The organism is Streptomyces sp. NPDC006510 (assembly GCF_040611955.1).
Classification (GTDB): Bacteria; Actinomycetota; Actinomycetes; order Streptomycetales; family Streptomycetaceae; genus Streptomyces.
On record NZ_JBEXPH010000064.1, the window covers coordinates 1 to 43,138 of the forward strand.

At 70.3% G+C, this 43,138-nt stretch carries 34 protein-coding genes, 2 tRNA genes and 1 pseudogene; 29 read left to right on the plus strand and 8 right to left on the minus strand.

All coding sequences use genetic code 11. From position 1 onward, the window contains the following. Positions 1–89: 89 nt before the first annotated feature. Positions 90–1,298, plus strand: a pseudogene (locus ABZY11_RS20365) (FGGY-family carbohydrate kinase); the annotation flags it as partial. 80 nt (positions 1,299–1,378) lie between these two features. Beyond that, the gene (locus ABZY11_RS20370; protein ID WP_356480470.1) at positions 1,379–2,038 is read left to right on the plus strand and encodes a histidine phosphatase family protein; all 660 of its coding nucleotides are present in this window, start codon (positions 1,379–1,381) and stop codon (positions 2,036–2,038) included. Here ABZY11_RS20370 and ABZY11_RS20375 read toward each other — a convergent pair. After that, complete coding sequence (locus ABZY11_RS20375) at positions 2,028–3,446, minus strand: amino acid permease (protein WP_356480471.1); 1,419 nt, start codon at positions 3,444–3,446, stop codon at positions 2,028–2,030. The genes ABZY11_RS20370 and ABZY11_RS20375 overlap by 11 nt on opposite strands. Before the next feature lie 443 nt (positions 3,447–3,889). Between ABZY11_RS20375 and ABZY11_RS20380 the strand changes: the two genes are divergently transcribed. Next, positions 3,890–4,486 carry a biotin transporter BioY gene (locus ABZY11_RS20380; protein WP_356480472.1) on the plus strand — a complete coding sequence of 199 codons (597 nt, stop codon included), beginning with the start codon at positions 3,890–3,892 and terminating at the stop codon, positions 4,484–4,486. Here ABZY11_RS20380 and ABZY11_RS20385 read toward each other — a convergent pair. Together ABZY11_RS20385 and ABZY11_RS20390 are read right to left on the minus strand one after the other, a co-directional pair. After that, positions 4,467–5,771, minus strand: a complete 1,305-nt coding sequence (locus ABZY11_RS20385) for an FAD-dependent oxidoreductase (RefSeq protein ID WP_356480473.1) — start codon at positions 5,769–5,771, stop codon at positions 4,467–4,469. The two genes, ABZY11_RS20380 and ABZY11_RS20385, sit on opposite strands and share 20 nt — an antisense overlap. Before the next feature lie 72 nt (positions 5,772–5,843). Continuing rightward, a complete protein-coding gene (locus ABZY11_RS20390; RefSeq protein WP_356480474.1) occupies positions 5,844–7,316 on the minus strand; it encodes an amino acid permease in 1,473 nt (490 codons plus the stop codon). A gap of 271 nt (positions 7,317–7,587) precedes the next feature. Here ABZY11_RS20390 and ABZY11_RS20395 point away from each other — a divergent pair, with 271 nt between their 5' ends. Continuing rightward, positions 7,588–8,076 carry a ribose-5-phosphate isomerase gene (locus ABZY11_RS20395; protein WP_072483643.1) on the plus strand — a complete coding sequence of 163 codons (489 nt, stop codon included), beginning with the start codon at positions 7,588–7,590 and terminating at the stop codon, positions 8,074–8,076. Between the two features lie 110 nt (positions 8,077–8,186). Continuing rightward, positions 8,187–8,996 carry a DNA-formamidopyrimidine glycosylase family protein gene (locus tag ABZY11_RS20400; protein WP_356480475.1) on the plus strand — a complete coding sequence of 270 codons (810 nt, stop codon included), beginning with the start codon at positions 8,187–8,189 and terminating at the stop codon, positions 8,994–8,996. 7 nt (positions 8,997–9,003) lie between these two features. On the opposite strand, the gene ABZY11_RS20405 is transcribed toward ABZY11_RS20400, so the two are convergent. Beyond that, the gene (locus ABZY11_RS20405) at positions 9,004–10,236 is read right to left on the minus strand and encodes a GNAT family N-acetyltransferase (RefSeq protein WP_356480476.1); all 1,233 of its coding nucleotides are present in this window, start codon (positions 10,234–10,236) and stop codon (positions 9,004–9,006) included. A gap of 104 nt (positions 10,237–10,340) precedes the next feature. Between ABZY11_RS20405 and ABZY11_RS20410 the strand changes: the two genes are divergently transcribed. After that, entirely contained in the window at positions 10,341–11,486 is a 1,146-nt protein-coding gene (locus ABZY11_RS20410) for a PP2C family protein-serine/threonine phosphatase (protein ID WP_356480477.1), read from the plus strand. A 166-nt stretch (positions 11,487–11,652) separates the two neighbouring features. Here the strand turns inward: ABZY11_RS20410 and ABZY11_RS20415 are convergent, their stop codons facing one another. Next, a complete protein-coding gene (locus tag ABZY11_RS20415) occupies positions 11,653–12,849 on the minus strand; it encodes a cation:proton antiporter (protein WP_356480478.1) in 1,197 nt (398 codons plus the stop codon). 293 nt (positions 12,850–13,142) lie between these two features. Here ABZY11_RS20415 and ABZY11_RS20420 point away from each other — a divergent pair, with 293 nt between their 5' ends. Genes ABZY11_RS20420 through ABZY11_RS20430 form a run of 3 tightly spaced genes read left to right on the plus strand, consistent with a single transcriptional unit; the run spans position 13,143 to position 16,984 of the window. After that, complete coding sequence (locus tag ABZY11_RS20420; RefSeq protein WP_356480479.1) at positions 13,143–13,988, plus strand: ABC transporter ATP-binding protein; 846 nt, start codon at positions 13,143–13,145, stop codon at positions 13,986–13,988. Continuing rightward, positions 13,988–16,468, plus strand: a complete 2,481-nt coding sequence (locus ABZY11_RS20425; RefSeq protein WP_356480480.1) for an FtsX-like permease family protein — start codon at positions 13,988–13,990, stop codon at positions 16,466–16,468. The genes ABZY11_RS20420 and ABZY11_RS20425 overlap by 1 nt, the downstream gene beginning before the upstream one ends. A 9-nt stretch (positions 16,469–16,477) precedes the next feature. Continuing rightward, positions 16,478–16,984 carry an HD domain-containing protein gene (locus ABZY11_RS20430; protein WP_356480481.1) on the plus strand — a complete coding sequence of 169 codons (507 nt, stop codon included), beginning with the start codon at positions 16,478–16,480 and terminating at the stop codon, positions 16,982–16,984. A gap of 15 nt (positions 16,985–16,999) precedes the next feature. On the opposite strand, the gene ABZY11_RS20435 is transcribed toward ABZY11_RS20430, so the two are convergent. Further along, the gene (locus tag ABZY11_RS20435; protein ID WP_356480482.1) at positions 17,000–18,154 is read right to left on the minus strand and encodes an acyltransferase family protein; all 1,155 of its coding nucleotides are present in this window, start codon (positions 18,152–18,154) and stop codon (positions 17,000–17,002) included. A 500-nt stretch (positions 18,155–18,654) separates the two neighbouring features. Here ABZY11_RS20435 and ABZY11_RS20440 point away from each other — a divergent pair, with 500 nt between their 5' ends. Continuing rightward, positions 18,655–18,849: a hypothetical protein gene (locus ABZY11_RS20440; RefSeq protein WP_266419258.1), complete on the plus strand. Its 195-nt coding sequence runs from the start codon at positions 18,655–18,657 to the stop codon at positions 18,847–18,849. Between the two features lie 119 nt (positions 18,850–18,968). Here ABZY11_RS20440 and ABZY11_RS20445 read toward each other — a convergent pair. Further along, a tRNA-Gly gene (locus ABZY11_RS20445) sits at positions 18,969–19,042 on the minus strand. A gap of 165 nt (positions 19,043–19,207) precedes the next feature. On the opposite strand from ABZY11_RS20445, the gene ABZY11_RS20450 reads away from it, so the two are divergent. The 5 genes from ABZY11_RS20450 (at position 19,208) to clpX (ending at position 24,005) form a co-directional block, all read left to right on the plus strand. Further along, a tRNA-Pro gene (locus ABZY11_RS20450) sits at positions 19,208–19,284 on the plus strand. Positions 19,285–19,495: 211 nt separating this feature from the next. After that, positions 19,496–20,914 carry a trigger factor gene (tig, locus tag ABZY11_RS20455; protein WP_356480483.1) on the plus strand — a complete coding sequence of 473 codons (1,419 nt, stop codon included), beginning with the start codon at positions 19,496–19,498 and terminating at the stop codon, positions 20,912–20,914. Between the two features lie 266 nt (positions 20,915–21,180). Beyond that, positions 21,181–21,789 carry an ATP-dependent Clp protease proteolytic subunit gene (locus tag ABZY11_RS20460; RefSeq protein ID WP_356480498.1) on the plus strand — a complete coding sequence of 203 codons (609 nt, stop codon included), beginning with the start codon at positions 21,181–21,183 and terminating at the stop codon, positions 21,787–21,789. Positions 21,790–21,868: 79 nt separating this feature from the next. Beyond that, the gene (locus tag ABZY11_RS20465) at positions 21,869–22,549 is read left to right on the plus strand and encodes an ATP-dependent Clp protease proteolytic subunit (RefSeq protein ID WP_093898221.1); all 681 of its coding nucleotides are present in this window, start codon (positions 21,869–21,871) and stop codon (positions 22,547–22,549) included. Between the two features lie 157 nt (positions 22,550–22,706). Then, the gene (gene clpX, locus ABZY11_RS20470; RefSeq protein WP_189541480.1) at positions 22,707–24,005 is read left to right on the plus strand and encodes an ATP-dependent Clp protease ATP-binding subunit ClpX; all 1,299 of its coding nucleotides are present in this window, start codon (positions 22,707–22,709) and stop codon (positions 24,003–24,005) included. A gap of 74 nt (positions 24,006–24,079) precedes the next feature. On the opposite strand, the gene ABZY11_RS20475 is transcribed toward clpX, so the two are convergent. Further along, positions 24,080–25,126 (minus strand): hypothetical protein, encoded by a 1,047-nt coding sequence (locus tag ABZY11_RS20475; RefSeq protein WP_356480484.1) that lies wholly within the window; start codon positions 25,124–25,126, stop codon positions 24,080–24,082. Positions 25,127–25,266: 140 nt separating this feature from the next. Between ABZY11_RS20475 and ABZY11_RS20480 the strand changes: the two genes are divergently transcribed. From ABZY11_RS20480 to ABZY11_RS20545, 14 genes are all read left to right on the plus strand, one after another. Further along, on the plus strand, positions 25,267–27,888 hold the full coding sequence (locus ABZY11_RS20480) for a valine--tRNA ligase (protein WP_356480485.1): 2,622 nt from the start codon (positions 25,267–25,269) through the stop codon (positions 27,886–27,888). A gap of 127 nt (positions 27,889–28,015) precedes the next feature. Then, positions 28,016–29,539, plus strand: a complete 1,524-nt coding sequence (locus tag ABZY11_RS20485) for a folylpolyglutamate synthase/dihydrofolate synthase family protein (protein WP_356480486.1) — start codon at positions 28,016–28,018, stop codon at positions 29,537–29,539. A gap of 4 nt (positions 29,540–29,543) precedes the next feature. After that, positions 29,544–29,903 carry a DUF4233 domain-containing protein gene (locus ABZY11_RS20490; protein ID WP_356480487.1) on the plus strand — a complete coding sequence of 120 codons (360 nt, stop codon included), beginning with the start codon at positions 29,544–29,546 and terminating at the stop codon, positions 29,901–29,903. A gap of 96 nt (positions 29,904–29,999) precedes the next feature. Continuing rightward, on the plus strand, positions 30,000–30,413 hold the full coding sequence (ndk, locus tag ABZY11_RS20495; RefSeq protein WP_356480488.1) for a nucleoside-diphosphate kinase: 414 nt from the start codon (positions 30,000–30,002) through the stop codon (positions 30,411–30,413). A 290-nt stretch (positions 30,414–30,703) separates the two neighbouring features. After that, a complete protein-coding gene (locus ABZY11_RS20500) occupies positions 30,704–31,723 on the plus strand; it encodes a rod shape-determining protein (protein WP_037698738.1) in 1,020 nt (339 codons plus the stop codon). A gap of 100 nt (positions 31,724–31,823) precedes the next feature. Next, a complete protein-coding gene (gene mreC, locus ABZY11_RS20505) occupies positions 31,824–32,852 on the plus strand; it encodes a rod shape-determining protein MreC (RefSeq protein ID WP_356480489.1) in 1,029 nt (342 codons plus the stop codon). Between the two features lie 11 nt (positions 32,853–32,863). Further along, positions 32,864–33,526, plus strand: coding sequence for a rod shape-determining protein MreD (gene mreD / locus ABZY11_RS20510; RefSeq protein WP_356480490.1), 663 nt, complete (start codon positions 32,864–32,866; stop codon positions 33,524–33,526). Between the two features lie 61 nt (positions 33,527–33,587). Then, positions 33,588–35,753, plus strand: coding sequence for a penicillin-binding protein 2 (gene mrdA, locus ABZY11_RS20515; RefSeq protein ID WP_356480491.1), 2,166 nt, complete (start codon positions 33,588–33,590; stop codon positions 35,751–35,753). Next, positions 35,753–36,943, plus strand: a complete 1,191-nt coding sequence (gene rodA / locus ABZY11_RS20520) for a rod shape-determining protein RodA (RefSeq protein WP_356480492.1) — start codon at positions 35,753–35,755, stop codon at positions 36,941–36,943. The genes mrdA and rodA overlap by 1 nt, the downstream gene beginning before the upstream one ends. 51 nt (positions 36,944–36,994) lie before the next feature. Next, positions 36,995–38,515, plus strand: a complete 1,521-nt coding sequence (locus ABZY11_RS20525) for a CYTH and CHAD domain-containing protein (RefSeq protein ID WP_356480493.1) — start codon at positions 36,995–36,997, stop codon at positions 38,513–38,515. A gap of 50 nt (positions 38,516–38,565) precedes the next feature. Continuing rightward, the gene (locus tag ABZY11_RS20530; RefSeq protein ID WP_356480494.1) at positions 38,566–40,491 is read left to right on the plus strand and encodes a TIGR03960 family B12-binding radical SAM protein; all 1,926 of its coding nucleotides are present in this window, start codon (positions 38,566–38,568) and stop codon (positions 40,489–40,491) included. A 90-nt stretch (positions 40,492–40,581) separates the two neighbouring features. Next, positions 40,582–41,775 carry a hypothetical protein gene (locus ABZY11_RS20535; protein ID WP_356480495.1) on the plus strand — a complete coding sequence of 398 codons (1,194 nt, stop codon included), beginning with the start codon at positions 40,582–40,584 and terminating at the stop codon, positions 41,773–41,775. Positions 41,776–41,897: 122 nt separating this feature from the next. After that, complete coding sequence (locus tag ABZY11_RS20540) at positions 41,898–42,680, plus strand: TIGR03936 family radical SAM-associated protein (RefSeq protein ID WP_356480496.1); 783 nt, start codon at positions 41,898–41,900, stop codon at positions 42,678–42,680. 231 nt (positions 42,681–42,911) lie between these two features. Beyond that, on the plus strand, positions 42,912–43,138 hold a 227-nt coding region (locus tag ABZY11_RS20545; protein ID WP_356480497.1), incomplete at its 3' end, for a hypothetical protein.

A 43,138-nucleotide genomic window follows, 5' to 3' on the forward strand; every position in this document is an offset into this window, starting at 1 on the left:
ACCGATCACCGCGCGCAGCGGCAGGTTGTTCAGGAACAGCCCCAGCACCTTGTCGGCGTCCGGTTCCTCCGGGCGGCACGCCACGGTGAGGCCGGATGCTGCTCGGCGACCGGACCGGCCGGCCGCTGACCCCGGGGGTGATGTACGACGACGGGCGGGCCGTGGCGGAGGCGGCCAGGGCCGGGACCCCGCCGAGCTGGGCACTGCCCAAGGTGATGTGGCTGCTGCGGGAGTACGGGGGAGGGGCGGGCGGTGCCGTACGGGTGATGCATCAGGCCGATCTGGTCCTGGCCCGGCTCGCCGGGACACCGCTGCCCACCGATTCCAGCCACGCTCTGAAGACCGGCTACGACCTGGAGCGGGACGACTGGCCGCGGCGGAGATTCGGGAAGCTGGGCCTGCCCGACGGGCTGTTCCCGGACGTGGTGCGGCCGGGAACGCGGATCGGTGAGGTGGGGCGGGCGGCGGCCGAGGAGACCGGTATCCCGGCGGGCACGCCCCTCGTGGCCGGGATGACGGACGGATGCGCGGCGCAGCTCGCCTCCGGTGCGCTCGCCGTCGGCTCCTGGAACTCGGTGCTCGGCACGACGCTGGTCCTCAAGGGGGTCGCCTCGTCACCGGTCGAGGACCCGGCGGGCGTCGTCTACAACCACCGCGCCCCGGACGGCAGCTGGCTCCCGGGCGGGGCCTCGGGCGTCGGCGGCGGAGCGCTGACCGCCGCCTTCCCGGCCGTGGACCCGGCCCGGCTGGACGCGCTGGCCCGCGATCACGAACCGGCGCGCGTGGTGGCGTACCCCCTGGTGGCGACGGGGGAGCGCTTCCCCTTCGTCGCGCCGGGGGCCACCGGGTTCCTGCTCGGCGAGCCCGCCTCCGACGCCGAGCACTGGCTGGCCCTGCTGACCGGGGTGGGCCTGGTCGAACGGCTCTGCCTCGACTACCTCGACCTGCTCGGAGCCCCGGCGCACGGCGCGCTCACGTTCACCGGCGGCGGCGTCCGCAGCGGGTACTGGAGCCGGCTGCGCGCCGACATCCTGGGCCGCACCGTGCGCATCCCGCAGTACAGCGAGCCCGCCCTCGGCATGGCCGTCCTCGCCGCGTACGGGGCGAGGGCCGCGCCCACCCTGCACGGGGCCGCGGCCAGTATGGTGCGGCTGCGCCACGTGCTGCGCCCGCACCCGGTGCGTGCGGCGTGGTACACCGAGCCGTACCTCACCCTGGTGGACGAACTGGAGCGACGCGGCTGGCTCCCCGGCCCGGTCGCGGCCCACGCCCGAACCCGAACGGAGCAGCAGCAGTGACCGCTCGTACCCGATCGGGCCGGCCGTGACCACCCGTACGTGATCGCCGCCATGACCGCCCGAACCCGAACGGAGAAGCCATGACCAGGAGCCCGGCCACCCTGCTGCTCGCCCGCCACGGTCAGACCGTCTGGCACGCGGAGAACCGCTACGCCGGGGTCAGCGACATCGCCCTCACCGACGAGGGCCGCCGCCAGGCCCGGCAGTTGGGCGAGTGGGCGGCCCGGAACGAGGTCGACGCGATCTGGACGTCGACGGTCACCCGCGCGATCGAGACCGCGCAGCCCGCGTGCGAGGCGCTCGGCCTCGTCCCCCGGCGCGAACACGACCTGCGCGAATGCGACTTCGGCGAGGTGGAGGGGCGCACGCTGGCGGAGTTCGCGGCCGAGCACCCGGAGCGGGCCCGGGAGTACCGCGCCGACCCGGTGGCCCATCCGTTTCCCGGGGCGGAGGACCCCAGGGCCGCGGCGGCCCGGGGGACGGCGGCGCTGCGGCGGATCGCGGACGGGCACCCGGGGCAGCGGGTGCTCGTCGTCGCGCACAACACCCTGCTGCGGCTGGTGCTGTGCGAACTGCTGTCGATTCCGCTGGGCGCCTACCGCCGGGTCTTCCCGCAGCTGCGGAACACGGCGGTGAGCGAGGTGCGGATCGGGGAGCAGGGCGGTGCGCTGCTCTCCCTCAACGTGCCCTGCACACCGGACGCGTCCGGTGTGCAGGGCGTACCGGGCGTCAGCCCTTGACGGCCGCTGCCCGCCGCTGCCGCACAAGACCGATGGCGCTGAGCACGAGGGTCAGGGCACCGGTCGCCACCAACTGGTCGCGGGTGTCCGGCTGGCGCAGCATCAGGATGAAGATGCCGACCATCGCCAGGAGCGCCACCACCGTCAGGACGGGGAAGAGCCACATCCGTACGACCAGCTTCTCCGGGGCCTCGCGCTCCAGCCGGTCGCGCAGGATCAGCTGGGAGACGGCGATGAAGATCCAGACGACCAGGATCACCGCGCCGATCATGTTGAGCAGCCACGGGAAGACGTCGTCGGGACGCCAGTAGCTGAGCAGCACGCACAGGAAGCCGAACACGGACGAGACCAGGACCGCGGTGCGCGGGACGCCCGAGGAGACCCGGCCGAGCCGCTTCGGGCCCTGGCCGCGGGCGACCAGCGAGCAGGCCATGCGCGAGGCGCCGTAGATGTTGGCGTTCATCGCGGAGAGCAGGGCGACCAGGATGACCACGTTCATGATCTCGGCCGCGCCGCTGATGCCGAGGTGGTCCAGGGCCGCGTAGAACGGGCCGACCTCCACGACCTTCGGGTCGTCCCACGGGACCAGCGTGACGACGACCGCCATCGAGCCGACGTAGAAGAGCGCGATCCGCCACATCGCCGTCCGCACGGCCCTGGCGACACCCTGCACCGGGTTCTCGGACTCGGCCGCGGCGATGGTGACGGTCTCCAGACCGCCGTACGCGAAGACCGAGGCGAGCAGCCCGATCACCAGGCCCTCGGCGCCGTTCGGCAGGAAGCCGCCCTCACCGCTGAGGTTGGCGGTGCCGGGGGCGTCCGTACCGGGCAGCACGCCCAGGATGGCCAGCACGCCGAGGACCAGGAAGAGCGTGATCGCCACGACCTTGAGGGTGGCGAACCAGAACTCGAACTCGCCGAACTTCTTCACCGAGGCCAGGTTGGTGCCCAGGAAGACCACCATGAACAGCGCGACCCAGGCCCACTCCGGGGTGCCGGGCAGCCAGCCGGTGACGATCTTCGCGGCGCCGATGCCCTCCAGACCGACGGCGACACAGAGCAGCACCCAGAACGCCCAGCCGGCGGTGAACCCCGCCCATGGCCCTATCGCACGCTCCGCGTGGACGGAGAAGGAGCCGGAGGCCGGGTTCGCGGCCGACATCTCGCCGAGCATGCGCATCACGAGCATGACCAGCAGCCCGGAGACGGCGTACGCGATGATGATCGACGGGCCCGCGGCGGCGATGCCCGCGCCCGAGCCGACGAAGAGTCCGGCGCCGATGACACCGCCGAGGGCGATCATCGACAGATGGCGCTGCTTGAGCCCGTGAGTGAGAGCCGAATCGGCCCCGGTGTCGGAGACGGCGACCGGGGAGCCCGTGGGGGGTGACGCGGAAATCCGAGACATGGACAAGCTCTGTTCGGTAGGTGAGACGTGGGGGGACGTGCGCGGACAGTCTGGGCGTGCACACCGCCGACGGGGAACCGCTGTCCGCTATACGGGCACGATGCTCACACAAGGTGCACACCCGGGTACAGCGGGGCGCCCGCCGGGCCAAGTCCGGGTCGGCGCCCGCCCGGCCGCCGGTCGATGCCGGCTGGAGTAGGCGCGGAATTGGCGGGAACCTACAGTCTTTCCCGGCGGCCCCGCCCGGCCGGATCCGGGCCGCTCCGCCCCCACCTCAGTGACGAGCATCACGCCGCCGTGTGATTGCGTACGACCCTTTGTGCGAACCTCACCAATGCCCTGGTCATCGCTTTGTGGGCCACTGATGGTGATCGAGCGTTAACCCGTGGGCTAACGTCGGGCTTCAGTCTGTCCCCACCTGCCCTCACCCCCGCGGAGTCCCGATGAGCACTGCTGCCGCCGCCCCTGCCCGCACCGGAGCGGTCCTCGCCGACCTGCTGCCCGCCGCCGGGCACCGTTACGCCGTCGACACGGCCCTGGTCCTCGGTGGCGCCGCGCTCACCGGCATCGCCGCCCAGATCGCGGTGCCGGTCCCCGGCTCCCCGGTCCCGGTGACCGGCCAGACCTTCGCCGCGCTCCTCGTCGGCACCGCGCTCGGCGCCCGCCGCGGCTTCCTCTCCCTCGCGGTGTACGCGCTGGTGGGCATGGCGGGCATGCCGTGGTTCTCCGAGGGCACCTCCGGAATGGGCTTCCCCTCCTTCGGCTACGTCCTCGGCATGCTGCTCGCCTCCGCCGTGGTCGGCGGCCTCGCCCGACGCGGCGGCGACCGCTCCGTGCTGCGCACCGCGGGCACGATGGTGCTGGGCTCCGCGATCATCTACGCGGTCGGCGTCCCGTACCTGGCGCTGGCCACCGGCATGTCGGCGAGCGCCGCGATCGCGGCCGGTCTGGTGCCGTTCCTGCTCGGTGACGCGCTGAAGGCCGCGCTGGCCATGGGCGCGCTGCCCACGGCCTGGAAGCTCATCGGCCGCCGGGGCTGACGCCGTAACTCCCTCCGAAGAGGCTCGCCGGGTCGTGACGCGACACCAGACCGGCGAGCCTCTGCCGTGTCCGCGCATCGTGGAAGCCCTCGGTCCGGTCCCCGCCGCCGAAGGAGAAGCCGAGCGACCGGCCCAGGGCGACCGGGGCGAGCACCTCGGCCACCTCCGCGTACAGGGCCCGTACCGACGCCACGTCCGTACCGTCGAGCGGTGAGAGCAGCCGCAGCAGGAACCCGGCCTCGCGGTAGGGCACCGCGTTGTCGACGGCGGGCCGTGCGGCGAGCGCGCCGCCCAGGTGGTTGAGCTGGACCACGGTCATCATCGGCGCCTTCGGCCCGGTCAGCTCCAGCACCCGCACGGCGTGCTCCTCGTCCAGACCGCCGAGCACCACGCTGTCGCCGTAGTAGGCGTGCGGGAACGGCGGGTCGCTGTGAATGGCGTGGCTGTCCGCGTACGGCAGCTCCCGCAGCGAATCCGCGAGCGCGGGCCCGATCGCCCGCAGCGGCGCGACCAGCCGCTCGCTCTCCGCCGCGCCGCCGGTGTACGCGACGCGTACCGAGACCACGTACCGGCCCCGCAGCGGCTCCGGCAGCTGTGGGACATCGGGGTACCGGATCGCCGCCAGCGAGGACGTCAGCTTGTCGGGCACGGTCCGGACCCACTCCAGATAGCCCGCGGCCACCTCGGCGGCGCCCACCCCGGCCCCGTCCCCGTCGAAGGCGACCGAGCCGCCGTACAGCCGCCCGGCCGCGACCAGGCCGATCTCCATGCCGGTCACCACGCCGAGCCGGTGGCCGCCGCCGCGCAGCGCCCAGAAGAGATCGGGTTCGCTGTCCGGGGAGACATGGCGCAGCTTCCCGTCGGCCGTCACCACGTCGAGCGTGTGCACATGGTCGGCCGCGTAGCCGAACTCCCTGGCCAGGACGGGCAGTCCGCCCCCGAGGGTGTAGGAGACCGCGCCGACCGACGGGGACGAGCCGTTCGGCGGGGCGAGCCCGTGCGGTGCGGCGGCCTCGATCACCTGCCCCCAGGTGACGCCCGCGCCGATCCGGGCGGTGCGACGGACCGGGTCGATCTCGACGGAGTCCATCCGGCGGGTGCTGATCAGGACCCCGCCCTCGACGGCGCCGGGCAAGCCGTGGCCGGTGGCGTGGACATGGACCGGGAGGCCGCGCGCGGCGGCGTCGGCCACGGCGGCCCGTACGTCCTCGGCGTGGGCGGCCTCGACGACGAGGTCGGGCCGGACCGGGAATCCGGTCTGGAAGCCGGCGGGGGCGGTGGTCATGGAAAGGCTCTCCGATCGCTCGCTCGATGGCGTTGCGAGGGAGAGCCTCTCCGGTAAACCTGACAACGGCCGTCAGGTATTGGCGGGCGTTTCCGCGTCCGTAGGGTTCTTGCGGTTCCTGACCTCGCGGACCAGCGAGATCGCCACCACCAGCGCCGCGACGAGCAGCGAGAGCAGCACCTGCTCACGTCCGCTGTCGTCGGTCAGCATGTAGACCAGGACGAACGAGATCATCGCGATGGTCGCCCAGGTCAGGTACGGGAAGAGCCACATCCGTACGACCAGCTTCTCCGGCGACTCGCGCAGGATGATGCCGCGCATCCGCAGCTGGGTGAAGCAGATGACCAGCCAGACGAACAGGGCGACCGCACCGGAGGAGTTCAGCAGGAACTGGAAGACGGTGTCGGGCCACTGGTAGTTGAAGAACACGGCGACGAAGCCGAAGACGACCGAGGACAGGATCGCGGCCTGCGGCACGCCCCGCTTGTTCGTCCGGGCGAACGCCTTCGGCGCGTCCCCGCGGCCGCCGAGCGAGAAGGCCATCCGCGAGGCGGTGTAGAGGCCGGAGTTCAGACACGACAGCACGGCGGTGAGGACGATGACGTTCATCACCTGTCCGGCGTGCGGGATACCGATGGAGTTGAGGGCGGCGACATAGCTGCCGTCCTTCACGATCGACGCGTCGTTCCACGGCAGCAGGGTGAGCACGATGAAGATCGAGCCCAGGTAGAAGACGGCGATCCGCCAGATCACGCTGTTGGTGGCCTTCTGGACGGCGCGCTGCGGGTTCTCGGACTCACCGGCGGCGAGGGTGACGATCTCACTGCCCATGAAGGAGAAGACGACCATCAGCACACCGGTGAGGATGGCGCCCGGCCCCTCGGGGAAGAACCCGCCGGTGTCGGTGAGATGCGCGAGACCCGCGCCGGGGTTGTCCGAGCCGGGCAGCAGCCCGAAGACGGCGAGCAGTCCGACGACCACGAAGGCAGCGATCGCCACGACCTTGATCCCGGCGAACCAGAACTCGAACTCGCCGTACGACCCGACCGAGACCAGGTTCGTCGCGGTCAGCACCACCATCACGATCAGCGCCCACGCCCACTGCGGAACGCCCGGCACCCAGCCCTCCAGGATCTTGGCACCCGCCGTGGCCTCGACGGCGAGCACCACGACCCAGAAGAACCAGTACAGCCAGCCGATCGAGAAACCGGCCCAGCGGCCCAGCGCCTGGTCGGCGTAGGCGGAGAAGGAGCCCGAGCTGGGGCGGGCCGCGGCCATCTCGCCGAGCATCCGCATGACGAAGACGACCATCAGGCCGACCAGGGCGTACGACAGCAGGATGGCCGGTCCCGCGGCGGCGATACCGGCGCCGGAGCCCACGAAGAGGCCCGCGCCGATCACGCCGCCGATGGCGATCATCGAGAGGTGGCGGTTCTTGAGTCCTGCCTGGAGCCCGTCAGAGGAGTCCGGGGTGTCCGGCCCGTTCGACCGGTCCGGCTTCTCGGGCTGTCGGCCCGGTCCGGCCAGAGTCGTCTGCGACGTCATGGATCGAATCCTTACGTTTGCGGATCACTCGGTTGCGTGACCTGCCGCCGCGGAGTGGTGCGACAGCGAGCGATGCATTGAAGCCCGGCGAACCACAAAAGCGGAACCCTTTCCTCCAGATAGTTGACCGGATCGTTGCCCGAGTGGCCTTGCTCACACCCGCTTCGCGTTTCGCGATCACGCGAGGTCCGCCGCAGATCCCGGGCGGACCGGCCGGAGGGTTCCGACCCCGATGGCGGCTACCCCGCGTCGCACGTGCCACACTCGGAGCATGCGCGTGTACCTCGGCTCGGACCATGCCGGCTATGAACTCAAGAACCACCTCGTCGAGTGGCTCACGGCCCAGGGCCACGAGGCCGTCGACTGCGGCCCCCACATCTACGACGCCCAGGACGACTACCCGCCGTTCTGCCTGCGTGCCGCCGAGCGGACGGCCGCGGACCCGGACAGCCTCGGCATCGTGATCGGCGGCTCCGGCAACGGCGAGCAGATCGCCGCCAACAAGGTCAAGGGCGTTCGTGCCGCTCTGGCCTGGAGCGAGCAGACCGCCGCCCTGGGCCGCGAGCACAACAACGCCAACGTGGTCGCCATCGGCGGCCGGATGCACTCGGTGGAGGAGTCCACCAAGTTCGTCGAGATCTTCCTCGCCACCCCGTACTCCAACGAGGAGCGTCACACCCGTCGCATCGAGATGCTGACGGCGTACGAGACGACCGGCGAGCTCCCCCCGATCCCGGCCCACCACCCGCAGCAGGGCTGACCGGCCTCCACCCCCCTGTGCCGCCGGTGCTCCCGGCGGCACAGCCGTTTCCGCACCCGGCCAGGTCCGTGCGGGACCATGTCAGTACGTCACCGAGGAGAGTCGCCGTCGTGCCCGAGGGACATACGATCCACCGCCTCGCGGCGGACCACCGGGACCGGTTCGCCGGGCGGCCGGTGCGGGTGAGCAGCCCGCAGGGCAAGTTCTCCGGCGGCGCCGCGCTGCTCGACGGCCGGACCTTCACCGACGTCGACGCCCATGGCAAGCACCTCTTCCTCGGCTTCGAGGGCGCCGGCTGGGTCCACATCCATCTGGGCCTGTTCGGCAAGCTCGGATTCGGTACGGTCCCGGCCCCGCTGCCCACCGACACGGTCCGGCTGCGCCTGCTGAACGACGAGCACCACGCGGATCTGCGCGGCCCGACGGCCTGTGCGCTGATCACCGATCCGGAGAAGCGCGCGATACACGACCGCCTCGGACCGGACCCGCTGCGGACCGACGAGGACGGCGAGCGGGCCTGGCTGCGGATCTCGCGCAGCCGGATCACCGTCGCGGCCCTGCTGATGGACCAGAAGGTCATCGCGGGGGTCGGCAACGTCTACCGCGCGGAGGTGCTGTTCCGGCACGGGATCGACCCGTACCGCCTCGGCCGGGACCTCACGCGCGCGGAGTGGGACGCGGTCTGGGCGGACCTGGTGGTGCTGATGCGCGAGGGCGTGCGGAACAACCGGATCGACACGGTCCGCCCCGAGCACCTGCCGGAGGCGATGGGGCGCCCGCCGCGGGTCGACGACCACGGCGGCGAGGTGTACGTGTACCGCCGCGCCCGTCAGGCCTGCCACATCTGCGGCGGCGAGATCCGCACCGCCGATCTCGCCGCCCGCAATCTCTTCTGGTGCCCGGGGTGCCAGAAGGCCTAGAGAGCTCCTAGAACCCCCGGGGCAGCCACGGGGCCGTGTCCGACAAGAACGCCGACGACGCCTCCGCCAGCGCGCCCGCCCGCAGCTCCCGTACCCGCCCGGCCAGACCCAGCGAGCTCAGCGACTCGCCGCCCAGATACGCCGAGCCCAACTCCCGTACCGAGAGCGCGAGATCGGCCGGGTCGTCGGTGCGCCGGCACGACGCGACGCCCTTCGCGTCGGCCGTGAGCCGCCAACGCCCCGCGTTCCAGGGGCAGAACGCGTCCTCCACCTCGAACACCACGTCCAGCGGGCCCCGGTACATCCGGGCCTCCAGCGCCGCCCCCAGCTCCACCAGACGCACATGGAGCGAATCGCGGACCCGGATGTTGCACCGCCGCACGTCCGACACCAGGTGCAGCACCGCGTCGTCGACCGGCCGGTTCCGGGCGTCGATCGTCGACATCAGGTCGATCTCGAAGATGAACCGCCACAACGCCGCGTACGCCGCCGGGTCCAGCGCGGCCAGATCGTGCACCCCGACGATGCCCTTGGGGCCGGCCGGCTCCCACTCCGGCTTGATGCGGTACGTGACATAGCCGACGATCTCCCCGTCCCGCTCCGCCAGCACGCACTGCTGCGCCGAACTGCCCTGCTGGGAGGAGACCGGGTCGACCATCGACTTCCGTTCCCAGCCGGGCGCATGGGCCGGCGTACCGGGACGGCCGGACACCAGCCGCGCGTACACGCCCTCGCACGCGGCCATCGCCTCGTCCGGCTTCGCGTGGCGCAGCCGCACCTCGTCCGTGCCCGGCGGCACCGTCAGCCGGACCCGGTCCTTGTCGATCGTCATGGACATCTGCCGCGAGGCGGTGCCGTAGCCGAACCGGCCGTAGATCACCGGTTCCGAGGCCGTCAGGACGGCGATCGGCTCGCCCAGCGCACGGATGTCGTCCAGCTGCCTGCGCATCATCGAGGTCAGCAACCCGCGCCTGCGGTGGGTGGAGGCGACGCTCACCATCGTGATCGCGGCGGCGGGCACCAGCGCCCCGCCGGGCACCGCGACCCGGAAGCTGAACGCCCCTGCCGTGGCGACGACATCGCCGCCGTCCCAGATGCCGATCGACCGCTCGTGCTCGGTCAGCTGCTCGAACAGCTCACGCTCCTCCGGGGGCTCCGCGACGCCCCCGAACGCGAGTTCCAGACACTCGAACCATTCGTTCCACTCGGACGGGCGCAACACACGAAGCTCTGTAGTCATGCGCCATGCCTACCAGGGGCGCGGCAGCGGGGCGACCCGATTTCGAACGCATTGTCACGGGGTCCCTCTGCACCTGGGGCGGCCGGGTAGATAGGGTCCCGGCAATGGCCCGTCGCACAGGAGCAGATACGTACCCGGCCCGATTGCGGAAATCGGCGCACCGGGCACGCATCGCGCTGCGCAAGTCCGGTGTCGACTACTTCCGCGGCGACGGATCGGACTGGATCGCGCTGGCCGGCCTGCTGCTGACCATTCCGGCCATCACCTGTGCCACGCTGCTCGATCCGATGTGGTGCTCACCGGCCGCGCTCGTCCTGCCGATCGTCGCGGGCGGCCTGCTGCTGCGCCCGGCCAGTCTGCTGGGTCTGTACGCGACCGCCGCCACGGCCCTGATCGTGGAGTCGGTCGGACTGGGGCCGTACGCCGACGGTCCGGCCACGGTGACCCCCGGAATCGTCCTGGTGGTCGCGGCCTGCGGCTTCTTCGGGCTGGTCCTCGCCCAGTTCCGGGCCAGGGTCGGCGTGCCGTGGCGGCGCGGCGGCACCATGCTCTTCGACCTGCGCGAACGCATCCGGGTACAGAGCGCTTTGCCCAGGCTGCCGCAGGGCTGGCACCGCGAGATGGCGCTGCGCCCGGCGGGCGGGCAGTCCTTCTCCGGGGACTTCGTCGTCGCCGCCCGCACCAACGGCGGACGGACCCTGGAGGCCGTGCTCACCGATGTCTCCGGCAAGGGCATGGACGCGGGCTCCCGCGCGCTCCTGCTGTCCGGGGCCTTCGGCGGTCTCCTCGGCTCGCTGCCCCCGCACGGCTTCCTGCCGGCGGCCAACGGCTATCTGCTGCGCCAGGACTGGGACGAGGGGTTCGCCACCTCGATCCATCTGGTCCTGGACCTCGAATCGGGCGACTACGAACTCCTGTCGGCCGGACACCCGCCCGCCCTCCAGCTCCACTCGGGCAGCGGCCAGTGGGAGGAGAAAGCGGCCGAGGGGCCGCTGCTGGGGGTGTACGACGGGGCGCAGTTCGACGCCGTGAAGGGCTCGCTGGCCCCCGGCGACGTACTGATGCTGTTCACGGACGGCCTGGTCGAGGCGTCCGACCGCGATATCGCGGAGGGCATCGACCGGTTGACCGGTGAGGCCGACCGCTATGTCGCCACCGGCTTCGAGGGTGCGGCCTGGCACCTGATCGAGGCATGCGCCAAGGACGTCAACGACGACCGGGCGCTGCTGCTGTTGTCGCGCAGATCCTGAGCCGTACGTTCTGCTGCCGCACGGACCCTGAACCGTACGCAAACGGCCCGAACCAGGCGCGGGTCAACGGCGATCGACCCATCACCGGAACGTGGACACTGTGCGGTTGCGGGTACGGGGAAGACCCTGGGCCGTTCCCCGCACCCGCAGCGCAGTGGGCGTCGCCTCAGGCCGGGACCGCGAGTTTCCCGGCGCCGTCGTCGCTGTCGCTGTCCTCACCCCGGCCCCGCCCGCCGGGCAGGATGCGGGCGAGCCAGTGCGAGCGCCCGGCCGCCAGCGGTGCGAGGACCGCGAGCAGGAGCACATAGCCCGCGATGAACGGGGAGAGCCGCTCGTCCAGCCCCGCGGCCGCCGCCATCGTGGCGAGGATCAGGGCGAACTCGCCGCGCGCCACCAGCGTGGTGGAGATGTTCGCCGTGGCCTGCGGGCCGAACCCGTACACCTTCGCGGCGGCGAGGCCGGCGAAGACGTTCATCGCCAGGGTCACCGCGACGGCGGCCAGCACCGGCCAGAGCACGGTCGGAAGGTCGCCCGGGTCGATGGAGAGCCCGAAGGCGAAGAAGAAGATCGCGCCGAAGGCGTCACGCAGCGGGTGGACCAGCTTGAGGATGCGTTCGCCGGAGGTCGTGCTGCCGAGCATCAGGCCGACCATGAAGGCGCCGATCGCGTCCGCGACCCCGAACCACTCCGAGACGCCCGCCACGAAGACCGCGGCGCCGAGGAAGGAGATGACGAGGAGTTCGTCGTCCCGGGTGCTGATCAGCTTGCCGATGACCCTGGTGCCGAACCGGGCGGCCAGCGCGAGCAGCAGCAGGAAGCCGAAGGCCTTGCCGCCGTCGACCGCCGCGGCGGAGAGGCTGTCGGCGCCCGACAGGATCGGCTGGAGCGCGGCCAGGTAGAGGGCGAGGAAGACGTCCTCGACCACGATGATGCCGAGGATCGGCTTGGTCTCCGGATTGCCGATCCGGCCCAGGTCGACCAGGACCTTGGTGACGATGGCCGACGACGAGAAGCCCAGCACACCGGCGAGGACCAGCGCTTCGGACGTGCCCCAGCCCAGCGCGAAGCCGAAGCCGAGCCCGGCGCCGACGTTCAGGGCGAGATAGGTGCCACCGGTGATCGCCATCCTGCGGCCGCCGGCCTTGAGGTCGTCGAGGTGGAATTCGAGGCCGAGGTAGAAGAGCAGCAGCACCAGACCGAGTGCGGAGAGCATCTCCAGGTCGTGCGGGTCGGCGACGAGCACGATGCCGGGTGTGTGCGGGCCGAGCAGGATTCCGGCCAGGATGAACAGGGGGATGGTCGGCAGTCCGATGCGGCTGCCGACGCGGGCGAGAACGGCGGCGGCCAGGAAGGCGCCGCCCATGGCGATGAGCGTGTCTGCGTGTCCGATGAGCCCGATCCTTCGTTAGGTCAAGAGAACGTCAAGAAAGCGTCAGTAATTAGTTTACCGAACGATTGACCTTGCAACTGTGTGCCCCCTTCCGGCGCTGCCCCGGAAGCCCCTGCCGGACCTGCCGAGATCCGCCGCCCCCCGATCGGACCTGGGGTTTGCCCCACCCCCGATCCGCCAGCAGCCGCCATGTTCCGGACCCGCCCCGGTCCATAGGTTCGAATCACGGTCGAAGAGCGGCCGACGGGCAACGGAAGGCGGACATCATGGGGCTGCGACGCACCAGGCAGCGCGCGCAGGACAGGCAGTACACGACGGACATCCACCAGGGGTCCGGGCCCGCGGACCTCGCCGTCGAACTGCGCGGCGTCCGCAGGCAGTACGGCCGGGGCAGCTCCGTAGTCCACGCCCTGCGGGGCATCGACCTGGCCCTCCCGCGCTCCACCTTCACCGCCGTCATGGGGCCCTCCGGCTCCGGAAAGTCGACCTTCCTCCAGTGCGCGGCCGGACTCGACCGCCCCACCGAGGGCTCCGTACGCCTCGGCGGCACCGAGATCACCGGCATGAGCGAGAACCGGCTCACCGAACTGCGCCGCACCCGCCTCGGCTTCGTCTTCCAGTCCTTCAACCTGCTGCCGTCCCTGACGGTCGAGCAGAACGTCGTGCTGCCCATGCGGCTGGCCGGACAGCGCACCGGCTCCGCCCGCAGCCGCCGCGAAGCCACCGAGATGCTCACGCGGGTCGGCCTCGGAGACAAGGGCGACCGCCGCCCCGGCCAGCTCTCCGGCGGACAGCAGCAGCGCGTCGCCGTCGCCCGCGCCCTGGTCACCCGGCCCGACGTGATCTTCGCCGACGAGCCCACCGGCGCCCTCGACACCACCACCGCCGCCGAGATCCTCGCCCTGCTCCGCAACGCGGTGGACGGCCTCGGCGCCACCGTCGTCATGGTCACCCACGACCCGGCGGCCGCCGCCTACGCCGACCAGGTGCTCTTCCTCGCCGACGGCGCGATCGCGGACAGTCTGCCGCGCGCCGGCGCCGCACAGATCGCCGCCCGGATGACCGCGCTGACCGCACGGAACGCCCCCGCCCACGCAGGAGCAGCAGCCTGATGTTCACCCCGCACGCCCCGAACGGCCTCGCCCGCGCGGCCGTCCGCTTCAAACCCTCCTCGTTCGTCGGGACCTTCGTCGCGCTGCTGCTCGCCGCGGCCATCGTCTCCGCCTGCGGCGTCCTGCTGGAGACCGGGCTGCGCGCCTCCGTCCCCGCGGACCGCTACGCCAAGGCCCCCGTGGTCGTCGCCGCCGACCAGCGGGTCCACATGACGGTCGGCAGCGGCGAGGGCGAGTACGACGCCGCCACCCCCGTACCGGACACCGCACGCCTCCCCGAATCCGTGGTGCGCAAGGTCGCCTCCGCCCCCGGCGCCGCAGCCGCGATCGGGGACGTCAGCTACCCCGTTCATCAGGACGGCACTCCCCTCACCGCTCACGGCTGGGGCTCCGCCGCCCTCACCGGCACGCGGCTGCTCACCGGCGAAGCGCCCCGGGCCGGCGAAGTCGTCGTCCCCGCAGGCGCCAAGGACCGGACCGGCGAGAGCATCACCCTCGACACACCCGTGGGAGCCCGGGAGTTCCGCATCGCGGGCACCACCGCCGCCGACGGCACCGTCTGGTTCACCGACCGGCAGGCCGTACAGCTCTCCGGCCACCCCGGCCGGGTCGACGCCATCGCCGTGCTCGCCGCCCGGGGCACCACCACCGACGTCCTCGCCGACCAGGTGCGCGAGGCCGTCGGCCACACCGCCCACACCCAGGTCCACACCGGCGACGACCGGGGCGGCGTCGAGGACGCGGCTGTCGTGGACGCCGAGGAACTCCTCATCGGCCTCGGCGGTTCCTTCGGCGGCGTCGCCGCCATGGTCGCCGTCTTCACCGCCGCCGGTACGGTCGCCCTCTCGGTCGGCCAGCGCAGCCGCGAATTCGCCCTGCTGCGCGCCATCGGAGCCACCCCGCGCCAGCTGCGCCGCAGCATCGCCACCGAATCCCTGCTCATCGCCCCGCTCGCCGGAGCGCTCGGCTGCCTGCCCGGAATCGTCCTGGCCCGCTGGTGGTTCGGGCAGCTCCAGGACAAGGGAGCCATCCCCGGGCCCATCGATCTGCACGTGTCCTGGCTGCCGTTGACCATCGCCACGGCCACCACGATGCTCACCGCGCTGGGCGCCGGATACTTCGCCGCCCGCAAGCCGTCGAAGATCAAGCCGGGGCTGGCTCTCGCCCAGTCCGCGGTGGAACGCCCCCCGTTCGGCTGGATCCGCACCCCGCTCGGCATCACCGCCCTGATCGGTGGCGGAGCCTTCGCGGGCGTCGCCGCCTCCACGAGCGGCGAGGACGCGGCGAACGCGGCACTCGGCGTCGTCATGTTCTTCATGCTCGCGGTCGGCCTGCTCGGCCCGCTGATCGCCCGGATCTGCGCCGCCGTCATCGGCCTCCCGCTGCGCGCCGCGGGTGCGCCGGGCTCGCTGGCCGCCGCGAACTCCCGGACGAACTCCCGCCGGCTGGCCTCCGCGATCACCCCGATCGTGCTCGCCATGGCCTTCTCGTCGACGCTCGTCTTCATGCAGACCAGCCAGGAGCGGGTGACCGCACACCAGCAGCGCGACGCCATCACCGCCGACCACATCGTCTCCGCCCCGGCGGGACTCGGCTCCGACGCCACCGCACGGGCCGCCGCCACCCCCGGTGTCTCCGCCGCCGTCGGTCTGCTCCGCGGCTCCGTCCTGGTGCCCACCGGATCGGGCGGGGACCGGAGGCTCCAGAACACCTCCGCCCAGGGGGTCGTCGGCTCCGGCGGCGACCTCGCCAAGGTTCAGGACCTCGACGTCCGGACCGGATCGCTCACCGGCCTGCGGCCCGGCACCGTCGCCATCGACACCACCCTCGCAGGCTCCACGAAGCTCGGCACGGGCGACCGGCTGGCCCTGCGCCTCCCGGACGGCACCAAGGCCTCACCGAAGATCGTCGCCGTCTACGGCCGCGGCCTGGGCACCAGCCTCGTCACGCTGCCCGCCGACGATCTGAAGACCCACGTCACCTCCCCGTACGCCTCGGACGTGCTGGTACGGGCCACCCCCGCCGCCGCACAGGAACTCACCGCGCTCGGCACCGTCACCGACCGCTCCGGCTACGCCGCCGCACAGGACCAGAACCGTGAGCTCAACGCCTGGGCCAACACCGTCATGGCCGCGGTGCTCGGCGGATTCGCCGCCATCGCCGCCGTCAACACCCTGGTGATGACCGTCCTCGACCGCCGCCGCGAACTGACCATGCTGCGCCTGGTCGGCTCCACCCACCGTCAGGTCATGGGCATGATCCGCTGGGAGGCGCTGCTGGTCACGGTGGCCGGCGCCGGTCTCGGCACCGCCATCGCACTGGCCACGCTCTTCCCGATGATGAAGGGCCTGACGGGCGAGTCACCGTACATCCCGCCGGTGCTGTACGGGACCTTCGTCGCCGCGACCGTCGGGGTCGGCCTCGCCGCCACGGTGCTCCCGGCCCGGGCGGCCCTGCGCTCAGCGGCCGCCCGTCCGTAGAGTCGGGCCATGACCGAGCCGCACGCACACCTGACCCTGGCCGAAGTCGAGGCGATCGCCCGCGAGGCCCACGCCGAGCAGCGGGACAAGGCGGGACGCCCGTACACCGAACATCTCGCCGCCGTCGCCGAGGGTGTACGGGTCCGGGGCGGCAGCGAGGAACAGATCGCCGCGGCCTGGCTGCACGACGCGGTCGAGGACGATGCGCTGTCGGCCCGGTGGCTGGCCGACGCCGCGCTGCCGCAGCAGGTGAAGGACATGGTCCTCGCCGTCACCAAACGTGACGGCGAGGACCTCCGTTCGTACACCCGGCGCATCCTGGACACTCCGGGCGCCCTGCTGATCAAGGAGTCCGACCTGGCCCACAACGCGGACCCGGCCCGCCTCGCCGTGCTGGAACCGGCGACCCGTACCCGGCTGACCGAGAAGTATGCGCTGGTACGAGGGCTGCTGGGGCTCACTCCGGGCGAATCGCCCACCGAGCAATCGGATCAAGCCAACACGGCGAAGGACTGATCCGAACGAGAGGCTCTACAGCCCGGCCGAGTCCCGCCGGAACGCCCAGTTCATGTCCGGCTCCGTCACCGGGCGCAGCGCCCGCCGTACCGGCGGCGTGCACATCAGCGTCACCGCGGCGGCCGCGACCAGCGATACGAGGACCAGGCCGACGGGCGCCGAGAGCCAGTCGTAGATGTCGAACACCCCGGCGTATCCGGCTCCCTTGATCAGGAAGCCGTGCAGCAGATAGCCGCAGATCGTCCCGGCGCCGAGCACCGTGAACCACATGCGGCGGCCCGGCACCCAGGACAGGAACCCGATCGTGAGCAGCAGCGCGCAGCCGAACATCAGCAGGGTCATCACGGCACCGGACCACCACGGGGCGCCCATCTCCTGTGCGCTGTTGCTGCGGTAGAACCAGCCCAGCTGCATCCGCGGCGCCGCCCAGTACGCGAACAGCACGGCCCCGGCGAACAGCGGCAGCGCGAGCATCCGCACCTCGCGCCGGCGCACCAGTCGGAAGTGCTCGGGCTTCAGCCGGAGCCCCAGCACGAAGAACGGCAGGAACTGCAGAACACGCTGGAGATCGAGATCGTCGCCGATCGTCGGGGAGAAGGAGGCGAGCACGGCGATGACGAGTGCGACCGGCAGCGGATGGCGCAGCGTCTGCCACAGCGGCGTGGTGATCCGCCAGATGAACAGCGCGATCAGGAACCAGGTGAGGTACCAGGGGTCGAGCAGGCTGATCGACCGGTCGGCCGAGTCGTCCGCGTACCCCCTGAACAGGGAGTACGCCGTCTCGAACAGCACATAGGGCACGGCGACACCAGTGACCAGGCGCTTCACCTTGGCGGCGGACATGTCGAAGGAGCGGGAGAAGTAGCCGGAGATGATGATGAACGCCGGCATGTGGAAGGTGTACGCCACCATGTACAGCGCTCGGGCGGTCCGGCTGCCGTCCATCACCGGTTCCCACGAGTGCGCCACCGCGACGAGCACGATGGCCAGATATTTGACGTTGTCGAAGTAGGCGTCGCGCCGCTTCGCCGGTGCGGCCGTCGGAGGCTTGTTCGCCACTGGTGCGGGAGGTGCCGCTGTGGCGGTCGTCGTCCCTCGGTGTCTGGGCTCCGACTCCCGGGTCGCCGATGGGAGCGGGGCCCTCTGAAATACGTTCGGAGCGTGGAACATCTCACGCACCTTAGACGCCCCGATTGCAATTCGTAAAACCGCTCGGGGATATCGCGTGTTCCCGTCCAATCGAAAGTGAAACCACCGACAACCGCCCGCTATGCACCGATTAATCCACCTTAAATGGGGCATATCGGAAGGCTGTTGGGGGTGTGAATTTCATCGCATCCGAACCTTGGAATTGCGTGTGAATGAAGTGTGTGGATATGGAAACCGTCACATTCGCAAGCCATTTCGAATGTTTGATTCATGGCTCGCGCACAGGATTGCGGGACACGGGCGGAGCCTCGGCGGGGCATGGGCAGAGCCCTGTGCGACCCCTCGTGCGGCCATGCGCCCCCGGGCGCACGCGGGGCGCAAGGATGGCGCGATCCCGTCACTTCGATCCGTCACCTGGCAGCGACCACAGGGGAGTTGGTGGCACGATGGACGGGACGGAGGAGTGCTCGGCCGCACATCTCCGGGCCGGCAAGGCGGACCGACCAAGGGTGTGATCAGTCGTGGCCATTTCACTGTCTGTGGTGCTGATGTTGGCGATCATCCTGGTGGTCCTGATCCGGGGCGGCTCGATCAAAGCCGGGCCGGCGATCGTCGCGGTGCTCTTCGGCTTCTTCCTGGCATCGACCGGCATGGCGCCGTCGATCAACAGGTTCATGAACTCGATAGCGGAGACCATCAACCAGATCTCCTTCTGACCCGTGCCGGTCCGCCGCCCGCGCTCCGGCACGGGCGACGGGCCGGCGACGCGCGCAGAACACATACGGAACGCGAAAGGCCCGGTCCGGCGAGGAATTCGCCGGACCGGGCCCAAGCATGGAGCGGGCGACGGGAATCGAACCCGCGTAGCTAGTTTGGAAGACTAGGGCTCTACCATTGAGCTACGCCCGCAAAGCCGCACCGCAGGTCCGGGGACCGGCGGCACGTGAAGCATCGTAGCGGGTCGTGGGCGCTGCCCGCACACCCGATTGCGGCCACCTGGTGTCGCGTTCGGTGCCGCCCGCGCAAAGCGGCCGACGCACTGCCTGACTGCATGTACCCTACGTGTCGCACCGACGGGGTGTGGCGCAGCTTGGTAGCGCGTCCGCTTTGGGAGCGGAAGGTCGTCGGTTCGAATCCGGCCACCCCGACCAACGGCAAGATCCAGGGACCATCGCAAGCAGGACGAGGGACCACCCGCAAGATCGCAGACCACGGGCAGGATCGCATTGTGGGAGTCCGACTCCTTGCCGTTACTATGCAAAATGCGTGCCCGTGTGTCTGATGTACCGGGCTCGGTCCGCGAAGCCGCCTCCCGTGCGGCGGAGCAGAACCCCAAGAAGTCAGCCACAAGGAGACCGAACCGTGAAGAGCGCCGTGGAGACCCTGAACCCGACCCGGGTTCGGCTCACTGTCGAGGTGCCCTTCGAGGAGCTCAAGGACAGCCTCGACGCGGCGTACAAGAAGATCAACCAGCAGGTCACGGTGAAGGGCTTCCGCAAGGGCAAGATCCCTGCCCGGGTCATCGACCAGCGCTTCGGCCGCGGTGCGGTGCTGGAGGAGGCCGTCAACGACGCCCTCCCGAAGTTCTACACCGAGGCCGTCAACGAGGGTGAGCTCAACGTCCTCGGTCAGCCCGAGGTCGACATCACCGAGCTGAAGGACGGCGAGCTGCTGGCCTTCACCGCCGAGGTTGACGTACGCCCCGAGATCGAGATTCCGGACTACTCCGGCATCGAGGTCACCGTCGACGCCCTTGAGGTCACCGACGAGGACGTCGAGAAGGCCGTGGAGCAGCTCCGCGAGCGCTTCGCCTCCACCAACCCGGTCGAGCGCGCCGCCGCCGAGGGCGACGTCGTGACGATCGACCTGCAGGCCAAGGTCGACGGCGAGGTCCTGGAGGACGGCGTGGCCGAGGGTGTCTCGTACACCATCGGTTCCGGCGAGCTCCTCGACGGCATCGACGCCGCCGTCACCGGCCTGGAGGCGGGTGGCGAGGCCACCTTCACCTCCGAGCTGAAGGGCGGCTCCGCCGAGGGCAAGGAGGCCGAGGTCACCGTCAAGGTCGCCACGGTCGCCGCCCGTGAGCTCCCCGAGCTGGACGACGAGTTCGCCCAGATGGCGAGCGAGTTCGACACCCTCGACGAGCTGAAGGCGGACAGCCGCAAGCGCCTCGAGAACACCAAGCAGTACGACCAGGCCACCCAGGCCCAGGAGCGTGTCCTGGACGAGCTGCTCAAGCTCGCCGAGGTCCCGATCCCGGAGAAGCTGCTCGCGGACGAGATCCAGACCCGCAAGCACAACCTGGAGCACCACCAGCTCGGTCAGATGGGTCTGACCCTCGACAAGTACCTGGAGATCCAGGGCAAGACGGTCGAGGAGTTCGACGCCGAGACCTCCGAGCAGGCGATCAAGGGCATCAAGACCCAGTTCATCCTGGACGAGATCGTCAACAAGGAGAAGCTGAACGTCAACCAGGAGGAGCTCACCGAGCACCTCATGCGGCGCGCTGCTTCCTCCGGCATGAGCCCCGACCAGTTCGCCCAGGCCGTCGTCGAGGGCGGCCAGGTGCCGATGCTCGTCGGCGAGGTCGCCCGCGGCAAGGCGCTGGCCGTGGTCGTCGAGGCCGCCAAGGTCGTCGACACCAACGGTGAGGTCGTCGAGCTGGAAGACGATGAAGAGGTAGCGGAAGAGGCCATCGAGGCCGTCGAGGCCGCCGAGGGCACCACCGAGGCCGTCGCCGACGCCGCCGCCGAGGCCGCCGAGGAGAAGAACGAGGCCTGAGCCTCGCGCTGAACCCGAACGACGGGCTCCGGACGCTTGCTGCGTCCGGAGCCCGTCGCCGTATGGCGTACGGTGCCCCACAACCCTTGTGCGGACTGCGGAGCTTGCGCTCCGAGCGAACAGTTGCGGAAGCGGGATGGCGTTGTCCCACCTGCGCGTTAGGGTCCATGAGTAGGAAGGGCAGGGGAGTCCCCGCCCACCCGGTACGAAGACGCTGAGACGGCCGGAGCCGTCAGAGACGAGCAGGTGGATACGTGACGAATCTGATGCCTTACGCCGCCGGTGAGCCGTCCTCCCTCGGTGGAGGCCTCGGTGACCAGGTCTACAGCCGGCTGCTCGGCGAGCGCATCATCTTCCTCGGTCAGCAGGTCGACGATGAGATCGCCAACAAGATCACCGCGCAGCTGCTTCTTCTCGCCGCGGAGCCCGAGAAGGACATCTACCTCTACATCAACAGCCCCGGCGGCTCGGTGACGGCCGGCATGGCGGTCTACGACACCATGCAGTACATCCCGAACGACGTCGTCACCATCGGTATGGGCATGGCGGCCTCGATGGGCCAGTTCCTGCTCACCGGCGGCACCGCGGGCAAGCGCTTCGCGCTCCCGAACACCGACATCCTCATGCACCAGGGTTCGGCCGGCATCGGCGGTACGGCCTCGGACATCAAGATCCAGGCCCAGTACCTGCTGCGCACCAAGCAGCGGATGGCGGAGATCACCGCCCGTCACTCCGGCCAGACCGTCGAGACGATCATCCGTGACGGCGACCGCGACCGCTGGTACACCGCGGAGGAGGCCAAGGAGTACGGCCTCATCGACGAGATCATCACGATCGCATCGGGCGTTCCGGGCGGCGGCGGCACCGGCGCCTGATCCGGTACCACCGGATCCGGCTCCATCGCCCCGCGCACCTCTCGTACGCCGAGACACCCAGCCACAGAACGCCACCAGGATGGTGAACACCCACATGAACAACTTCCCCGGCGCCTCCGCGAGCGGCCTCTACACCGGCCCGCAGGTGGACAACCGCTACATCGTGCCGCGCTTCGTGGAGCGCACCTCGCAGGGCGTGCGTGAGTACGACCCGTACGCGAAGCTCTTCGAGGAGCGCGTGATCTTCCTCGGCGTGCAGATCGACGACGCCTCCGCCAACGACGTCATGGCGCAGCTGCTGTGCCTGGAGTCGATGGACCCGGACCGGGACATCTCGATCTACATCAACAGCCCCGGCGGCTCGTTCACCGCGCTCACCGCGATCTACGACACGATGCAGTTCGTGAAGCCGGACATCCAGACGGTCTGCATGGGCCAGGCGGCCTCCGCCGCGGCCGTGCTGCTCGCCGCGGGCACGCCCGGCAAGCGGATGGCGCTGCCCAACGCCCGTGTGCTGATCCACCAGCCGTCCTCGCAGACCGGCCGTGAGCAGCTCTCCGACCTGGAGATCGCGGCCAACGAGATCCTGCGAATGCGCACCCAGCTGGAGGAGATGCTGGCCAAGCACTCCACCACGCCGATCGACAAGATCCGCGACGACATCGAGCGCGACAAGATCCTGACCGCCGAGGACGCCCTCGCCTACGGTCTTGTCGACCAGATCGTGTCGACCCGCAAGCAGGCGGCCACGGCCGTCTGACGTCGGCCTTCACCCCTTGGCACGCCATGTTCGCCCGGTCTTGGCCGTGTGAACCGTGCCAAGGGGGGCCCGAACAGGGGGCAAGGCAAGGTACCGTCGGATAGAGGCACCAGGAGCCGCTGAACCAAGCTGCTCCCAGGCGAAGGGGAAGCACCTCGTGGCACGCATCGGTGATGGCGGCGACCTGCTCAAGTGCTCGTTCTGCGGAAAGAGCCAGAAGCAGGTGAAGAAGCTCATCGCGGGACCCGGTGTGTACATCTGCGACGAGTGCATCGATCTCTGCAACGAGATCATCGAGGAGGAGCTCGCCGAGACCTCCGAGGTGCGGTGGGAGGAACTCCCCAAGCCGCGCGAGATCTACGAGTTCCTCGAGGGGTACGTCGTCGGGCAGGAGCCCGCGAAGAAGGCCCTCTCGGTCGCTGTGTACAACCACTACAAGCGGGTCCAGGCGGGTGAGAACGGCGGCGCGCAGGGCCGGGACGACGCCATCGAGCTGGCCAAGTCCAACATCCTGCTGCTGGGCCCCACGGGCTCCGGCAAGACACTGCTCGCGCAGACGCTGGCCCGCATGCTCAACGTCCCGTTCGCCATCGCCGACGCGACGGCGCTGACGGAGGCCGGCTATGTCGGCGAGGACGTCGAGAACATTCTGCTGAAGCTGATCCAGGCCGCGGACTACGACGTCAAGAAGGCCGAGACCGGGATCATCTACATCGACGAGATCGACAAGGTCGCCCGCAAGAGCGAGAACCCGTCGATCACCCGTGATGTCTCCGGCGAGGGCGTCCAGCAGGCCCTGCTGAAGATCCTGGAGGGCACCACCGCCTCCGTACCGCCGCAGGGCGGCCGGAAGCACCCGCACCAGGAGTTCATCCAGATCGACACGACGAACGTGCTGTTCATCGTGGGCGGCGCCTTCTCCGGTCTGGAGCGGATCATCGAGTCCCGGGCGGGTGCCAAGGGCATCGGCTTCGGCGCGACGATCCGTTCGAAGCGGGAGATCGAGGCGAGCGACCAGTTCCAGGAGGTCATGCCGGAGGACCTGGTGAAGTTCGGGATGATCCCGGAGTTCATCGGCCGGCTGCCCGTCCTCACCTCGGTCCACAACCTGGACCGCGAGGCGCTGCTGCAGATCCTCGTCGAGCCGCGCAACGCGCTGGTGAAGCAGTACCAGCGGCTCTTCGAACTCGACGGCGTCGAGCTGGACTTCGACCGCCCGGCCCTGGAGGCCATCGCCGACCAGGCGATCCTGCGCGGCACCGGCGCGCGTGGCCTGCGGGCCATCATGGAGGAGGTCCTCCAGTCCGTGATGTACGAGGTGCCGTCCCGCAAGGACGTGGCCCGCGTCGTCATCACGGCCGACGTCGTCCGCGACAACGTCAACCCGACCCTGGTCCCGCGCGAACCGCGGACGATCGGCAAGGGTGACGGCGGGCGGCACGAGAAGTCCGCGTAGCGGCAGACGGACAGAGACGGAAGGGGCGCCCGGCCAGGTGAACTGGCGGGCGCCCCTTCCGTGTTGCGGTGCGATCAGATCTTGGTGCGGGACGTGTTGTAGAGCTTGGCGGTGAGGGCGGCCACGTCGTCCTGGGACATGCCCTTGCCGGCCATGGAGAGGGCCACATCAACTCCGTTGACGACGCCGACGGTGCTGTAATCCGCCCAGACGCAGACGGGAATCAGGAACTCCTTCGGGCCCTTCTCCGCCGTGCCGTCGCCTTCCTTGTTGATCACCTTCAGGTCCTGGCACTTCATCAGCGCACCCTTGAACCCGGGTGGTGTGACGGCCTTGGCGCTGCCGACGAGCTGGACATCCATGCCCTTCTCGCCCTTCTCCAAGTCCGCCTCGGCGTTGGTGAAGGAGCTGTCGATGACCTTCGCCGGGTCGGTGACATCTCCCCAGATCCCCGTAAGCGTCACGGCCTTGCCGGTGAGTGGGTTGTCTTCGGAACCTGACGAGTACTGGGCCCTCACCTTCTGGGGGTCATTGATCCCCATGGCTTCGGCTTCCTTCTTGTCGTCGCCCGTCACCGGCGTCGATGTCGACGGCATGCCGGCTTCCTTCTTGTAGCCGTCCAGCGTCGCGGCCGGCGTCAGCTTGTACCCCTTGGTGGAGTCCGCCACGTCGCTGTTGCTGGCACCCCCCGACGTCAGGAAGTACACCCCGCCCCCGATGACCGCCAGCGCCACGACGACGCCGCCGATGATCAGGCCGGTCTTCTTCTTCGGCTCGGCCGGGGGCATCGGCATCGTGCCGTAGGCCTGCTGGCCGCCGTACGGGGGAGTGGGCGGCTGCTGGCCGTAGGGGCCGGGCTGCTGGGCCTGGGGGTAGCCGTAGCCGGGCTGGGGCTGCTGCTGCGGGGCACCCTGGGGAGCCTGCTGGGGGTAGCCGTACCCGGGCTGGCCCTGCGGGGGCTGACCGCCGTACGGGCCCGGCTGCTGGCCGTACGGGCCGGGCTGGCCCTGCGGCTGCTGGCCGTACGGGCCGGGCTGGCCCTGGGGCGGCTGGCCGCCGTACGGGCCCGGCTGGCCCTGGGGCGGCTCGCCGCCGTACGGGCCCGGCTGGTTGTAGCTCATCTGCGGTGTCCCCTGTTCGTCATGCTTATGCGTTCCGAACATCCTGACGGAAGGGCCGCCCGCATGGAGCACTGGGCGTCACACCGTTACTCAACAAACCGGTTTCAGTGCATGACTGTGACGGCCCTAAACTGTCCCCCGTGACCGAGAACACTCAGCAGACGCCAGCCAGCAACCCCGAACTGCCGACCCAGTACGCACCGGCCGAGGTAGAGGGGAAGCTGTATGAGCGCTGGGTAGAACGGGGTTACTTCGAAGCCGACGAGAACAGCGAGAAGCCGCCGTACTCCATCGTCATCCCGCCGCCGAACGTCACGGGCAGCCTGCACCTCGGGCACGCCTTCGAGCACACGCTGATCGACGCCCTCGTCCGCCGCAAGCGCATGCAGGGCTTCGAGGCGCTCTACCAGCCCGGCATGGACCACGCCGGCATCGCCACCCAGAACGTCGTCGAGCGCGAGCTCGGCAAGGAGGGCAAGTCCCGCCAGGACCTGGGCCGTGAGGGCTTCGTCGAGCGCGTCTGGAAGTGGAAGAACGAGTCCGGCGGCCAGATCTCCGGCCAGATGCGCCGGCTCGGCGAGGGCGTCGCCTGGTCCCGTGAGCGCTTCACGATGGACGAGGGCCTGTCCACAGCCGTCCAGACCATCTTCAAGCGGATGTACGACGAGGAGCTCATCTATCGCCGCGAGCGCATCGTCAACTGGTGCCCGCGCTGTCTGACCGCGATCTCGGACATCGAGGTCGAGTACCAGGACGACGACGGCGAGCTCGTCTCCATGACGTACGGGGACGGGGACGACACCATCGTTGTCGCCACGACCCGCGCCGAGACGATGCTCGGTGACACCGCCGTCGCCGTCCACCCCGACGACGAGCGCTACAAGCACCTCGTCGGCAAGCAGATCAAGCTGCCGCTGACCAACCGCACGATCCCCGTCGTCGCCGACCACCACGTCGACCCGGAGTTCGGCACCGGCGCCGTGAAGGTCACGCCCGCGCACGACCCGAACGACTTCGAGATCGGTACGCGCCACGACCTGCCGTTCCTCACGGTCATGGACGAGCGCGCGGTCATCACCGTCCCCGGTCCGTTCGAGGGCCTGGACCGGCTGGAGGCCCGCTCCGCCATCGTCGGCGCGCTGCGCGCCGAGGGCCGGATCGTCGCCGAGAAGCGTCCGTACATCCACTCCGTCGGCCACTGCTCGCGCTGCAAGACCACCGTCGAGCCGCGGCTGTCCATGCAGTGGTGGGTCAAGGTCGCCCCGCTCGCCAAGGCGGCCGGTGACGCCGTCCGCGACGGCAAGGTCAAGATCCACCCGCAGGAGATGGAGAAGCGGTACTTCGACTGGGTCGACAACCTCCACGACTGGTGCATCTCCCGTCAGCTGTGGTGGGGGCACCGCATCCCCGTCTGGCACGGACCCGACGGCGAGATGGTCTGCGTCGGACCGGACGACGAGGCCCCCACCGGCGAGGGCTGGACGCAGGACAGCGACGTCCTGGACACCTGGTTCTCCTCCGGCCTGTGGCCGTTCTCCACGCTCGGCTGGCCCGAACAGACCGACAGCCTCGCGAAGTTCTACCCGAACTCGGTCCTGGTCACCGGCTACGACATCCTCTTCTTCTGGGTCGCCCGGATGATGATGTTCGGCCTGTACGTCAACGACGGCGTCCCGCCGTTCGAGACCGTCGTCCTGCACGGGATGGTCCGCGACGAGCACGGCAAGAAGATGTCGAAGTCCTTCGGCAATGTCGTCAACCCGCTGGACTGGATGGACAAGTACGGCTCCGACGCGCTGCGCTTCACCCTGGCGCGCGGTGCCAACCCCGGCGTCGACGTCCCGATCGGCGAGGAGTGGGTCCAGGGCTCCGCCAAGTTCGCCAACAAGATCTGGAACGCCACCCGCTTCGCGCTGATGAACGGCGCGACGATCGAGGGTGAACTGCCGTCCGCCGACGAGATGTCGGTGACCGACCGCTGGATCCTGTCCCGGCTGGGCAAGACGGTCGCCGAAGTCGACGCGTACTACGACGACTTCCAGTTCTCCAAGCTCAGCGAGGCGCTGCGGCACTTCGCCTGGGACGAGGTCTTCGACTGGTACGTCGAGCTGTCCAAGACCACGTTCTTCGCGGGCGGCCGGCCGGCCGAGGTCTCGGGCCGGGTCCTCGGCGAGGTCCTCGATGTGATGCTGCGACTGCTGCACCCGGTCGTCCCGTTCGTCACCGAGACGCTCTGGACGGCGCTCACCGGCCGGGAGTCCGTCGTCATCGCCGACTGGCCGAAGGACTCCGGCTTCCGCGACGACGCGGCCGAGCAGGAGATCGCGCTCGTCCAGCAGGTCGTCACCGAGGTCCGCCGGTTCCGCTCCGACCAGGGCCTCCAGCCCGGCCAGAAGGTCCCGGCCGAGCTCACCCTGACCGGCACGCCGCTCGCCCCGCACGAGGCGGCCATCCGCCAGCTGCTGCGGCTCCAGCCCGCCGAGGAGGGCTTCCACGCCACCGCGACGCTGCCCGTCGCGGGGGCCACGGTCGCCCTCGACCTCTCCGGCACCATCGACGTCGAGGCCGAGCGCAAGCGCCTGACGAAGGACCTGGGCGCCGCCGAGAAGGAGAAGGCCCAGGCGGCCGGCAAGCTCTCCAACGAGGCGTTCCTCGGCAAGGCCCCGGACAACGTGGTCGACAAGATCCGCGGCCGGCTCGCCAAGGCCGAGGCCGACATCGAGCGGATCTCCGGTCAGCTGGCGAACCTGCCGCAGAGCTGATCACCCGAGCACGGAGCCCTCGTACCCCTGACCGACCAGGGGCACGGGGGCTCCGTCTTTCCTCCGGCATCCGGGCCCGTCCCCGGGCGCTGCGCGCGATGTCCGTGCCCATCCGTAGACTGGCCCCGTGAGTGAGCCCCGCCCTTCCGACCGGCACGACGACTCCGATTCCGACGAGACCTTCGCGGAGATCGTCGACGAAGAGACCCAGCGCGATCCCGACCTGGCGGTGATCGAGGCCGGGAGCCGCACCTTGCGCACCCGCTCCGGACCGCCGCAGGGCGACGAGGTCCCCGCCCGCCCCGCCGACCCCGAGGTGGACAAGGCGCTGCGCGCCGTGGAGCAGGAGCTCGCCGGACGCTGGGGCGAGACCAAGCTGGAGCCCTCCGTCACGCGCATCGCCGCGCTGATGGACGTGCTCGGCGAGCCGCAGCGCGCGTACCCCTCGATCCACATCACCGGGACCAACGGCAAGACGAGCACGGCCCGCATGATCGAGGCGCTGCTCGGCGCCTTCGACCTGCGTACCGGCCGCTACACCTCGCCGCACGTCCAGTCGATCACCGAGCGGATCAGCCTGGACGGCGCCCCGATCGACCCCGAGCGGTTCATCGAGGCGTACCAGGACATCAAGCCGTACGTGGAGATGGTCGACGCCCAGCAGCCGTACCGGCTCTCCTTCTTCGAGGTGCTGACGGGCATGGCCTACGCGGCCTTCGCCGACGCGCCGGTCGACGTCGCGGTCATCGAGGTCGGCATGGGCGGCAGCTGGGACGCGACGAACGTCATCGACGCCTCGGTCGCCGTCGTCACCCCGATCTCGCTGGACCACACCGACCGGCTCGGCACCACGCCCGCCGAGATCGCCGGTGAGAAGGCCGGGATCATCAAGCAGGGCGCCACGGTCATCCTGGCCCAGCAGCCGGTGGACGCCGCGCAGGTCATGCTGAAGAAGGCCGTCGAGGTCGACGCCACGGTCGCCCGCGAGGGCATGGAGTTCGGCGTCGTCGGCCGCGAGATCGCCGTCGGCGGCCAGCTGCTGACGCTGCGCGGCCTCGGCGGCGAGTACGAGGAGATCTTCCTCCCGCTGTACGGCGCCCACCAGGCGCACAACGCCGCGGTGGCGCTCTCCGCGGTGGAGGCGTTCTTCGGGATCGGCGCCGAGCGGCCCGGCTCGCTCGACATCGACACGGTCCGCCGGGCCTTCGCCTCGGTGATCTCCCCGGGCCGCCTCGAAGTCGTCCGCAGCAGCCCCACCGTCGTCCTGGACGCGGCGCACAACCCGGCGGGCGCCCGCGCCACCGCCGACGGGCTCTCCGAGGCGTTCGGCTTCTCCCGGCTGATCGGTGTCGTCGGCACCAGCGGCGACAAGGACGTCAAGGGACTCCTCGAAGCGTTCGAGCCGATCTTCGCCGAGGTCGTCGTCACGCAGAACTCCAGCGGCCGCGCGATGGACGTCGACGAACTGGCCGCCGTCGCGGTCGAGGTCTTCGGCGAGGACCGCGTCCAGGTGGAGCCGCGCCTGGACGACGCCCTGGAGGCGGCGATCACCCTCGCCGAGGAAGAGGACGAGTACGCGGGCGCCGGTGTTCTGGTGACCGGTTCCGTGATCACGGTCGGCGAGGCCCGGCTGCTTCTGGGAAGGCGCTGACCGCATGCGTACGCTCTGTGCATCCACACTGATCGGCGAGTTCTTCGTGATCGGCTTCGCCGGACTCGTCGCGATGAAGTCCGACGACCTGACCGGTGCCACGGTCTGGACGGTCTGCGGCATCGGCATGCTGCTGTCCGTGCTGCTCTGCGGGTTGATCACCCGTCCGGGCGGCATACAGCTCGGCTGGGCGCTCCAGGTCGCCCTGGTGCTGAGCGGCTTCGTCGTCCCGATGATGTTCATCCTCGGCGTGGTCTTCGCCGGCCTGTGGTGGGCCTCGGTGCACTACGGCCGCAAGATCGACGAGGCGAAGGCCCGCTGGGCGGCGGCGCAGGAAGCGGCCGAGGCGCCGGCCGGTGGCTGATCCGGCACCGGGTGGCCAAACCCGGCCGCCGGCCCGTCCCCGTACCCCTGTAGCCTCGGTTCACCGCACCCGCATGCCTGCAAGGAGCCGCACACCATGACCCAGCGCACCCTCGTTCTCCTCAAGCCCGACGCTGTCCGGCGCGGACTGGTCGGTGAGATCGTCGGGCGGATCGAGCGCAAGGCCGGCTGGCGGATCACCGCGCTGGAGCTGCGCACCCTCGACCGTGCCACGCTGGAGCAGCACTACGCCGAGCACGTCGGCCGCCCGTTCTACGAGCCGCTCGTCGAGTTCATGCAGTCCGGCCCGATCGTGGCGCTGGTCGCCGAGGGCGAGCGGGTCATCGAGGGCATCCGTACGCTGGCCGGCCCCACCGACCCGATCGCCGCCGCGCCCGGTTCCATCCGCGGCGACTTCGGCACGATCACCCGGGAGAACCTCATCCACGCCTCGGACTCCGAGGAGTCCGCGGAGCGGGAACTGAAGCTCTTCTTCCACGGACTCGTCTGACCGCCGATCAGCCGAACAGCGCTCATGACCTGGGGCGACCGAATTAATTCGGTCGCCCTTCGGCATAGGGTCCGGGATCGCGGGAACGCATCCCCCCGACGTAACGTCACCATGAGTGGAACGGCCACCCGTTCCGCCCACAATGGCGAAGGACCCTCGCGCGGTGTCCGTCAATACGGCACTACGATGGAATCTTCCACGCCCGCAGCGCTCATCTCGCCGTCCAGAACAAGCCACATCGCTTTCTCGGAAGGCCCGACGCATCCTCAATGGGGAACAAGGGGAACTCAATGTCGTTCATCGGCCGTGACATGGCTATCGACCTCGGGACTGCCAACACGCTGGTGTACGTCAGGGGGCGCGGCATCGTTCTGAACGAGCCGTCCGTCGTGGCCATCAACACCAACACCGGCGGCATCCTGGCGGTCGGCTCCGAGGCGAAGAAGATGATCGGGCGTACACCGGGCAACATCGTTGCCGTACGGCCCCTGAAGGACGGCGTGATCGCCGACTTCGAGATCACCGAGCGGATGCTCCGCTACTTCATCCTGAAGATCCACAAGCGCCGCTACCTGGCCCGCCCGCGGGTCGTCGTCTGTGTGCCCTCCGGCATCACCGGGGTCGAGCGACGCGCCGTCATCGAGGCGTCCACGCAGGCCGGTGCGCGTCAGGTGCACATCATCGAGGAGCCCATGGCGGCGGCCATCGGCTCCGGGCTGCCGGTCCACGAGGCCACCGGCAACATGGTCGTCGACATCGGTGGCGGCACCACCGAGGTCGCGGTCATCTCGCTCGGCGGAATCGTCACTGCCCAGTCGATCCGGGTCGCCGGTGACGAGCTGGACAACGCGATCATCCAGCACATCAAGAAGGAGTACTCGCTCCTCCTCGGCGAGCGCACCGCCGAACAGATCAAGATCACGATCGGTTCGGCGTACGACATGGACAAGGACGAGCACACCGAGATCCGCGGCCGCGACCTCGTCTCCGGACTGCCCAAGACCGTGGTCGTCTCGGCCGCCGAGGTCCGCAAGGCCATCGAGGAACCGGTCAACGCGATCGTCGACGCGGTGAAGACCACGCTCGACAAGTGCCCGCCGGAGCTCTCCGGCGACGTCATGGACCGCGGCATCGTCCTCACCGGCGGCGGCGCGCTGCTGCGCGGACTGGACGAGCGGCTGCGCCGCGAGACCGGCATGCCGATCCACATCGCGGAGGACCCGCTGGACTCGGTGGCCCTCGGATCCGGCAAGTGCGTCGAGGAGTTCGAGGCACTCCAGCAGGTGCTGGACGCCCAGCCCCGCAGGTGAACAACACATCGGTCCGCCGTACGGAACCCTGCCGCTCCGTACGGCCGATCGTTGATATACAGGCACGAACATTCCGACGAGGAAGGCACGGCCGCCGCACGTGAGGGACACACGAGAGAGCCGGCTGCTCCTGGTGCTGCTGATCGCCATCGCATTCGCATTGATCACGGTGGACATCCGCGGCGGCGAGGAGTCGCCGGTGGACGGCGCCCGGCGGGCCGCCGCAGCGGCCTTCGGGCCGGTGGAGAACGGCGTCGCGGCCGCCGTCGACCCGGTGGGCAACGCCATAGGGGCGGTACGCGACTCCGGTGCACGGCACAACCGGATCGCCGAGCTGGAACAGCAGAACGCCGCGCTCAAGACGAAGCTCGGCAGCGACGACCGCAACCGCAGCAGGGTCCGTGAACTCGACCGGATGCTGAAGAAGTCGGCCGCCGGACAGTACGGCATCAAGGGCGCCGAGGTCATCGCCATAGGAGCGGCCCAGGGCTTCTCCTGGACGGTCACCATCGACGCCGGTTCCAACGACGGAATCAAGCGCGACATGACCGTCATCAACGGCGACGGTCTGGTCGGCCGGGTCACCACCGTCGGCCCGGACACCTCCACGGTGCTCCTCGCCAGCGACCCCGACTTCACCGTCGGCACCCGGATGGAGAAGACCGACGAACTCGGCTTCGCCACCGGCCAGGGCTCCCGGCCGCTGTCCGTCCAGTTCCTCAACGGCAAGGCCAAGGTGAAGAAGGGCGACCGGCTCGTCACCTTCGGCTCCAGCAAGGACAAGCCCTTCGTGCCCGGCGTCCCGGTCGGCGAGGTCGTCCGGGTCGACCCGTCCGGCGGCGGCCTGACCCGAACCGTCTACGTCCGCCCGTACGTCGGCTTCACCAAGCTCGACATCGTCGGCGTCGTGGTCCAGGCCCCGCGCGAGGACCCCCGTGACATGGTCCTGCCGAAGCAGCCCGCCAAGCCCGCCAAGCCGAAGCCCACCCCCACCGTCACTGTCACGATCTCGCCCAACGGCGACATCGTCGACACCGAAGGAAACGTGGTCGGGAACATCCACGAGAGCCCGGACCCGAGCGGAAGCCCGAGCCCGAACGCCGGCACCGCGGTCAACGAGCAGAGGTAGAGCTGATTCCCATGCGTCTGAACCGGATTCTGCTCTCCGTCGTCCTGGTCGTCCTCGCCCTCGTCATCCAGGTCTCCGTGCTCGCCCGCCTCCAGCTCCCCGGCGCCGTGCCCGACCTGCTGCTCCTTGTCGTGCTCGGCCTCGCCTTCGTGTACGGGCACGTCAGCGGTGCCCTCATCGGCTTCGGCGCGGGACTCCTCGCCGACCTGGCACCGCCCGCCGACCATGCCGCCGGACGCTACGCACTGGTCCTGTGCGTCATCGGCTACCTCGCGGGGCTGGCGAAGCCGGAGAACGGCCAGCTGAAGTCGGCGATGGTCCCGATGATCGGGGTCGTCGCCGCGGCGATCGGATCGACCCTGCTGTACGCGCTGGTCGGCGCGCTCGTCGGGGACACGGCGGCCCGTCATGTCGGCCTCGGCAGCCTGCTGTTCACCGCCGCCGTCTACGACCTGCTGCTGGCCCCCTTCGTCGTACCGCTGATCATGGCCGCCGCCAGACGCACGGTGAACGACCCGCTCGCGGACTCCTCCGGCGGCGGGGACGTGTCCGCGGGCTGGCTCACCTCCGGCACCGGACTGCGGATCGGCAGCCAGCGCGGCGGACTGCGCGTCAAGGCCGCCCGCAACCGCGCGGCCCGCGCCGGACGGATCAAGGGGGTCAAGCGACTGTGAGGCCGCACCGCAGGCAGGACACCTCGCGTACCTCCGGCCCGACCACCACCGGGGGCGCCCCGTGACCAACATCCCCGAGACCGGCCGGACCCAGCGGGTCCAGATCCGTCTCATCGTCATCCAGGTCCTCGTCTTCTCCCTGCTGCTCACCCTCGGCGGGCGCCTCTGGTACCTCCAGATCCGCAACGGCCAGGAGTACAGCGACGAGGCGAAGAACAACCACGTCCAGCAGGTCGTCCAGCCCGCCGTCCGCGGCTCCATCCTCGACGCGCGCGGCGTGCCCCTCGCCGACAACGAGACCCGGCTGGTCGTCTCCGCGAGCCGCACCGAGCTGATGAAGATGGCGGACGACGGCAAGAGCGTCCTGACCCGGCTCGCCGGGGTGCTCGACATGAAGCCCAAGGAAGTCCTCGACAAGGTCCGGCTCTGCGACTCGAAGACGCCGCAGCCCTGCTGGAACGGCTCGCCGTACCAGCCGATCCCGGTCACCGACGAGGCCACCACCCAGCAGGCCCTCCAGATCCGCGAACGCGCCGAGGACTTCCCCGGCATCACCGCCGAGCCCACCGCCGTACGCCGGTACGGAGCACCCGGCAAGGCCAACACCGCCCAGGTCCTCGGCTACCTCTCGCCGGTCACCGACGAGGAGATCACCAAGGCCCAGGACACCGACTCGCCGTACCTGCGCTCCGACCAGGTCGGCCGCTCCGGCCTGGAGCGCACCTACGACAAGGAGCTGCGCGGCAAGGCCGGGGTCACCCGCTACGAGGTCGACAACCTCGGCCGGGTCATCGGCGAGGCGAAGAACGACAAGGCGGAGCCCGGCTCCAGCGTCGTCACCTCCATCGACGCCCGGGTCCAGGCCGTCGCCGAGTACGAGCTCAACGAGGCCATGAAGACGGCCCGCCAGGCCTTCGACAAGAACACCGGGGAGAACTACAAGGCCGACTCCGGCGCCGTCGTCGTCATGGAGGCCAAGACCGGCCGCGTCGTCTCGATGGCCTCCCTGCCGAACTACGACCCCAACTCCTGGGTCGGCGGCATCTCCGCCAAGGACTACGCCAAGCTCACCGGCAAGAACTCCAACTTCCCGCTGCTGAACCGGGCCATCCAGGGCCAGGCCGCCCCCGGCTCGATCTTCAAGGTCATCTCCTCGACCGCCGCGGTCAACGCCGGCTACCCCTTCAACGGCAACTACCCCTGTCCCAGCTCGTACAACGTAGGCGGGCAGACCTTCAAGAACTTCGAGTCGCAGGGCTACGGCTCCATCACCATCGGCCGGGCCCTCGAAGTCTCCTGCGACACCGTGTACTACGGCATCGCGCACAAGGAGTGGCTGAAGGACGGCGGCATGAACCCCAAGAAGCAGCCCAAGGACTGGTTCTACAAGACCGCCCACCAGTTCGGCCTCGGCAAGGAGACCGGCATCGACCTCCCCAACGAGGTCAGCGGCCGGGTGCCCGACCGCAAGTGGAAGCAGGACTTCTACAAGGCGAACAAGGACGCCTGGTGCAAGCAGGGCAAGAAGGGCGGCTCGTACGTCGAGCAGATCGCGTACGAGAACTGCCTCGAAGGCGACAAGATGCGCGCCGGTGACTCCGTCAACTACTCGATCGGCCAGGGCGACACGCTCGTCACCCCGATCCAGATGGCCACCATCTACGCCGCGATCTCCAACGGCGGCACGCTCTACGACCCCACCGTCGGCAAGGCGATCGTCAGCGGCGACGGCAAGAGCGTCCAGGAGATCAAGCCCAGGTCGCACGGCAAACTGCCCTTCACGCGCAAGACCCGCGACGAGATAGACGGCGCCCTCGCGGGAGTCGCGACCCGTGGTTCGGCCGCCTGGCGATTCGGCGGCTGGCCGCAGGACAAGATCCCGATGCACGCCAAGACGGGTACGGCCGAGGTCTACGGCAAGCAGACGACCTCCTGGTTCGCCACGTACACCAAGGACTACTCGATCGTCATGACGATCTCCCAGGGCGGTACGGGCTCCGGTGCGTCCGGGCCCGCCGTGCGCAACATCTACGACGCCCTCTACGGACTCGACGACTCCGGCAAGCAGGACCTGAAGAAGGCGCTGCTGCCCACCCCGCAGAAGTCGCTGCCGAAGATCCAGCAGGACGGCTCGATCGACGCCCCGGAGATCAAGCCCTACAACCCGGACTCGCAGAAGACCCCGGAGGAACAGACCCTCGCCGCGATCCTCGGGAGGCGCGACTGATGGCCGGCTTCTCCGTCCAGCGGTACGCCCCCGAGCGCTCCGCCTGGGGCAAACTCACCGCCCGCGACTCCCTCGTACGCAAACTCGACTGGCCGCTGCTCGGGTCCGCGATCGCGCTCTCCTTCATCGGCTCGCTGCTGGTCTACTCGGCGACCCGGGGACGTGACTCGCTCACCCACGGCGACCCGTACTACTTCCTCTTCCGGCACGCCCTCAACACCGGCATCGGCTTCGCCCTGATGGTCGGCACGATCTGGCTCGGCCACCGCACCCTGCGCGGCGCCGTCCCGATCCTCTACGGCCTCTCGGTGCTCCTCGTGCTGGCGGTGCTCACCCCGCTCGGCGCCACCGTCAACGGCGCCCACGCCTGGATCATCATCGGCGGCGGCTTCTCGCTCCAGCCGTCCGAGTTCACCAAGATCACCATCATCCTGATCATGGCGATGCTGCTCGCCGAGCGCGTCGACGCGGGCGACCAGCTCCATCCCGACCACTGGACCGTCGCCAAGGCCCTCGGTCTGGCGGCCGTCCCGATGGCCGTCGTCATGGGAATGCCCGACCTCGGCTCCGTGATGGTCATGGTCGTCATCGTGCTCGGCGTGCTCCTCGCCTCCGGCGCGTCGAACCGCTGGATCGCCGGACTGCTCGGCGCGGGCGTGGCCGGCGCCATCGCGATCTGGCAGCTCGGTCTGCTCGACGAGTACCAGATCGCCCGCTTCGCCGCCTTCGCCAACCCGGCGCTCGACCCGGCGGGCGTCGGCTACAACACCAACCAGGCCCGCATCGCGATCGGCTCCGGCGGCCTCTCCGGGACCGGCCTCTTCCACGGCACCCAGACCACCGGCCAGTTCGTCCCCGAGCAGCAGACCGACTTCGTCTTCACCGTCGCGGGCGAGGAGCTCGGCTTCCTCGGTGCGGGCCTGATCCTCGTCCTGCTCGGCGTCGTCCTGTGGCGCGCCTGCCGGATCGCCCGCGAGACGACCGAGCTGTACGGCACGATCGTCGCCGCCGGAATCATCGCCTGGTTCGCCTTCCAGTCCTTCGAGAACATCGGGATGACGCTCGGCATCATGCCGGTCGCCGGACTTCCGCTGCCGTTCGTCTCGTACGGGGGATCCTCGATGTTCGCCGTCTGGGTGGCCGTCGGGCTGCTCCAGTCGATCAGGGTGCAACGGCCGATAAGCGCCTGAGCCGGTGCGGGAGCACTGCCCATTCGCGCACAACACGTCTAGATTCGGTTCATGGCGGACTCGAAGCGTGAGATCGAGCGGAAGTACGAAGCCACCGCGGAAACCCGGCTCCCGGACCTGAGCCGGGTGGCCGGGGTCTCGGCCGTCGCCCACCTGGGCGTCAGCGAGCTGGACGCCGTCTACTACGACACCGAGGACCTCCGGCTCGCGGCGGACTCGCTCACCCTGCGCCGCCGCACCGGCGGGAGCGACGCCGGCTGGCACCTGAAATTCCCGGTCGCCTCCGGCATCCGGGACGAGCTGCAAGAACCCCTCTCCGACACCCTGCCGCGCTCCTTCGCGGGGCTGCTGCGCTCCCGGGTCCGGGACCGCGGACTCGTTCCCGTCGTCCGACTGGTCTCCGCCCGCGACGTCCACCACCTCCTCGACGCCGAGGGCGCCCTGCTCGCCGAGGTCAGCGTCGACCGGGTGCGGGCCGAACGGCTGACGGACGGCGGCGGCACGGCCGCCTGGACCGAGATCGAGGCCGAACTCGCCGACGGCGGCGACCTCGCCTTCCTCGACGCCGTGGAGCGCCGGCTGCGCAAGGCCGGGGTCCGTCCGTCCGCGGCCCCGTCCAAGCTGGCCAGGGCGCTCGCCGAGACCGCGCCGAAGCGGAGGAAGGGCCCCACCGGCAAGGCCCGGCGGCCCACGGCGGGCGATCACGTCCTCGCGTACATCCGGCACCAGACCGAGGCGATCGTCGCCCTCGACCCCGCCGTGCGCCGCGACCTCCCCGACTCCGTGCATCAGATGCGGGTCGCCACCCGCAGGCTGCGCAGCGCACTGCGGACGTACCGGAAGATCCTCGACCGCTCGGTCAGCGACCCGGTCGGCGACGAGCTGAAATGGCTGGCCGCCGAGCTCGGCATCGACCGCGACCAGGAGGTGCTCGACGCCCGGCTGCGCGCCCGCCTCGCCGAACTGCCCCGCACCCTGATTCTCGGGCCGGTCCGCGGGCGGCTGCGGATCTGGTCGGTGGCCCGGCGCAACGGCTCCCGCCGCCACACCGTCGCGGTGCTCGACGGGAAGCGGTATCTGGCCCTCCTGGAGAGCCTCGACGCCCTGCTCGCCGGCCCGCCCCTGCTGCCCGCCGCGTCCAGCGCCCCCGGACGGGCGCTGCCCCGCGCCGTGCTGAAGGAGTACGGGCGCCTCGCGGCCCGGGTCGGCCATGCCCTGGACCTCCCGCCCGGTCACGACCGGGACCTGGCCATGCACGATGCCCGCAAGGCCGCCAAGCGCGCCCGGTACGCGGCGGAGGCGGCCCGGCCCGCGCTCGGCAAGCCCGCCAAGCGGTTCGCCAAACGGATGAAGGCCGTGCAGACCCTCCTCGGCGACCACCAGGACAGCGTGGTGGCCCGCGAGGCACTGCGCACCCTGGCCGTCCAGGCGCACGCGGCGGGGGAGTCGGCCTTCACCTGGGGACTGCTCCACGGGCACGAGGAGGCGGCCGCCGCCGCCCGGGAACGGGAGCTGCCCCAGGTGTGGGAGCAGGCATCGCGGGCGGATCTCCGGGCGGCGCTGGGAGGCTGAGCATCGGGGTACGCTTGATGGTCACCCTTGCCGGCTCTCGAAAGTTCGCGATGTCTGTCGATTCGGTCTTCCCACAGCTCGAAGCTCTGCTCCCGCATGTGCAGAAGCCCATCCAGTACGTCGGCGGTGAACTGAACTCCACCGTCAAGCCGTGGGACGAATGCGACGTCCGCTGGGCACTGATGTACCCGGACGCGTACGAGGTCGGGCTCCCCAACCAGGGCGTCATGATCCTCTACGAGGTACTCAACGAGCGCCAGGGCGTCCTCGCCGAGCGCACCTACAGCGTGTGGCCGGACCTCGAAGAGCTGATGCGCGAGCACCGGGTCCCGCAGTTCACCGTGGACAGCCACCGCCCGGTCAAGGCGTTCGACGTCTTCGGGCTGAGCTTCTCCACCGAGCTCGGCTACACCAACATGCTCGCCGCCCTGGATCTCGCGGGCATCCCGCTGGAGGCCAGGAACCGCACCCTCGACGACCCGATCGTGCTGGCGGGCGGCCACGCCGCGTTCAACCCCGAGCCGATCGCCGAGTTCATCGACTGCGCGGTCATCGGCGACGGCGAGCAGGCCGTCCTGGAGATCACCGAGATCATCCGCGCCTGGAAGGCCGAGGGACGGCCCGGCGGTCGCGAAGAGGTGCTGTTCCGCCTCGCGAAGACCGGTGGCGTCTATGTCCCGGGCTTCTATGACGTGGAGTACCTCCCGGACGGGCGCATCGGCCGCGTCGTGCCCAACAGGTCGGGCGTGCCGTGGCGGGTGTCCAAGCACACCGTGATGGACCTGGACGAGTGGCCGTACCCGAAGCAGCCCCTCGTGCCGCTCGCCGAGACGGTCCACGAGCGGATGTCCGTCGAGATCTTCCGCGGCTGCACCCGCGGCTGCCGTTTCTGCCAGGCCGGCATGATCACGCGCCCCGTGCGGGAGCGAAGCATCACCGGCATCGGCGAGATGGTCGAGAAGGGCCTCAAGGCGACCGGCTTCGAGGAGGTCGGCCTGCTCTCGCTCTCCTCCGCGGACCACACCGAGATCGGCGAGATCGCCAAGGGCCTCGCCGACCGGTACACCGAGGACAAGATCGGCCTCTCGCTGCCGTCCACCCGCGTCGACGCGTTCAACGTGGACCTGGCCAACGAGCTGACCCGCAACGGCCGCCGCTCCGGTCTCACCTTCGCCCCCGAGGGCGGCTCCGAGCGGATGCGCAAGGTCATCAACAAGATGGTCTCGGAAGAGGACCTCATCCGTACCGTCGCCACCGCGTACGGCAACGGCTGGCGCCAGGTGAAGCTGTACTTCATGTGCGGTCTGCCCACCGAGACCGACGAGGACGTCCTCCAGATCGGCGACATGGCGGTCAATGTGATCGCCAAGGGCCGCGAGGTCTCCGGGCAGAACGACATCCGCTGCACCGTCTCCATCGGCGGCTTCGTGCCCAAGCCGCACACCCCGTTCCAGTGGGCCCCGCAGCTGAGCGCCGAGGAGACCGACGCCCGGCTCACCAAGCTCCGCGACAAGATCCGCGGCGACAAGAAGTACGGCCGCTCCATCGGCTTCCGTTACCACGACGGCAAGCCCGGCATCGTCGAGGGCCTGCTCTCGCGCGGTGACCGGCGCGTCGGCTCCGTCATCCGCGCGGTCTACGAGTCCGGCGGCCGTTTCGACGGCTGGCGCGAGCACTTCAGCTACGACCGCTGGATGACCGCCGCCGAGAAGACGCTGCCCGAGTACGGCGTGGACGTCGACTGGTACACCACCCGCGAGCGGACCTACGAGGAGGTCCTGCCCTGGGACCACCTGGACTCCGGTCTCGACAAGGACTGGCTCTGGGAGGACTGGCAGGACTCGCTCGACGAGACCGAGGTCGAGGACTGCCGCTGGACCCCGTGCTTCGACTGCGGTGTCTGCCCGCAGATGGACACCAGCATCCAGATCGGCCCGACCGGCAAGAAGCTGCTGCCGCTGTCGGTCGTGAAGTAGCCGCCCGCGAGTCCGTTTTGCCAGGTGACGGCTCGATGACGAAGGCCCGGTCCGGGAAACTCCGGACCGGGCCTTCGCGTCCTGTACGGCATGGACCACGGCAAGCACCAGCCCCCGGCGCGGTACGACGGGGAGGGCTGTCCGACCACGCTGATCCGGATCCCGGTCCGGATCGTGGTGCTGGTCGTCGTGCTGCCCGTACGGATCATCCGGGACGCCCTGGTGGTGGCGGCCCGCGCCCTCGACCGGACCCTGCGTCCGCTGGGCCGCGCCCTGTCCTGGCTGTTCGGGACGCTGGTGGTGATCCCCGCCGACTGGCTGTACGAGTCGGTGCTCACCCCGCTCGGCCACGCGCTGCTCCGGCTGGCCGCGGCGATCTTCGTGTGGCCGTGGGTCGCGCTCTGGCGGTATGTGCTGGTGCCGGGGGTGCGGTACGGGCTGGTGGTGCCAGTGGTGTGGCTGTACGAGTCGGTGCTCACCCCGGCCGGGCACGGGCTGCGGTGGGTGTACCGGACGCTGCTCGCACCTGCCGGGCGCGGGATCCGTACGGCCGTCGGCCGGGTGCTCACCGCTCTCCTCGTCCGGCCGGTGACCGGCCTGTGGCGGTACGTCCTGGTGCCCCTCGCGCTCGGTGCCGCCTGGCTGGCCGAGCACCTGGTCGTACGGCCGCTGGGCTGGGCGTACCGGGAAGTGCTCACCCCGCTCGGCCACGGCATCACCTGGCTGATCGACCGGCTGGCGCGCGGGATCGCGGCCGTCGGCACCGGTCTGTGGACGGCGGTGGTGTGGTTGGTCTCGACCCTGCTGGTGGCACCGCTCCGCCGGCTGTACCGGCGGGTCCTGGCACCGGTCGGCCAGGAGATCGCCGCCGCCTTCGGTGTCGCCTGGCGCGTCGCGGGGTACATCTCGCAGGCCGTCGGCCGGGCCGTCGCCTGGCTGGCCCGGCATCTGGTCGGCGCGCCGGTGACCTGGGTCTACCGCACGGTCTGCACACCGGTGGGGCATTGCCTGCGCGACCAGATCTGGGCCCCGGCCAAAAGGGGAGCCGTCGAGGCGGGCCGCGCGGCCCGGTCGGCGCTGCGCTCGGCGCGCGAGACCGTGCGGCAGGCACGCCGTGACGCGTGGCGGTCCCTGGTCGGCGGACCGCGGGTGCCCGAGCCAAGGGAACCGAAGGGGCCCCTTGCGCGTAGGCTGGGTGCTACGCAACAACTGACGACTGTGCCCAGCGCGGCGCCCGAACCAGAGATCTCCTCGCCCGGAGAGAGAAACGCCGAGCGGGGGTGAGCCGGACCGGGCACCCCGGGCCACCCGCATTTCGAGGGCGGCGCCCCACCGCGTCCGCCCCGCACCGAGGAGAAGAACCACTGGGCAAGCGACAGCCCGAAGGCCCGCCGCCCGCACCGGCAGTGCAGCGCATCCGACTGCGCTACACCAAGCGCGGCCGCCTCCGGTTCACCAGTCACCGTGACTTCCAGCGTGCCTTCGAGCGGGCACTGCGCCGCTCCGAGGTGCCCATGGCGTACTCGGCCGGCTTCACCCCGCACCCCAAGGTGTCGTACGCCAACGCCGCCCCGACCGGCACGGGCAGTGAGGCCGAATTCCTGGAGATCGCCCTCACCGAGGCCCGCGATCCGGCCGTCCTGCGGGAGCTGCTCAACGACTCGCTGCCGGACGGACTCGACATCACCGACGCCGTGGAGGCCCGCACCTCGGGTCTCGCCGACCGGCTGACCGCCTCCGTCTGGGAGCTGCGTCTCGACGGTGTCGCCGTGGCGGACGCGGCCGAGGCGGTGGCCGCCTTCGACAAGGCGGAGACCGTCGAGGTCCAGCGCCGCGCGAAGAACGGCATGCGTACCTTCGACGCCCGCGCCGCCGTGGTCGACCTGCAGGCCCTTGATCCACAGGCTGATAGGCCCGAGGACAGGCCCTGTGCGATACTGCGGCTGGTTGTTCGGCACGTGACACCCGCCGTGCGACCTGACGACGTCCTGTCCGGTCTCCGCGTTGTGGCCGACCTGGCGCCGCCGGTCCCCGCAGCGGTGACCAGGCTGGCGCAGGGGCTCTTCGACGAGGAGTCCGGCACGGTGACCGACCCGCTCGCGCCCGACCGCGAGGCAGCCCCGGCCGCTCCACTCACGTCCACCGGGACCGCCGTCGCGACGGCGCCGGAAGGTGCAGGTTCCGCGTAAGGCGGTCGTTGCAGCGCAGCCTTCGACTCGGGAGCCTTCCGGTTCGGGCCGCGCGATGACCCATAAGACTTTCGCCAGGCCGTACGCACATCGCGTACGGAACCGGCGAGCCAGACATTGAGCTCCCGTGCGGCGCCCGCGCCCCGGACGGCGGAGCCGCGTACATCGCGCGGACCGTGCCGGACCGGAACCAGACGCGGCGCCCGGGAGCCTGACGGGAGAACCGCCCGCATGCCCCAGTCCAACGAACCCGGCACGACCGGGAACGCCGAAGAGAACAACGCACCCGGCGACAAGCTGCCCCCGCGCCGCAGGCGCCGCGCAGCGTCCCGCCCGGCCGGTCCGCCGGTGGCGGAGGCCCAGGGCGCAGCCGCTGAAGCGGCGGCGCCGGCCATACCGGCCGTCGACGCCGCAGTGTCCGACAGCAAGCCCGCCGACGCCGAGAGCGCCGCGTCGGC

Bases quoted from the DNA above. Each gene is read 5' to 3' on its own strand.
- ABZY11_RS20475 (WP_356480484.1), bottom strand. From the start codon at position 25,126: ATGAGCTACAACCAGCCGGGCCCGTACGGCGGCGAGCCGCCCCAGGGC.
- ABZY11_RS20530 (WP_356480494.1), top strand. From the start codon at position 38,566: ATGTCTGTCGATTCGGTCTTCCCACAGCTCGAAGCTCTGCTCCCGCAT.
- ABZY11_RS20460 (WP_356480498.1), top strand. From the start codon at position 21,181: ATGCCTTACGCCGCCGGTGAGCCGTCCTCCCTCGGTGGAGGCCTCGGT.
- ABZY11_RS20370 (WP_356480470.1), top strand. From the start codon at position 1,379: ATGACCAGGAGCCCGGCCACCCTGCTGCTCGCCCGCCACGGTCAGACC.
- ABZY11_RS20395 (WP_072483643.1), top strand. From the start codon at position 7,588: ATGCGCGTGTACCTCGGCTCGGACCATGCCGGCTATGAACTCAAGAAC.
- ABZY11_RS20410 (WP_356480477.1), top strand. From the start codon at position 10,341: ATGGCCCGTCGCACAGGAGCAGATACGTACCCGGCCCGATTGCGGAAA.
- ABZY11_RS20430 (WP_356480481.1), top strand. From the start codon at position 16,478: ATGACCGAGCCGCACGCACACCTGACCCTGGCCGAAGTCGAGGCGATC.
- ABZY11_RS20390 (WP_356480474.1), bottom strand. From the start codon at position 7,316: ATGACGTCGCAGACGACTCTGGCCGGACCGGGCCGACAGCCCGAGAAG.
- ABZY11_RS20465 (WP_093898221.1), top strand. From the start codon at position 21,869: ATGGTGAACACCCACATGAACAACTTCCCCGGCGCCTCCGCGAGCGGC.
- rodA (WP_356480492.1), top strand. From the start codon at position 35,753: ATGGCCGGCTTCTCCGTCCAGCGGTACGCCCCCGAGCGCTCCGCCTGG.
- ABZY11_RS20535 (WP_356480495.1), top strand. From the start codon at position 40,582: ATGGACCACGGCAAGCACCAGCCCCCGGCGCGGTACGACGGGGAGGGC.
- ABZY11_RS20425 (WP_356480480.1), top strand. From the start codon at position 13,988: ATGTTCACCCCGCACGCCCCGAACGGCCTCGCCCGCGCGGCCGTCCGC.
- ABZY11_RS20500 (WP_037698738.1), top strand. From the start codon at position 30,704: ATGTCGTTCATCGGCCGTGACATGGCTATCGACCTCGGGACTGCCAAC.
- ABZY11_RS20525 (WP_356480493.1), top strand. From the start codon at position 36,995: ATGGCGGACTCGAAGCGTGAGATCGAGCGGAAGTACGAAGCCACCGCG.
- ABZY11_RS20435 (WP_356480482.1), bottom strand. From the start codon at position 18,154: ATGTTCCACGCTCCGAACGTATTTCAGAGGGCCCCGCTCCCATCGGCG.
- ABZY11_RS20415 (WP_356480478.1), bottom strand. From the start codon at position 12,849: ATGGGCGGCGCCTTCCTGGCCGCCGCCGTTCTCGCCCGCGTCGGCAGC.
- ABZY11_RS20380 (WP_356480472.1), top strand. From the start codon at position 3,890: ATGAGCACTGCTGCCGCCGCCCCTGCCCGCACCGGAGCGGTCCTCGCC.
- ABZY11_RS20490 (WP_356480487.1), top strand. From the start codon at position 29,544: ATGCGTACGCTCTGTGCATCCACACTGATCGGCGAGTTCTTCGTGATC.
- ABZY11_RS20375 (WP_356480471.1), bottom strand. From the start codon at position 3,446: ATGTCTCGGATTTCCGCGTCACCCCCCACGGGCTCCCCGGTCGCCGTC.
- ABZY11_RS20420 (WP_356480479.1), top strand. From the start codon at position 13,143: ATGGGGCTGCGACGCACCAGGCAGCGCGCGCAGGACAGGCAGTACACG.
- ndk (WP_356480488.1), top strand. From the start codon at position 30,000: ATGACCCAGCGCACCCTCGTTCTCCTCAAGCCCGACGCTGTCCGGCGC.
- ABZY11_RS20405 (WP_356480476.1), bottom strand. From the start codon at position 10,236: ATGACTACAGAGCTTCGTGTGTTGCGCCCGTCCGAGTGGAACGAATGG.
- ABZY11_RS20385 (WP_356480473.1), bottom strand. From the start codon at position 5,771: ATGACCACCGCCCCCGCCGGCTTCCAGACCGGATTCCCGGTCCGGCCC.
- mreD (WP_356480490.1), top strand. From the start codon at position 32,864: ATGCGTCTGAACCGGATTCTGCTCTCCGTCGTCCTGGTCGTCCTCGCC.